The 57,671-nt window shown below is 44.8% G+C and carries 51 protein-coding genes, 1 tRNA gene and 1 pseudogene (2 of these 53 cut by a window edge); 15 read left to right on the forward strand and 38 right to left on the reverse strand.

The annotated features are described in order from the left end of the window. From uraD to ACFWMP_RS07895, 11 genes are all read right to left on the reverse strand, one after another. Positions 1-458, reverse strand: the 5' portion of a protein-coding gene (uraD, locus tag ACFWMP_RS07845; protein WP_379422908.1) for a 2-oxo-4-hydroxy-4-carboxy-5-ureidoimidazoline decarboxylase. Its footprint begins 55 nt before the window's first position; only the first 458 of its 513 coding nucleotides appear in the window; the start codon lies at positions 456-458; its stop codon lies off the left edge, out of view. A 4-nt stretch (positions 459-462) separates the two neighbouring features. Next, entirely contained in the window at positions 463-999 is a 537-nt protein-coding gene (locus tag ACFWMP_RS07850) for a (2Fe-2S)-binding protein (RefSeq protein ID WP_379422910.1), read from the reverse strand. Continuing rightward, entirely contained in the window at positions 986-3,280 is a 2,295-nt protein-coding gene (gene pucD / locus ACFWMP_RS07855; protein ID WP_379422912.1) for a xanthine dehydrogenase subunit D, read from the reverse strand. The genes ACFWMP_RS07850 and pucD overlap by 14 nt, the downstream gene beginning before the upstream one ends. Before the next feature lie 34 nt (positions 3,281-3,314). After that, positions 3,315-4,214, reverse strand: a complete 900-nt coding sequence (locus tag ACFWMP_RS07860) for an FAD binding domain-containing protein (protein ID WP_379422914.1) — start codon at positions 4,212-4,214, stop codon at positions 3,315-3,317. Between the two features lie 58 nt (positions 4,215-4,272). Continuing rightward, positions 4,273-5,202, reverse strand: coding sequence for an ABC transporter permease (locus tag ACFWMP_RS07865; RefSeq protein WP_042185778.1), 930 nt, complete (start codon positions 5,200-5,202; stop codon positions 4,273-4,275). Positions 5,203-5,205: 3 nt separating this feature from the next. Then, on the reverse strand, positions 5,206-6,348 hold the full coding sequence (locus ACFWMP_RS07870; protein ID WP_038569246.1) for an ABC transporter permease: 1,143 nt from the start codon (positions 6,346-6,348) through the stop codon (positions 5,206-5,208). Then, positions 6,345-7,877, reverse strand: coding sequence for an ABC transporter ATP-binding protein (locus tag ACFWMP_RS07875; protein WP_379422917.1), 1,533 nt, complete (start codon positions 7,875-7,877; stop codon positions 6,345-6,347). Before ACFWMP_RS07875 ends, ACFWMP_RS07870 begins: the two co-directional genes overlap by 4 nt. A 109-nt stretch (positions 7,878-7,986) precedes the next feature. Beyond that, positions 7,987-9,147 (reverse strand): BMP family ABC transporter substrate-binding protein, encoded by a 1,161-nt coding sequence (locus tag ACFWMP_RS07880; protein WP_379422919.1) that lies wholly within the window; start codon positions 9,145-9,147, stop codon positions 7,987-7,989. A gap of 242 nt (positions 9,148-9,389) precedes the next feature. Beyond that, a complete protein-coding gene (locus ACFWMP_RS07885; protein WP_379422921.1) occupies positions 9,390-9,962 on the reverse strand; it encodes an NTP transferase domain-containing protein in 573 nt (190 codons plus the stop codon). Further along, positions 9,904-11,028 (reverse strand): XdhC family protein, encoded by a 1,125-nt coding sequence (locus ACFWMP_RS07890; protein WP_379422923.1) that lies wholly within the window; start codon positions 11,026-11,028, stop codon positions 9,904-9,906. The genes ACFWMP_RS07885 and ACFWMP_RS07890 overlap by 59 nt, the downstream gene beginning before the upstream one ends. A 38-nt stretch (positions 11,029-11,066) precedes the next feature. Beyond that, positions 11,067-12,641, reverse strand: coding sequence for a PucR family transcriptional regulator (locus ACFWMP_RS07895; RefSeq protein ID WP_379422925.1), 1,575 nt, complete (start codon positions 12,639-12,641; stop codon positions 11,067-11,069). Positions 12,642-12,880: 239 nt separating this feature from the next. Between ACFWMP_RS07895 and ACFWMP_RS07900 the strand changes: the two genes are divergently transcribed. Both ACFWMP_RS07900 and ACFWMP_RS07905 read left to right on the forward strand, forming a co-directional pair. Then, the gene (locus tag ACFWMP_RS07900) at positions 12,881-13,264 is read left to right on the forward strand and encodes a RidA family protein (protein WP_042185766.1); all 384 of its coding nucleotides are present in this window, start codon (positions 12,881-12,883) and stop codon (positions 13,262-13,264) included. Positions 13,265-13,547: 283 nt separating this feature from the next. Beyond that, positions 13,548-13,916: a hypothetical protein gene (locus ACFWMP_RS07905; RefSeq protein ID WP_379422927.1), complete on the forward strand. Its 369-nt coding sequence runs from the start codon at positions 13,548-13,550 to the stop codon at positions 13,914-13,916. 46 nt (positions 13,917-13,962) lie between these two features. Here the strand turns inward: ACFWMP_RS07905 and ACFWMP_RS07910 are convergent, their stop codons facing one another. Both ACFWMP_RS07910 and ggt read right to left on the reverse strand, forming a co-directional pair. Next, a complete protein-coding gene (locus tag ACFWMP_RS07910; protein ID WP_379423557.1) occupies positions 13,963-15,315 on the reverse strand; it encodes an amidase family protein in 1,353 nt (450 codons plus the stop codon). A gap of 132 nt (positions 15,316-15,447) precedes the next feature. After that, entirely contained in the window at positions 15,448-17,025 is a 1,578-nt protein-coding gene (ggt, locus tag ACFWMP_RS07915; protein ID WP_379422929.1) for a gamma-glutamyltransferase, read from the reverse strand. Positions 17,026-17,273: 248 nt separating this feature from the next. On the opposite strand from ggt, the pseudogene chrB reads away from it, so the two are divergent. Together chrB and chrA are read left to right on the forward strand one after the other, a co-directional pair. After that, positions 17,274-17,811, forward strand: a pseudogene (gene chrB, locus ACFWMP_RS07920) (chromate efflux transporter ChrB). Continuing rightward, positions 17,811-18,350, forward strand: a complete 540-nt coding sequence (gene chrA / locus ACFWMP_RS07925) for a chromate efflux transporter ChrA (protein WP_379422931.1) — start codon at positions 17,811-17,813, stop codon at positions 18,348-18,350. The pseudogene chrB and the gene chrA overlap by 1 nt, the downstream one beginning before the upstream one ends. A 5-nt stretch (positions 18,351-18,355) precedes the next feature. Here the strand turns inward: chrA and ACFWMP_RS07930 are convergent, their stop codons facing one another. Further along, the gene (locus tag ACFWMP_RS07930) at positions 18,356-18,733 is read right to left on the reverse strand and encodes a PH domain-containing protein (protein WP_379422933.1); all 378 of its coding nucleotides are present in this window, start codon (positions 18,731-18,733) and stop codon (positions 18,356-18,358) included. A gap of 308 nt (positions 18,734-19,041) precedes the next feature. On the opposite strand from ACFWMP_RS07930, the gene ACFWMP_RS07935 reads away from it, so the two are divergent. The 3 genes from ACFWMP_RS07935 to ACFWMP_RS07945 all read left to right on the forward strand — a co-directional run bounded on the left by ACFWMP_RS07935 (position 19,042) and on the right by ACFWMP_RS07945 (position 21,668). Next, a complete protein-coding gene (locus tag ACFWMP_RS07935) occupies positions 19,042-19,104 on the forward strand; it encodes a cytochrome c3 family protein (protein ID WP_379423559.1) in 63 nt (20 codons plus the stop codon). 99 nt (positions 19,105-19,203) lie between these two features. Next, positions 19,204-21,174: an ABC-F family ATP-binding cassette domain-containing protein gene (locus ACFWMP_RS07940; protein ID WP_379422935.1), complete on the forward strand. Its 1,971-nt coding sequence runs from the start codon at positions 19,204-19,206 to the stop codon at positions 21,172-21,174. Positions 21,175-21,200: 26 nt separating this feature from the next. After that, positions 21,201-21,668, forward strand: coding sequence for an ASCH domain-containing protein (locus ACFWMP_RS07945; RefSeq protein WP_379422937.1), 468 nt, complete (start codon positions 21,201-21,203; stop codon positions 21,666-21,668). A gap of 101 nt (positions 21,669-21,769) precedes the next feature. Here ACFWMP_RS07945 and ACFWMP_RS07950 read toward each other — a convergent pair whose 3' ends face one another. The 4 genes from ACFWMP_RS07950 to ACFWMP_RS07965 form a co-directional block, all read right to left on the reverse strand. Next, entirely contained in the window at positions 21,770-21,922 is a 153-nt protein-coding gene (locus ACFWMP_RS07950; protein WP_156113065.1) for a hypothetical protein, read from the reverse strand. A gap of 168 nt (positions 21,923-22,090) precedes the next feature. Beyond that, positions 22,091-22,708, reverse strand: coding sequence for an NUDIX hydrolase (locus ACFWMP_RS07955; protein ID WP_042185753.1), 618 nt, complete (start codon positions 22,706-22,708; stop codon positions 22,091-22,093). 31 nt (positions 22,709-22,739) lie between these two features. Then, positions 22,740-23,693: a TRM11 family SAM-dependent methyltransferase gene (locus ACFWMP_RS07960; protein WP_341127416.1), complete on the reverse strand. Its 954-nt coding sequence runs from the start codon at positions 23,691-23,693 to the stop codon at positions 22,740-22,742. Between the two features lie 42 nt (positions 23,694-23,735). After that, the gene (locus ACFWMP_RS07965; protein ID WP_081382709.1) at positions 23,736-24,131 is read right to left on the reverse strand and encodes a winged helix-turn-helix transcriptional regulator; all 396 of its coding nucleotides are present in this window, start codon (positions 24,129-24,131) and stop codon (positions 23,736-23,738) included. Between the two features lie 290 nt (positions 24,132-24,421). Between ACFWMP_RS07965 and ACFWMP_RS07970 the strand changes: the two genes are divergently transcribed. Further along, the gene (locus ACFWMP_RS07970) at positions 24,422-25,777 is read left to right on the forward strand and encodes a dipeptidase (RefSeq protein ID WP_339269469.1); all 1,356 of its coding nucleotides are present in this window, start codon (positions 24,422-24,424) and stop codon (positions 25,775-25,777) included. 141 nt (positions 25,778-25,918) lie between these two features. On the opposite strand, the gene ACFWMP_RS07975 is transcribed toward ACFWMP_RS07970, so the two are convergent. From ACFWMP_RS07975 to ACFWMP_RS07985, 3 genes are all read right to left on the reverse strand, one after another. After that, positions 25,919-25,992, reverse strand: a tRNA-Gly gene (locus tag ACFWMP_RS07975). Between the two features lie 113 nt (positions 25,993-26,105). Further along, complete coding sequence (locus ACFWMP_RS07980) at positions 26,106-28,232, reverse strand: putative bifunctional diguanylate cyclase/phosphodiesterase (protein WP_379422941.1); 2,127 nt, start codon at positions 28,230-28,232, stop codon at positions 26,106-26,108. Positions 28,233-28,562: 330 nt separating this feature from the next. Then, on the reverse strand, positions 28,563-29,522 hold the full coding sequence (locus tag ACFWMP_RS07985) for an aldolase catalytic domain-containing protein (RefSeq protein ID WP_170880320.1): 960 nt from the start codon (positions 29,520-29,522) through the stop codon (positions 28,563-28,565). Between the two features lie 287 nt (positions 29,523-29,809). Here ACFWMP_RS07985 and ACFWMP_RS07990 point away from each other — a divergent pair, with 287 nt between their 5' ends. The 4 genes from ACFWMP_RS07990 to ACFWMP_RS08005 all read left to right on the forward strand — a co-directional run bounded on the left by ACFWMP_RS07990 (position 29,810) and on the right by ACFWMP_RS08005 (position 32,511). Further along, a complete protein-coding gene (locus ACFWMP_RS07990; RefSeq protein ID WP_094869966.1) occupies positions 29,810-30,028 on the forward strand; it encodes a FeoA family protein in 219 nt (72 codons plus the stop codon). Continuing rightward, positions 30,025-32,037 carry a ferrous iron transport protein B gene (gene feoB / locus ACFWMP_RS07995; RefSeq protein WP_042185744.1) on the forward strand — a complete coding sequence of 671 codons (2,013 nt, stop codon included), beginning with the start codon at positions 30,025-30,027 and terminating at the stop codon, positions 32,035-32,037. The genes ACFWMP_RS07990 and feoB overlap by 4 nt, the downstream gene beginning before the upstream one ends. 44 nt (positions 32,038-32,081) lie before the next feature. After that, positions 32,082-32,261, forward strand: a complete 180-nt coding sequence (locus ACFWMP_RS08000; RefSeq protein ID WP_379422944.1) for a FeoB-associated Cys-rich membrane protein — start codon at positions 32,082-32,084, stop codon at positions 32,259-32,261. Between the two features lie 103 nt (positions 32,262-32,364). Continuing rightward, entirely contained in the window at positions 32,365-32,511 is a 147-nt protein-coding gene (locus ACFWMP_RS08005) for a hypothetical protein (RefSeq protein ID WP_179085847.1), read from the forward strand. A gap of 106 nt (positions 32,512-32,617) precedes the next feature. On the opposite strand, the gene ACFWMP_RS08010 is transcribed toward ACFWMP_RS08005, so the two are convergent. The 6 genes from ACFWMP_RS08010 to ACFWMP_RS08035 form a co-directional block, all read right to left on the reverse strand. Continuing rightward, entirely contained in the window at positions 32,618-34,123 is a 1,506-nt protein-coding gene (locus tag ACFWMP_RS08010) for a leucyl aminopeptidase (RefSeq protein WP_379422946.1), read from the reverse strand. A gap of 123 nt (positions 34,124-34,246) precedes the next feature. Then, complete coding sequence (locus tag ACFWMP_RS08015; protein WP_339245822.1) at positions 34,247-35,353, reverse strand: ATP-binding protein; 1,107 nt, start codon at positions 35,351-35,353, stop codon at positions 34,247-34,249. Between the two features lie 367 nt (positions 35,354-35,720). After that, positions 35,721-36,128, reverse strand: coding sequence for a hypothetical protein (locus ACFWMP_RS08020; protein WP_042125131.1), 408 nt, complete (start codon positions 36,126-36,128; stop codon positions 35,721-35,723). Positions 36,129-36,357: 229 nt separating this feature from the next. Next, positions 36,358-36,897 (reverse strand): peroxiredoxin, encoded by a 540-nt coding sequence (locus ACFWMP_RS08025; RefSeq protein ID WP_042125130.1) that lies wholly within the window; start codon positions 36,895-36,897, stop codon positions 36,358-36,360. 161 nt (positions 36,898-37,058) lie between these two features. Next, complete coding sequence (gene leuB / locus ACFWMP_RS08030; protein WP_042125128.1) at positions 37,059-38,141, reverse strand: 3-isopropylmalate dehydrogenase; 1,083 nt, start codon at positions 38,139-38,141, stop codon at positions 37,059-37,061. Between the two features lie 207 nt (positions 38,142-38,348). Continuing rightward, complete coding sequence (locus ACFWMP_RS08035) at positions 38,349-39,416, reverse strand: hypothetical protein (protein WP_379422950.1); 1,068 nt, start codon at positions 39,414-39,416, stop codon at positions 38,349-38,351. 176 nt (positions 39,417-39,592) lie between these two features. Between ACFWMP_RS08035 and ACFWMP_RS08040 the strand changes: the two genes are divergently transcribed. Beyond that, positions 39,593-40,573: an aldo/keto reductase gene (locus ACFWMP_RS08040; protein WP_042125126.1), complete on the forward strand. Its 981-nt coding sequence runs from the start codon at positions 39,593-39,595 to the stop codon at positions 40,571-40,573. Positions 40,574-40,653: 80 nt separating this feature from the next. On the opposite strand, the gene ACFWMP_RS08045 is transcribed toward ACFWMP_RS08040, so the two are convergent. The 4 genes from ACFWMP_RS08045 to ACFWMP_RS08060 form a co-directional block, all read right to left on the reverse strand. Then, complete coding sequence (locus tag ACFWMP_RS08045; RefSeq protein ID WP_042185736.1) at positions 40,654-41,745, reverse strand: LiaI-LiaF-like domain-containing protein; 1,092 nt, start codon at positions 41,743-41,745, stop codon at positions 40,654-40,656. 17 nt (positions 41,746-41,762) lie between these two features. After that, positions 41,763-42,260 (reverse strand): hypothetical protein, encoded by a 498-nt coding sequence (locus tag ACFWMP_RS08050; RefSeq protein ID WP_042185734.1) that lies wholly within the window; start codon positions 42,258-42,260, stop codon positions 41,763-41,765. Positions 42,261-42,340: 80 nt separating this feature from the next. Beyond that, on the reverse strand, positions 42,341-42,793 hold the full coding sequence (locus ACFWMP_RS08055; RefSeq protein WP_042125121.1) for an anti-sigma factor family protein: 453 nt from the start codon (positions 42,791-42,793) through the stop codon (positions 42,341-42,343). Beyond that, a complete protein-coding gene (locus tag ACFWMP_RS08060; protein WP_042185733.1) occupies positions 42,790-43,350 on the reverse strand; it encodes an RNA polymerase sigma factor in 561 nt (186 codons plus the stop codon). Before ACFWMP_RS08060 ends, ACFWMP_RS08055 begins: the two co-directional genes overlap by 4 nt. A 124-nt stretch (positions 43,351-43,474) precedes the next feature. On the opposite strand from ACFWMP_RS08060, the gene ACFWMP_RS08065 reads away from it, so the two are divergent. After that, the gene (locus ACFWMP_RS08065) at positions 43,475-46,570 is read left to right on the forward strand and encodes a hybrid sensor histidine kinase/response regulator (protein ID WP_339245809.1); all 3,096 of its coding nucleotides are present in this window, start codon (positions 43,475-43,477) and stop codon (positions 46,568-46,570) included. 86 nt (positions 46,571-46,656) lie between these two features. Then, positions 46,657-47,811 carry a response regulator gene (locus tag ACFWMP_RS08070; protein WP_379422954.1) on the forward strand — a complete coding sequence of 385 codons (1,155 nt, stop codon included), beginning with the start codon at positions 46,657-46,659 and terminating at the stop codon, positions 47,809-47,811. A 192-nt stretch (positions 47,812-48,003) separates the two neighbouring features. On the opposite strand, the gene ACFWMP_RS08075 is transcribed toward ACFWMP_RS08070, so the two are convergent. From ACFWMP_RS08075 to ACFWMP_RS08105, 7 genes are all read right to left on the reverse strand, one after another. Beyond that, entirely contained in the window at positions 48,004-49,752 is a 1,749-nt protein-coding gene (locus ACFWMP_RS08075; protein WP_379422956.1) for a glycoside hydrolase family 35 protein, read from the reverse strand. A 30-nt stretch (positions 49,753-49,782) separates the two neighbouring features. Then, positions 49,783-51,444, reverse strand: a complete 1,662-nt coding sequence (locus ACFWMP_RS08080; protein ID WP_379422958.1) for a DUF4091 domain-containing protein — start codon at positions 51,442-51,444, stop codon at positions 49,783-49,785. Further along, entirely contained in the window at positions 51,441-52,724 is a 1,284-nt protein-coding gene (locus ACFWMP_RS08085) for a Gfo/Idh/MocA family protein (protein ID WP_379422960.1), read from the reverse strand. Before ACFWMP_RS08085 ends, ACFWMP_RS08080 begins: the two co-directional genes overlap by 4 nt. Before the next feature lie 53 nt (positions 52,725-52,777). Then, a complete protein-coding gene (locus tag ACFWMP_RS08090) occupies positions 52,778-53,671 on the reverse strand; it encodes a carbohydrate ABC transporter permease (protein WP_042125110.1) in 894 nt (297 codons plus the stop codon). Positions 53,672-53,680: 9 nt separating this feature from the next. Beyond that, on the reverse strand, positions 53,681-54,571 hold the full coding sequence (locus ACFWMP_RS08095) for an ABC transporter permease (protein ID WP_339269438.1): 891 nt from the start codon (positions 54,569-54,571) through the stop codon (positions 53,681-53,683). An 89-nt stretch (positions 54,572-54,660) separates the two neighbouring features. Next, positions 54,661-56,394, reverse strand: coding sequence for an extracellular solute-binding protein (locus ACFWMP_RS08100; RefSeq protein WP_379422963.1), 1,734 nt, complete (start codon positions 56,392-56,394; stop codon positions 54,661-54,663). Between the two features lie 125 nt (positions 56,395-56,519). After that, on the reverse strand, positions 56,520-57,671 hold the 3' portion of the coding sequence (locus ACFWMP_RS08105; RefSeq protein WP_379422965.1) for a response regulator transcription factor. It continues 189 nt past the right edge of the window; 1,152 of the gene's 1,341 nt are visible here — the last part of the coding sequence; the start codon falls outside the window, past its right edge; the stop codon is at positions 56,520-56,522.

The following is a 57,671-nucleotide window of genomic DNA, read 5'->3' on the forward strand; positions in this document are numbered from 1 at the left end:
GCTTGAATCCATTCCTCCTGAGGGGAACGCTCAACTCGCACTCCAATGGCGCCGATAATGTCATCTTTGTTTTTGCCACGAACAGCTAGAATAAAAGGGAAATGAAATTTGTCCGTATACTTTCGATTCAGATCATTTAATAGATTGAACTCTTCCGTTGTTAGCCGATCCAGTCCAGCTCCCTGCTGCTCTGAGGCAGACAAAGCCGTAACTTGAAGCCTAGTCGCCAAATCCGGGTGAGCTTTTAATAGTCCCTCCATTCGGCTCCGGTCAGCACTCAGTACGGTCTGCATCATGGTGCTATGCAAATGCTCTAAAGAATGGAATGGAATCTGCTTATAAGCCTCCTCTGCTACCCACGGTGAATGTTCAAAAATGCCGCCTAGATGCTTCACAAAATCCGTTATACTCATGGCATTTATCTCTTCAAACGTAATCCTGCCTTCAGAAACAGCCATCCACTCAACCTCCAATAGCTTTGTTTACAGCTCGTAAAATGCCACCGTACCCCGTACAGCGACAAATGTTACCCGATAAAGCTTCTTCCACTTCAGCCTGAGTAGGATGCGGGTTCTCTTCCAGCAGCGCAACCACCGAGATGACCATCCCTGGTGTACAATATCCGCATTGGAACCCACCTTCTTCTAAAAAAGCACGTTGAACGGGATGCAGCCCTACCTCACTAAGACCCTCAATCGTTGTAATTTCCGCACCTGAGCATTGATAGGCCATGACCAGACATGAATTCACTGGACGTCCATCCACCAGCACCATACATGCCCCGCAGCGGCCAATCTCACAAGAACGTTTTGTGCCGGTCAGCTCCAAATCTTCACGTATGACCTTTAAAAGCCGGCGGGAGGGTGGAATCTCCGTGGATATCGCTTTCCCATTAAGATTGCAAATAAAGGTGAACCTCTCTTCTGCAAAAGCTTCCTCAGACGATAAGGGGGCAAGGTTATCTCCATCTAGATTCGGATCTGAATTATGGCTCGCCATGGATGTTCACCACCTTTTGTGGAATAAACGGTGTAGACTGCAGCCATTCGGGATCAATGGGCAGCTTGGTTACCCGCTTTCCTACAGCCTGAAATATGGCTGACGCGACTGCCGGAGCTAAATTGACGGAACCCACCTCTCCAATGCCGCGAGGACCGTACGTGTCATGATCCGGCAAATCCTCTATCGGCTGCACCTGAATGCTGCCATTCATATCGGCAATGGTCGGCACCAAATAGGTGTCTAAATTTTTGGTGACATAGCTGCCGCCTGACATCACAGCATCTTCTGACAAAGTAAATCCTACCGCCATACTGCTGCCACCTTCGATCTGCCCGAGATAACCTTGCGGATTAGCCACCGGCCCCGCCGCTACCGCATGATATTGATCCAGTACACGGACACGTCCAGTAAGCAGATTAACTTCCACGCGGACTGCGATTGCAGAATAGGTATATAGAAAATGTGCCCCCACTCTTTTAAAGGGTGTGGTTGGATAAGTAAACTTTGTATTACAGACAATGGGTTCTGAAATACGCTGTGCCAAGTCCTTGTAAGTCAGAAGCAGACCGCCGTCTTTTAGCCAAATGCCGCCAGGGCCGAGCTTCATTTCATAGTTATCCAGCTCTGGCTTTATCATCGCAGCTGCCTGCAGCACACGAGCGGTGAAGTCTGGACGCAGCCGTTTCAAGGCCATCCACATCATGCTAGTTGATCGGGAAGCCGTACTAGATCCGCTATCGGGCACAACATCCGTATCGCCAATGACGATGCTTAGATCCTCTGCCGCCAAGCCAAACTGTTCAATCAGCATTTGTTCCATGGTTGCGATTAAGCCCTGACCAAACTCCTCGTAACCAAACACCGCCTCAATCTTGCCCTCTAGCGTCAAAGAGAGCCTACCACCCGCCGGATCGGGAATACCATAGCCAAGTCCTGCACCATGCATAGCTATAGCAGCACCCGTTCCAGTTACGATCCAAGGTTCCACAACACCTGAATCACTGTCTGTAGATGCAGCCTCAGTCATAAGAGGCGAACCCGCCAGCGCTTCCCACACCTGAAAGGCACCATCGGTCTGAGCAATTTCCTGACCCAGTGGCCCCAGATCTCCATATTTACGCAAATTGCGGCGGCGCATTTCCCAAGGATCAATCTGCAATCGCTCAGCCAATCGATCGATTTGTCCCTCCAAAGCGAAAATCGCCTGATTGCCGCCAAAACCGCGAAATTCACCAGATACACCGTTATTGGTATATACAGCAAAACCCTTCACATCCACATGATCGATGATATAGGGGCCCATCACATGTTCTGTCGCAAAGTTGAGCACCTCCGCCCCCAGTGTTGCATAAGCTCCCGTATCCGAAATAATTCTGACCTGATGTGCCCTGATGATTCCTTCGGGGTCGCAGCCAGTCTTCATGGTGATTTTCATGGGATGGCGTTTTAGTCCTGCACGTACCGATTCAGCTCTCGAATTATGCAGTCTTACCGGACGGAGTGTCCGCAAGGCGAGCAGCGCTCCATATGGCTGTACATTCAGCTCGTCTTTTCCTCCAAAGGACCCGCCGATAGGACTCGAGATGACGCGAATATCTTCTTGAGGAATATCCAGGATTCTGGATAGCTGCAGGCGATCCATCAACCCATGTTGTGTAGCTGAATATACGGTAAGCCGTCCGTTATCCTCTGGGATAAACAGTCCACCTTCAGTCTCCATATAGGTGTGCATTTGGCGTGGTGTATAGTAAGACTCCTCTACCACATGACAGCAATCCGTAAATACCGTTTCCGGCTCCCCTTTCCGATATTCCGTATGATGAAGCACGTTTCCCTCGGCATGCAGCAGAATTGCGTCCTTTTTCATCGCCTCTTCCGGATTCTCGAGTAAGGGTAGAAGCTCATAATCCACTTCGATAAGAGATAAGGCGTATTCCGCAATTTCGTCCGTCTCTGCCGCGACTGCCGCAATCGCATCGCCAGTGTAACGCACACGGTCACTGCAAAATACCGGTTGATGCGGCAAAGCTATGCCAAAGCCGTTAAGTCCGGGCACATCCTCATGAGTAATTACAGCGTGTACACCAGGGACTTCAATGGCCTTCTCAATGCGTATGGACAAAATACGAGCATGTGCCTGCTCACTGCGGAGCACGCGGCCGATCAACATTCCCTCTGCCCTCATGTCGGTCAAATACTGCAGCTTACCGGATACCTTGCCCTCTCCATCAGGTCGTGTACGCCAGCGGCTACCGCTGGATTCCTTATTCAGCAGCATTTTCCCTCTCTCCTTTCGTCGGGTTATTCACCTCTTAACTCCGTATATTCATAGCCTTCCACAGCTCAGATACAACCAAATTCCCAGCAGTCTTTTTCTTGTAAAGTTCTGTTGCAAAGGGATCACTATACGTCTCAAAGCTGTTCTCGACCCCTTCATATAAAGAAGCCAACAGCTCCTCTGTATACCTCACACCTTCAAGCATAACTTCAGCCCTACTTAGTCGCTGCGGCCGCCCAGAGCCCCCACCTGCGGCGATACGCACCTCACGGAAACGGAGTTCCTCATCGATTGATGCTGAGATTGCTACCGTTACAAGTGAAGGGGTGAACGCTTCCCGGCGGCCAACCTTACGGAAAATTTCTAGCCTATCCGTTAAGGGACTCTCTAAGCGAGTAGGTGAGATGCGAATCTCAGCCACAAGATCTGCCGCAGGTTTTATCCCGCTCCAGTGATTGTTTAGCCACTCTATCAAAGGCAGTGCCGTCATAAATTTGCCGTCAAAGGAGATTAACTCCGCGTCATAGACCAGTAACGCAGGTAGAATATCTCCGAAGCCAGAAGAGATATTGCCCCCGAGCGTGGCAAGATTACGCACCGACGGAGCCGCTATGCAACGTGCAGCCTCTTGCAGCGCAGGAGCCACGGCCTGCAAATGCTCATTACTGCGGCACTGGGAGAGTGGAACAAGAGCGCCCAGAGATAAGTGAAATTCCGTTAAGGTAATGTCGCCGAGATTTGTGATTTGCCGAAGATCAATCAGCTGTTTGGGCATATGATCCGTTCCATTTTCCCACCCTGTTCTCAGCAATGTTCCTCCTGCGACATATCGGGAACTGTCTCCAAACGCCGTTTTTCTCTCCCAAGCTTCGTGCAGGCTGCGGGGTTGAATTACTTCAGGTAGCCTTCCATCCTCTTCCCTTATAACTCCCATACACTCCGCCCCCCTTTTTGAGTACCAGATTGCCGCTTCCCTTCTCGTATAGCCTGCCTTAAAACCTTTGTTCCCGAATATAAGGAACTCCGAGCGCCTCCGGTGTACCGGATGGTTTGTTGCGATTGCGGTACCCCAGGTACATCAGGACCAGAATGGTCACAAGGTACGGAATCATTTTGAGAAAATAGGGCGGAACCGCACTGCCCAGCAATTGAATACGGAAGCCAAGTGAATCCAATGCCCCAAAAAAGTAAGCGCAGAACAAGGCGCGCAGCGGATTCCATCTGGCAAAAATCACTAGCCCTACCGCAATCCAGCCCCGGCCGGCTGTCAGCCCTTCATTCCAGGTTGGCGCGTAGGCCAATACCATATCCGCTCCGGCCAGGCCGATGAGAGCAGCACCGGTGATCACATAGCTGTAGCGGATAAGCTGCACACGGATCCCCATCACATCTGCGGTAGCCGGACTGTCTCCGACTGCCCGCAAATGCAGGCCCCATGAAGTGCGGTGAATTAGCAGATGCAGAGCAAGCACTAGCAGCAGGCTGAACCAGGTTAGGTAATCCATGTTGCCGAATATTTTTCCGATGAACGGTACATTTTCCAGCCAAGCCAGATGCAGCTTAGGAGATGTTCCCGGTAAAGGAATGCCGCTGATCGGTTTACCAAGATAAGCGCTCAACCCACTGCCGAACAGGGTCATCGCAAGACCGGACATCGTTTGATTCGCCCGCAAGGTCACACAGAGAAAAGAATGCAGCAAACCAAGCACAGCCGTTACAGCTACGGTAGCCAGCAGAGCCAGCAAGAGGTTTCCGGAGCGAATATACACGATACAAGTGGTGACCGCTCCCATCAGCATCAGACCTTCAGCCCCAAGCTGTATAATGCCGGCTCGTTCATTTAGAATGCCTCCCAGCGTAGCCAGCAGCAGCGGGGTCCCTGCGGAAATAGCGGCAATAAGTAGCTGTGTTGTAAAATCCATCGCCTATCTCCCCCCTTTCAGCTGAACCCGGCTACGACGAATGCGGAAACGATAGATCATATCGCCAGCAATCAAGAAAAACAGGATGGAGCCCTGCAGCATTTCTGATATCGATGAGGGCAGCCCGATGGTTTGAACACTATATCCGCCAACAATTAAGCCACCGAATAAAATAGAAGTAACGATTAGACCGAGTGGATTCAATTTGGCCAACCAAGCCACAATAATGGCGGTGTATCCATACCCCGGTGAAATGCCCTGCATCAGCTTGTGTGTAACACCGGAGACCTCCGCCATGCCAGCGATCCCGGCGAGTCCCCCACTGATCAGCATGACGATAATAATATGGCGCTTGATAGGAATCCCCGCGTATCTGGCTGCAACAGGATTAGCCCCAATCAGACGGAGCTCGTAACCCCACTTGGTAAAACGAATCATTAAGTAATAAATCACAACGGCGATAAGTCCAAATAACAATCCAATATGCAATCTTGTACTTCCGAGAACAGGCAGCGACTGAGCCGCAGTAAACATAGGTGATCCCGGGAAATTAAATCCTTTAGGATCTTTCCAAGGTCCGAATACCACGTAATCGAGCGCCAATAGGGCAACATAATTCAGCATTAATGAAGTGATTAGCTCATTCACTCCAAAATGCGTCCGCGGAATAGCTGTCAGCAGTCCCCAAAGCGCACCCGCGGCAATCCCGAACAGCAGCATTAAGCTCAGGGACCAGAATGAAGGTAAGTCAGGAAAATAAATCGTGACCGCTGTGGCCGCCATAGCCCCAACGGTTAACTGGCCTTCTGCTCCAATATTCCATACCGAAATGCGGTAAGCCACAGCAATCCCAAGCCCACATAGGAGTAGCGGGATCGCTTTAACCATCGTTTCCGTGAGCCCATACGCAGTGCCAAATGCGCCACGGAACATTTTTTCATAGACCAGCACCGGATTCATGCCATTCGCCGCAATAAATAGGGCACACAACAATAGCGCTAAAATTATAGACACAATAGGTGTCCACCAAGGAGAACGGATGCGGCTGGCATCGTATTCGAAACGTAGAGAGAATCGTTTTCCGGAGTGGGAGGGGAGGGGTTCCAGTACTGCTGCTGCGGTATTTCTTCCATTCTCCAGGCTCATACGGCGCTCTCCTCTCTATTATGAATACCAGCCATTAGTAGTCCGATGCTCTCTCGATTCGCTTCCTCATGTGTACTCTCACCAATAATTGAGCCGTTATAGATCACCAGAATCCGGTCGGACAACTGAAGCAATTCATCTAAATCCTCCGAAATTAACAACACGCCACTACCTGAACCACGCAGCTCCATAAGAAGGTCGTGAACACCAGCCGTGGCACCTACATCCAGCCCTTGTGTCGGATGAACGGCGACCATCAGCTTCGGCCGATGACTGATCTCACGTGCAAAGAGCAGCTTCTGCTGATTACCACCTGACAACTGTTGTACTGGCGTCTCGAGCTCAGGTGTCTTGACGTTAAAGCGCTGGACCAGCTCCTGTGACCACAAACGGTTCTTCGCGGACTTCAAGAAACCAAATTTGGAGTGCTCCTCTGAGCGGTAAGACTTAAACAAAAGATTATCCACCGATCCGAGGCGTCCAGCTAAACCGCTCTTCATCCGGTTCTCTGGCACGTGGGAGATTCCTGAGTCAATTGCCCCTCTAACCGAAGCGGATTTCACCGTCTTTCCATCAAACGTGATTTCACCACTTTTCCAGCCTCTAAGACCTGTTAACACTTCAGCCAGTTCCTTTTGCCCGTTGCCAGCTACCCCAGCTACGCCTACAATCTCCCCTTTACATACGTTCAGAGAGAAGTGATCCAGTGCTTTTCGCCCGTGATCGGCATATACGTCCACATCTTTCACTTCTAATAAAGAATCCCCTTCAGTGGCTTCCCGTTCTTGACGGGTGATGGTTACTTCCTTGCCCACCATCAGACGAGTCAGCTCCAGTTCATCTGTATCTGCCGTGGTCAGTGTGGCGATCATTTTCCCTTTGCGCATGACGGAAATCCGATCGGAGGACGCCATAACCTCTTTCATTTTATGAGTAGTCATAATGACCGTTTTTCCTGCCTGCTTCATGACCCGCAGCGTTTCAAATAGCTGTTCCACCTCTCCCGGGGTCAATACAGAGGTTGGTTCATCCAGAATAATAATGTCAGCCCCGCGATACAGCGTCTTAACGATTTCAACACGCTGCTGCTCACCCACGGACAACTGCCAGATCGGGCGATCCACCGGGAAATTCAGTCCAAACCGTTCCGCTAATGCCTCTATCTCCTCGCGTTTGTTCTTCATCCACTTACGGCCGCGCCAGAAAGACGACTTTTCGCCAAGCACGATATTTTCTGCTGCTGTGAGGCTTTGCACCAGCCTAAAGTTCTGAAACACCATACCTACACCCAGCTGCGCAGCATCTTTAGGAGAACGGATCTGAGCACCTTTCCCATGAATGAAGATTTCTCCTTCATCTGCTCTGTACACCCCTGACAGCATGCTCATCACCGTGCTCTTCCCGGCCCCATTCTCCCCAAGCAACGCATGAATCTCACCCGCATTTGCCGAAAAGTCGACTTGATCACTGGCGGTTACCGAGCCGAATTTCTTCACAATCCCCCGCATTTCAACTGAAGTTCCCCGCATGGCCTGAACCCCTCCTTCCTTCAAGTTGTAGTACGGGTGGGGAAGTTTCCGCTTAACGGAACCCGCCCCACCCATAGATTGTGCACATCTTATTCCCTATTTTTAAACATTATTGCGGGATAGTTCCTTCCACACCTTTTACGAGCCAGTTCATGCCCAGCACTTCCTCCAAGGTCAGCTTCTGACCCTCCTGAACCTTCACATTCCCTTGATTATCTGAGATCGTACCTGTGAAAACCTCAAGCTCACCACTGATAATTTTGGCTTTGGCGTCTTCGATAAGCTTTTTCACATCATCTGGGATCTTGTTCCCGAAAGGAGCCAGCTCCACCATACCGTCAGCCATATCACCGGAATATTGCTCGCTCTTCCAGGTTCCATCCATAACTGCCTGCACAGCTTTTACGTAATACGGCCCCCAATTCCATACCGGGTTCGTCAAATAATTGTCCGGAGCGTATTTGCTCATGTCCGAGTCATTTCCCCCGGCAAAAGCCCCTCGTTCAGCAGCAGCCTGCAGGGTTGCAGGTGAATCCTGATAGGCCAAAAGCACATCCGCACCCTTATCCAGCAAGCTGATTGCCGCTTGACGTTCAGTCGTCGGGTCATACCATGTATTCGTCCATACCACATTCACCTTTACATCAGGATTGACACTTTGTGCTCCAAGGGTAAAAGCATTCAAGTTATAGATCACTTCGCTGATCGGAAAAGCGCCCACATAACCCAGCTGATTATTTTTGGTCATTTTCCCTGCCGCTATGCCGCTCAGATAGCTGGCCTGATAGTTTTTCCCGAAGTAGGTCCCCATGTTCTCTGCGGTTTTGTAACCCGAAGCATGCAGGAACTTCACGTTGGGAAATTTGCCCGCTACATTTAATGTAAAATCCATATATCCGAAGCTCGTTGTAAACACGATGTCGTGTGATTGCGCAAGCTCTGTGATGATTCGTTCGGCGTCAGCACTTTCAGGGACATTTTCTACAAAGTCAGCTTTAATCCCCAGCTCCTTCTCCATATACAGCCGTCCTTGATCATGTTGGTACGTGTAGCCGCCATCCCCTGGAGGTCCGATATAAACAAAAGCAACCGTCGGTTTCTTTGCAGCCGGTTCTGTTGTTGCAGTTGCCTCTGTTGCCGCTGTAGTTGTCGCTGGTGCCTCCGTTGCATTTGTAGAAGTATTATTATTGCTGCCACACCCCACCAAAGCCACCGTCATTAGAACCATTAATGCAAGACAAGATGTTATGAACTGACCCCTTTTTTTCATAATTCTCCTCCTCCAAATCATCTCTCATCATGGCTGCAACCATTAATGTACTTCTACTATACTTAGAGGTGGCCTTGGCGTAAATTTATATAACATACGTTTGTATAGGAATATAAGAATCAGAACTTTTTTTGTGTGTAATGCACTAATTGGTTTTCGGAAGGTGAGTTGCGTGTCATATTATATGACCGAAGGTGGAAAAGGAACACTATTTCAGATTACTTTCTAGACTATTCTTTACTTCACTTTCCATTTCTCAGAATCCATTGCTCCTGAATCTCACCAAAATCTTCTTTTGTATCTGCGTCCATGAAATAATGGGTAGACTCAGATTCCAGAACAATCCCCTTATAATCAGGTGAACGCAATATCCCCGCCGCTCCTCGATCTCCATCTAATCCCTGTAGTGCTGGAAACAACGTCTTCGAGAACAAAGCCGGGGGCATAACCGACCCATTGCTGACGCTAGCGACATAATCCATCTCCGGAGATTGTTCAAACGTTTGTATCAGACGGTTCACTAATGCTGTAGTAATAAATGGCTGATCCGCAAGCGCCACAACTACTGCATCGGGCTGTAAAGGCAATACCGCATTAAGGCCGCAGCGCAGTGAAAAAGACAATCCTAGATGTGCGGTTAAGCAAGTTTCGGTACGTCTGGATCCTTGCGGTTCAATCGCGGGTGGCAGCCATTCCAAGTTGTCATCCGCACGCACTACCACGATTAGCGGTTCTAGATTGCAACGATCCAATTCACTAAGCGCGACGCTCCCGAGTGAGACCTCCTGCGACAATTTCAGTGAAACCTTGGACACGCCCATCCGCCTGCTCTGCCCCGCTGCCAAATATATTCCTGCTACCTTCAATACTATCCACTCCTTTAGGCAGCTCTCGTGAGCCCACCCTTCTAATTTGAATAATTTCTGCTATAATACTGACCGCAATCTCCTCCGGACCTTCTCCTCCAATCGGCAACCCTACAGGTGCATGCAAAGATGCAGGAGCCTCAAATCCTTCCAGTAAAAGAGATATTCGCGCCTTCGAACCGATAATCCCTATATATAGAGGGGCAAGCGGAATCACACTCTCCAGGAACTGTCTATCCCGCCCAAGTTGATGACTGCAAATCAATACATAATCCTCTCGAGCTACGCCCAATCGCTGAACAACCTCCATGGGGGAACAAATTACTTGTTCAGCTCGAGGAAACTTATTGTGCAAGCTTCCTTCGCGCCAATCCGCAACCGCAACCCGAAAGCCAACTCTGTCAGCAAGTTCCGCAATTGGAACCACATCACGTCCCCCGCCAAAAATCACAAGCCGCGGTCTTGGCACGAAAGACGTATGGAATGCTGTCAATTCTGCTGGAGCGGCCATAAAGCGACCTGCCGCTAGGTTTTCTTTTGCCGAGTGGGATAATTTCGGATGTTTCTTGCTCTGCGGCAGTTCATTGTCTGGATCCAGCTCCAGCTTATAGGCAAAATCGTTCTCCACTGCTTCGCGGAACAGAATTAGCTTCTCTCCCCTAGCCAATCTGTCACTCGCCTGCACTAAAAGCTTGTAGAGCTGACCCTGCACGGGTTCAAGCACTACTTTGATTTTGCCTCCACAGCCGACAACCTCACCCCAGGACAGATCATACGGAGACAGCATGTTGTATTCCACAATTTCGGGCAGCCCTCGTTCCCAGATCTCAGAAGTTCGCAGCTGCAGATCGTTTTCCAGACAACCTGGACTCAGGCTTCCAATCGTACCTCCTTCAAAAAACAACATCACCGCTCCGGCTTTACGATACGAGTGTCCCTCCACCTCTATCAGCGTTGCCAGCACCGCAGGCGCCTGATGGGTTTGAATATGCATTGCGATCTCATGTGTATTCACGAGGTTCCCTCCTCCGTGTTTGCATTTCAATCCAGACCTTAGTCCCGCCCAAGCATTCTCCGAAACATGAAAACTAACTTCAGCCTCATTAGATCATTTATTTTTTTAAAATCGACATCCAAGAGCTCACTAAGCTTCTCGATCCGGTAGGTAGCCGTGTTCCGATGAATAAACAACTTTTTGGCTGTCTCATTGACATGCCCATCGTTCTCTAGATAAACCTCCAGCGTCCGCAGCATTTCTCGCACATACTCCGGCTCACGACTAAGCAGTCCTCTAAGCGTTCCGTTGCAATATTTCTCCATGACCTCTGTCGGGATTTGCCCAAGAAGCAAGGAAAGCTCAAGCTGCCGATAATGCACAACATTCCCATGCACTCCCTCAAACTGAAGCATCCCCATACATTCCTTCACCTCCGCAAAAGCCTCCTTCAGCCCATCCGGCTTCAATTTACAACTACTTATCGCAGCTCGTGGATAATACCCCTTGTCAAACTTCAGGTTGTCAAAACAAGCCTGGATTACATCACGAAATTGCTCAGGACTCTGAAGAGCTGCCGGATAGATGGACAATAATCCTTGGTCTACAATCACATGAATGGCCTTTAAATCCCGCAGTACGGGGTGTTCAGTGTATTCTTCTTTTAATCTAAGCAGCTCACTTTGGCGTTCTTCACTCGTCGTAGCAATATCGGTTAATAAGAGACAGAATGGCGATTGAAGCAGCTCTATCTCCAGCTTTACAGCAGACTGTACTAAATCGGAGTAAGATAAGTTACCATTTAGACAACGTCTCAGCAATCCACTGAACTCCCTATGTTCTGCCTGTTCAAAATAATCCTCGTATCCTGAGTGAATATGATATGAAATAAGTTCAGCACCCTGAACGAACAAGCTCTCTTCCACCGGGAGCAATAAAGGGTCGATGGAACAATACAATAAATATCCCGAGCACTTTTCTCCTTGTATTAGTGGAGTGCGATAACCTGTACGATCTTCTACACGAAAACGTTGATTACGATTCTGCCAGGGCCACCCCTCCAGAAGCTGTGAGGTCTGATATTCAGAATTGTTATAGATTACATCCCCGCGTGCGCTAACCACCACAAGTGAATGGCCAATCACTTCAGACACCGAGTCAAACAGTGGACGGCTGCGGACAGATCGCAGGGCAAATTGCATCAGCTTTTTCTGCTTCTCCATTATGCTCTGTAAAACATGAGTGCTCCGGCTAAGCTCGGCGCGAAACAGGCCATTCATCTGATCCGAAAAAGTGAACTGGAACGGCAACTGGATTAAGGGGAAGTTAAGGCTCTCCGCTTCTGCGATTAGCTGCTTCGGTACTTCATCCCAAAATCGTCCCAGCTTAATACCCAAGGCCGATGAGCCCCTTCGATTCAGCGTCTGCAGCAAAGCAGAGGCATCCTCCAGATTGTCCTTGATTAAATAGGCTGTCGTTAGCAGCATCTCGCCTTCTTTGATCCAATCCGAAATATCAGGTGCGTCCATCACATTAATCGATTTCACAATTCGATGTTTCCCCTTGGACCCCGCGATAAGCTTCGCCTCGGACAAAGGATAAATGGACAACGCTTCTTCAACCGTAAGATGCATGCCATCCCTCCTTTTTAGGATCAATTGAACTATTTCTAATTCATAATGTTATTTTATGTAACATTATAATTAAAATGAACCTCCTTGGATAGAGTGAAATTAAAATTTAATGGTTTTTATGTTAGTTAATATAACATTAAATGAACATAACTGATTAATCATTAATCTTTAGTTCACATCACTTGTGTGAGTAGTATAATTAGATCGGACAATATTAGGATGGATTTGGAGGGGATCTTTTGAGTAAAAAGCAAGTGTTTACGGGTTCACCCTGGGAGTCGGTGGTTGGATATTCTCGCGCCATCCGAATCGGCAATCGTATCGAAGTCGCAGGAACAACAGCCATGCAAGACGGAGAAATAGTCGGTGTAGGAGATCCATACGCGCAGACGAAATTCATTCTACATACCATCGAAAAAGCGCTAAACCAGCTAGATGCTGATTTGTCGCATGTAATTAGAACAAGAATGTTCGTGACAGACATCTCACGCTGGGAAGAAGTCGGCAAAGCACACGGCGAATTTTTCAAAGATATTCAGCCTGTAGCAACCATGGTAGAGGTAAAAGCGCTTATTGATCCACTATTGTTAGTAGAAATAGAAGTCGAAGCATTCGTAGAATAGAGCTCGGACGGGGCACGGGGCATGGCACCTTCTTCACGGAAGGTGCTTTGTTTGCGTGTTCAGATGAAACGCGAGTGTGTCGTGGCTGACCTTTGTGGTGTGGGGCATTTATACCCCTTCTTCCGGTAATATCGCCAGTATTCTTGGATTCTGGGGGATTTATCCCCCTCTTTTCGGCTATATGACCGGAATCACTGGATTCTAGGGTATTTATCCCCCTCTTTCCTGTAATATGGCCGGAATTACAGGATTCTAGGGTATTTTTGCCCTTCTTCCCCGCAATATGAGCCAATTTCGCGCATTCTACGGGATTTATACCGTTCTTTTCAGCTATATGAGCCAATTTCGTGCATTCTACGGGATTTATACCGTTATTTTCAGCTATACGGGCCAATTTCGCGCATTCTACGGGATTTATACCGTTCTTTTCAGCTATACGGGCCAATTTCGCGCATTCTACGGGATTTATACCGTTCTTTTCAGCTATACGGGCCAATTTCGCGCATTCTACGGGATTTATACCGTTCTTTTTCTTCGCATGGAGGTGTTTACTGAAACGCTGGTCTTAAGCCAACTTTTGAGCACTGAATTTATCTTTTACTCTAACACACCATTATTGAACCTACTTCATCACATTGAGATCATTTTTTAAAAACCAATTTCACCTATCATCTCAAAACCCATCAAGTCCCGTCATCTCACGACCGCCGCCAAACCTCCTTCACCCATGAGAGTAACCGAAGATCCTGACCATGTCCGGCGATAACCGACAATCCCAGCGGCAGTCCATTTGTAGAGAGCATAGGTAATGTTACTTGAGGCAGGCCTGCCAATCCAGCTATACAACTCAACATCATCGCCCCACTACGGTTCTCCTCCAATTGACGCAACCCCCCACCACGCAGTGGAGCAGGACCAGGTACTGTCGGAATCACAAGACAATTATCTTCTCCCAGCAGTTGGCGCAATTGAGTAGAAATCTCCGCTCGTTTATTCAGAGCGATACTGTGGTCCTTGCCAGCTAAGTTAGCAGCCCAAGAGAACCGGGCTGCAATATCTGGCCCAAAGAATGGTTTTACCTTCTCAATCCAGGCGCAATGGGTTGTCCAGATTTCACTACCCTGTAACTCTCGAAAAACATCCATCCAGACCTTCAATCCTCCTGGAGCTATTTCTGTCTCGAAGAAATGATCAGCACCAGTCCTCAAACGGTTCAATCCATTCGCTAGAACACTCCCATCCTTTGGATCGGCCAAATTCCAACAGTCCGTAGCGACAAATAAAGTCCCCATTTTCTTTTGTAAATCATCCTCTTTATCCTTTCTCGAATTATATTCCACATTATTTCCTTTGCTCTTTGATATCTGATCCTCTATGTTCTTTTGTATATTATTCTCCAATTCTTCCTCTTCATTTTTTTCCCCACCGTTCTCTATATTCAATTCTAAATTTCCATCTATGCTCATCGTTACTTTTTCATACATGCGCCCAATTCCAAGTAAAACCTCCCCCACTTTCTGGAGCACATCCATACGATCAGCGATCCAGCCTACTGTATCAAATTGCGGTGATAACGGGATCACACCTTCCATATTCACAGCACCATACGTCGGGCGAAAGCCATATACTCCGCAATAGGCGGAAGGGACTCGAATAGAACCACCTGTATCTGTTCCGAGCGCAAAATCAACACTACCTGAAGCTACCGCTACTGCCGATCCACTAGAAGAACCACCCGGGATACAACCTGCGGCACGGGGATTTATGGGCGTTCCATAATGATGGTTCTCACCACCCAGACTGTACATCAGCTCATCCGTATGAGTCGCTCCTCGAAGCGTCGCTCCCGATTGGAGCAGCTGGCGTACTACTGCCGCATGTTCTGTAGACGGATTGTGGCTCCGCAGCCAATCTGGATTACCAGCAGAAGAACTGTGCCCTGCTACCGCATACACATCTTTCACCGCAAAGGTCATTCCGTCCAATATCCCATTCCCTAAACGTCCGACTGTTAGCTCAGAATCTATGAACGCGCCATACCGATTATCCAGAACCATTTCTCCTTCCTCCCCCCTCAGCATTCCTTGATTTTCCCATTTGCCATTCCGAGAATCCTCTCACGATATCCTTCCTACCAAATAACGGAAGGAGCAAATTGGGGGATTCGGACAGAGCACCTCACCCTACCAACCTATCGCCGCGCCATCGCAGCGCGGGTCTGTCCCCCCACTACGATATCCATTGTCATCTATGGATATCGCGTGAGCATGACCCACGCTCCCGTCATATGCTTCCACTTTCCGGACAATATGACCGGCTCCCGCCAAATCTGCCAGCACCTCATCCGCTACCCGTCCCTCTACCTTCAGCTCCTGCGTAGGCTCCCCCCACGTCCTCCCCCATACAAAACGTGGTTCACTTACAGACGTTTGCGGATTCATCCCATAATGCAGCATCCTTGTAAGTAGCAACGTTTGAGTCTGCGGCTGACCTTCACCACCTTGCGTACCATATAGAATCGCAGGTTTGCCCTCGCGGCAGGCCATGGCTGGCATCAGTGTGTGGAAGCTGCGCTTATGCGGTTCAAGCGTATTGATATGGTTCGGATCAAGCGAGAAAAACGAACCCCGATTCTGAAGCAGAATTCCTGTATTCCCAGCAACCACTCCTGAGCCAAACTCAAAATACAGACTCTGAATAAAGGAAACCGCATTTCCCTCCTCATCCACCACCGCAGCATATGCAGTATCACTACCAATAGGCTGACTGGTCAGCTGTGCCGCTTTTTGCATCGAGATCGTAGAGGCTAGTTGCCCTGCATAGTTCTTATTCAGCAACTGCACCAAAGGAATAGCACTAAAATCCGGATCTGTAAGCACTCTATCCCGATCGCGAAAGCTCAGCTTCAGCGCTTCAACAAGCAGGTGGTAATATTCATAAGAGCCATGCTCGATTTCTCCGAAATTAAAATACTCCAATATATTAAGACTCATCAGCCCCGTAAACCCTTGAGAATTTGGCGGCACTTGATACACCCTATGCCCATGATATTCCGCATGAATCGGCTCGACCCAATCCCCCTGATGATCCGCAAAATCATCCCGTGTGAGATAGCCCCCAGCTGCCAGCATATAATCACAAATATCTTCAGCAATCTTCCCCTTATAAAAAGCATCCCGTCCACCCGCAGCCAACGTCCTCAGGGTTGTCGCCAGTTGTGTCTGCTGAAATCTCGATCCAGCAGACACAGCCACTCCACCCGGCATATAAATCGCGGACGCCTCCGCCGACAACGCCGTTCCAGCAAACAGCGTATTATTCCGCTGGTCTGGCGACAGCGGAAACCCACTCTGAGCATAGCCGATGGCTGGCTCCAGCACCTCTGCCAGCGTTAAGCGGCCATACTTGCTGAGCATGGCGTCCCAGCTATCCACCATCCCCGGTACGGTGATGGCACTGCGGATCCCCCGCCTCGAAATAGCTCCCTCACCGGCATAGCAACTTCTGCGAACTCCGTAACCCGACCGTCCACTTCCGTTATACGCCCGGACACGCGCCTCTTCTGTGCTATAGGTCAACCAGAACGAATCCCCACCAAGCCCCGTCATATGTGGGTAGACTACAGCGAGCGTCGCACTAACCGCCACCGCCGCATCAAAGGCATTTCCCCCTTTTTCCAAAATGCGCGCACCCGCAGCCGAAGCTAAATAATGAGGGCTGACGACCATTGTTTTTGTGCCTATTACAGGTTTCTCCGCCATGTTCCCCATCTCCCTATTAACTTCTCACTTAATTAATGTCATTTAACATTACATAAAAATCCCTTGTCAATCGGTTACGCCAAACCTCAAAATAACCATCCTCTTTTTGTGATTCATGCACAAACATTAGCTAATTTCTAGTCAACCTCGTAGCTTCACACATATGATTTGTATAGAATGGGCTCTAAACACAAGGGGGGTCTCACGTGATATCCATCCATAAAGACTATGTACAATTAGCTATCGCCATGTTCAGAACTGGGATTGTCGGCTATGGCGGAGGGCCTTCCGTGATTCCATTAATCCGGCATGATGCGGTAACTCGCTACACTTGGCTAAGCGATGATGAATTCGGGGAGACATTGGCGATTGCCAACGCGCTACCGGGACCTATTGCTACCAAAATGGCGGCTTATCTTGGATATAAACTTCGAGGAGTTAGGGGGGGCGATACTGTCAGTTCTGGCACATATTTTACCTAGCTGCCTGGCTATGATCATACTGTTATCAGCTGTAAATTATTTAAGTAGCTCAAAAGTAGTAGCTGGAATGATCGCGGGGGTATCTCCTGTCATTGCTGTCATGTTAGGAATAATGGCATATGAGTTTGCGCAAAAAGCCTATAAAGGGCTAGGAAAATATCTCAGCGCTGTCTTCATCCTTCTAGCCTTACTTCTGCTACAAATAATTCACATACATCCAGCTCTCGTAATCGTACTTTTTCTAGGTTACGGAGCCGTTCATTACCGGATCATCGCGAAGCAACAACAAGGAGGATCAAATTGATGGACTGGTTAGAGCTCATATACGGATTTTTCATGGCGAATTTGCTTGGATACGGCGGTGGTCCTTCCTCTATTCCATTGATGTATCAAGAAATCGTTCCCCATTACGGCTGGCTGACCGATGAACAGTTTTCTAACATGCTTGCACTTGGCAATGCACTGCCTGGCCCAATTGCTACCAAAATCGCAGCTTACGTCGGCTATGATGTCTACGGCTGGTTAGGACTCATCATAGCTTTGTTAGCAACCGTCTTGCCCTCCGCAGTAGCGCTTATTATCCTGTTAGAGATCATGCAAAAATACAAGCAATCCCCCGTAGTGAAAGGGATGACATTGCTTGTCCAACCCGTTATAGCAGTTATGATGGCTGTACTCACTTGGACAATGGCCAAAGGTCCTGCGGACTCCATCGGAATCTGGCAAACACTGCTCATTGCCGCAATCGCATTTTGGGCCATCAAGCGGCTTAAGCTGCATCCTGCCTTAGTCATCTTAGCCGCTTTTGCCTATGGTGGTTTGGTACTCCGCTACACGGTCTAACTAAACTATTTTAAAATATATTGTGACAATACCGCCTGTACCTCATAAATATTCACGGATTTATTAAAGGTCTTCTTGAGTGGCAAAGTGCTGCTGGAAATATAGATACATAGCTCCGCATCCAGATCAAAGTGCCCTGCCGTCTCCACGGAATAATGCGAGATGCTTTTGTATGGGATGGAATGATAGTCCGTCTTTTTCCCCGTCAGTCCCTGTTTATCCACTAGAATCAGTCGTTTGTCTGTAAAAATAAACATATCTCTAATCAGCTTGTAGGCTCGTTCAATTTTCTCTTGAGGGGCAAGGATTTGTGCATATTCCCGCTGTACCTCCGCTAGATTTACTTGTGATGCATTACCCATCAATCCGTCAAAAAGTGCCATATAACTTCCCCTTTTCATCTGTTATTTTTTAGTGGCACATCTCCCCACACATAGAACCATATTATTCATCGATTCATATTCTATGCAGTGTAAAACTTCGCTTTGCCATCTTTTTACTTGCTAAATTTCCGATTATTGTTTACACTGTCATTAAATTTGTTAAGAAAGGGGTGTGGAAGGAATGGATCACAACTGGACCAACAGTGTTATGAGTCGGCTACCTAAAGCGATAGCTGGCATTGCTCATGTAAATGGCGATAACGGGAGAAGTCTGTCCATTTCCATGAATTTAATAACACTACACAATTGTGAAATGCCTTTCCTGCCATCACCCGGACGGATCAGTTAACCGGAGAATGATAAGGCCGTAGGGAAATTTCCCTACGGTCTTTTTTTATGGTTTTTTACAGAATTCCAGTTTCGATTTAGGGTTCTGGCGGTGCAAAGGGCATTCTTAAAGGAGAATATATATGATTATTCAATGCCAAAATGTTCAAAAATACCACGGTGCACAACTCGTACTAAATAGCATCACCTTCGATATCCGCCAAGGAGAAAAAATCGGTCTAATCGGCCGCAATGGCTGCGGTAAAACTACACTTTTCCACTTACTGAATGGCGAAGAGCGCCCCGATCAAGGGCAAATCTCAATTCGCAAAGGTAGTGTAGTAGGAATGCTGGCTCAAATTCAAGAGGTTAACGAAAAAGAAACCGTATATGAAGTTCTACAGCGTAGCTTTGCTGAACCTTTGCAATGGCAACAACGCCTGCGAGAGCTGGAGCTTGAAATGTCCACCTTCAATACCGGAACGGATGAAACGCTATGGAATCGGCTGCTGAAAGAATATGGTAGCCTTCAGGATAAATTTGAGACCGCAGGAGGCTACGAAATTGAATCCACCATTCAGCGAGTTGCCATTGGTCTAGGAATCGGAACTGGGCAATATAACCGACTCTTCTCCTCTCTTTCTGGCGGCGAGAAAACTAAAGTCGGACTCGCAGAACTCCTGCTGCGTAGACCTGATGTACTTCTACTCGATGAGCCAACCAATCATCTAGACATGAACGCCATTGAGTGGTTAGAGCAGTACTTACAGAGCTATGACGGTACAGTGCTAGCCATTTCCCATGATCGTTACTTCCTCGACGCTGTAGTCAAAAAAGTGATCGAGATTGAGGATGGCGAGGCTTTTACCTTCCATACCAACTACAGCGGCTATCAAATAGAGAAGGAAACACATCTACTTCAACAATTTGCTGATTATCAAGAACAACAGAAAAAAATAAAGCAAATGCAGGAGAGCATCAAACGCCTCATCGAATTTGGGAATCGGGGAACTCCCCCAAACCCTGCCTTTTACCGGCGTGCAGCTTCCATGCAAAAAGCACTGGATCGTATGGTAAAGGTTAAACGTCCTATTCTAGAGCGCAAATCGATGGATTTGCAGCTACAGCAAAATGATCGCTCCGGGAATCAAGTCGTCATACTGGAGGATATCGGTAAGGCATATGGAGAGCGAAGCCTGTTTACAGACGCAAACGAAGTTCTTCGCTACGGAGAAACTACGGCACTTATCGGTGGTAACGGGGCAGGGAAAAGTACACTTTTAAGAATTATATTAGGTCAGGAGACGCCAGACACCGGAAGCTGCACGCTTGGTTCAAGAACCGTTGTTGGTTATCTCGCGCAAGAGGCTGTCCCTGACAATAACAAACAATCCGTACTCCGCTACTTCCGTGAAGAGGCCGGACTAGAAGAAGGTGAAGCGCGCGGGCAGCTCGCACGTTTCCTATTCTACGGTGCCGATGTATTCAAAGACATCACGAATCTATCCGGAGGGGAATGGACCCGCCTGCGCTTCGCTGTGTTGATGCATCGTAAACCAAACCTGTTAATTCTGGATGAACCAACGAACCATCTAGACATTGACTCCCGGGAAGCGCTAGAGGAAGCATTAGAAGAATTCCCAGGTACAGTGCTGGCCGTTTCACATGACCGCTATTTCATTAATCGTCTGTTCCATAAGCTCTGGTCCATTGAAAGTGGACGATTTGGAGTTTTCAACGGCAACTATGAGTATTACAAGGAGAAGCAAGCTGAACAGGCGTTAGCAGCACCAGTCTCTATTCCTGATCAGCCTAAGCCTTTCTCTTCAGATGGAACCACTGCACGCTCCGGTAAGCCTCAATCTAACCGTTCCGTGAATGTTAATGTCACTACGGCTAACTCGTCCAGTTCCCGCAAGAAGAGTATCCACTTTGATTGGGAAAAGGCTATTGCCGAAGTTGAGGATCAGCTTGGGGAAATCGATGCCAAAATGCTAGATCCACTGATCAGTAGCAATGCGGCAGAGCTCGCCGAGCTACAGAAAGAACGCGATGCAGTGCAAGAGCAACTAGATGAGCTCTATGCGGGCTGGATGGAAACTGCGGGACACTAACGATTATTAAATGAGGAGATACGGATATGAGCAACGAAACGAAGATTAAGCTTTTTTGGGAAGAATACACCCAGCTTCATCCACAAGCAGCGGATAACTACGAGGCTTGGGCCTTTGGCGACAGTCCTCAAATGGCCGATGAACTGCTAGATCTGGTGATCCGCAGGATTAAGACAGGAACCGCTTCGAACTATGAAATTTATGCAGTCTGTGACGAGACCTTACCAGAAATTGGACGACATAGTATCCTGCTGGACGGCCGTGGTAATCCGCAAGCAGTGATCGTTACGACAGATGTGCAAATTACACCTTTTGATGAGGTAGGCGCTGACTTTGCCTATAGCGAAGGCGAGGATGACAGAACGTTAGAGTCGTGGCGCCATGAGCATGAGAAGTTCTTCTCCAGAGAATCCTTAGCGTTCTTGAAGAAGCCTTTTGATCCAAAGATGAAGGTAGTTTGCGAGAACTTTAGACTGTTATATTCGAAATCTTGAGAAACACAGGAAACTAAAAAGGCGGCCTCTTCAGTTACGAAGAGACCGCCTTTGATGTATACTATACAACTAATAGAGTTAGATAATTATTAAAATACGGCTCAGCGCCAAAACCCCAGAATCCAGCCAATCACAGAGATCCATAACGGAATGCTGATTAAGATACCCCAAACCAGCCCAGTGGCAATATTGCCCTCTGCAGGACGCACCACATTTTCCTGTTTCAATGGAATGCTCAACTCTTCTTGTTCCATGCGATCCCCTCCTAAAATTCTTATCGTCACAGTAGAGGAAAAAATGTAGACCGCTCGACCTAAAAGCTTAGAATACCAACATTGTAAGTGCTTACATAATAATTATTACCCATCATTTACATCATTAAAAACATCACTTTACGGAAGTCATACATAATATGCAAATTCTTAGTCCAATATTACTACTTTTTCTGGATTTCGTAAATATTCAAACATCGTTTCAATCTGCTCACTTGTATTCCTCTCTAATGAGAGCTCAGGCAGTTCATCTTCAGCAAAAAAGGATACTTCACTCGTCTCCACCCCTTGCAGCGCCTCGCCGCCTACAATTCTGCACAAAATAAAAAACTTATACACGTGATACGGCTCCGGAGGATGGTTATGAAATTTCTTATCTAAAACAGCCAGCAAGCGAATTGCTTCTGTCTCAAATCCTGATTCTTCTTGAATTTCCTTAACAACGACTTCACTCGGTGACAGACCGATATCTCCCCAGCCCCCGGGAAGCGCCCACTTTCCATCCAATTTCTCGCGGACAAGCAGGATTCTGTCATCCTGAAAAACAACCCCACGGATATCCACTTTCGGCGTAGAATAGCCACCCTCACTAGCAAAGGAGAGTCTTATTCTCTCCTTGCTTTCGAACGTATAATTAGCGAGGATATCTACACTTAGCTCCCGCAAAGCTTGATACCGTTCTATATCATAGACATCTTTAGCGTAAGTTAGTCCAGTCTGTGCGATGGCCTGTATTTCTTTAGCCCAGGTTAACCATTTCTGCTCCATTGCTGCACCCCTTTAAATAACTTGATTAGGATTACTGGCAAAGCATTAAATGACGGGAGAACAAACCTTTTTTAGCTTCACAGCGGTCTATAATCGTAAATCCAGCCTCCGTGATCATCTCATCCATCGGTTCAATCGCAACGATAACTACCCGATCTGCAATCCGGCGCGCATTCACTAGAATCGCAAACTGTTCCTCAGGTGTAATACTAGAATATAGATTATAAGGCATATCTACAATAGCTACATCGTAATGTTCTGTGATGTCAGCAATATCTCCAAGCGTAACCTCACTTGTGAATCCAAAATGGGCAATATTCGTTCTGGCACCGATCGCGATTTGAGGGTTAATGTCACGTCCAACCATATTGATTCCCATCGAGAGGGCTTCTACCATTACTGTTCCGATGCCGCAGCAAGGATCGATAGCTCGTACACCTTCCGGATTCGGAACGGCTATATTGACCGCAGCTCGGGCTACACGTGTGCTAAGCGCGATAGAGTAGCTACGCGGCTTTTTCATTTGACGGAACCAGGTGGCCTTGTTCTTATGATAAGCTCCAAAGTACCAGCGACCGCCCAGCGTAACAATGCCGTATACCAGCTCTGGATGGTTTACATCCGCTTCCCCTTCAATCCGCAGCCCAATTTCTCGCTCGATCACTCTTCGCTCATCATATTCTATTTTGTCCGCAGGGGACAGATCATTGGTCTTCACAAAAATAACCTTAAATGTCTTACCGCCAAGCTCCACCTGCTCCGTTTGATCATAAATCTCAGGCAAGCTATCTCCTTCGTACATAACATCAATTCGTTCTTTTATGAAGGGACTGCGGCTGACATCCACCTCTACCTCACTCTTAAAGATTGAAGAAGGTACTTCCTCTCCAAAAAGACAACGAAGCTCCATCTGACATAGTGATAACTCGTCCTCTGAACAGGTGTAAGTATATAAAAATGTGTTTTTTTCACTTTTCTTTTGCAAAATAATCCATCCTCTATCCCAGTAAATTGTACACCTAGCTTGCTACTCCAACATTTCGTGCTGACGATCATACCCTATACGCGCTTTGGCGATTTCAGCGTTGTTTCTATTGACCCATTCCACTAGGGAAGTTAAAGGATCCAGCAAGGACTCTCCTAAACTTGTCAGACCATATTCAACAGTCAAAGGTACCGTAGGCGTAACTTTACGCCAAACTATACCATCTCGTTCTAAATGACGCAGGGTTTGGGTCAGCATCCGTTGTGATATACCACCAGAACGCCGCTGAAGTTCTTTAAACCGCAATGCTTCTGCACCCAAATTGACAATGATGAGCACACTCCATTTGTCCCCAACCCTGTCGAGAATCTGGCGGGTGATGGAGCAATCCTCTAGCGTCGGCATTAGCCGAATGGGTTCGTCCATTGAATGTTCCAAAGTGGTTACCTCCATAGGAACTCAAGCATGTAATAGTGCCTTCTTGTCCCTTAAGTTTAATCAGCTTATCATGGTTACTGTTAGTAATCAACAACCGGAAAGGAACTATTAATTGCGAAAAAAAGCTCCGGTCACGAGGATCAGATAAGACGTCTTTCTAATCGCTTTTGATCCATAGTGAGTTCTCCAGTATAATGATTCCTATAGAATGCTAAACAAGACGGTCACACATGACGATTAAGCTCATAGCCGGTTTTGCGCAGCAAAACTTAAGGAGGTACATACACACTATGTCATATGAAACGTATTTTTCAACACACCGGGATGAACATCTCGAAGAACTAAAACAATGGCTCAAGATTCCAAGTATTTCTGCCTTGTCTGAGCATAAGGACGATGTACTAGCTGCAGCCCATTGGCTGACAGACACACTAAAGAAAGCTGGACTTGAGAACATTGAACTTCATCCGACAGCGGGACATCCCGTCATATATGCTGACTATCTTCATGCTCCAGGTAAGCCAACCATTCTTGTATACGGCCACTACGACGTGCAGCCAGTAGATCCGCTAAACCTGTGGACTACACCTCCGTTTGAACCAGAGATCCGTGACGGCAAGCTGTATGCACGTGGAGCAACGGATGACAAAGGACAAGTATTCATTCACCTCAAAGCGATTGAAGCAATCCTGAAACAAGAAGGTACTCTTCCTGTTAACATCAAGCTCTGTATCGAAGGTGAAGAAGAAATCGGCAGCGCAAATCTCCCTCCATTCCTGGAAGCTAACAAAGAAAAGCTGGCTGCGGATGCGGTGCTAGTCTCCGATACTTCCCTGCTGGAACGTGGTCGCCCTGCAATTTGCACAGGACTACGTGGCCTAGGATCACTTGAAGTGAGCGTAACTACAGCTCTTACAGACCTGCACTCCGGCTCTTACGGTGGTGGTGTTCCGAATGCACTGCACGCTCTCGTGTCCCTGCTCAGCTCCCTTCATGACGACAAAGGTCGTGTTTCTGTAGAAGGCTTCTATGATGGTGTACCTGAACTTTCTCCAATGCTACGTGAGGAATTCGTGAAGCAAGGCGTGAATGAAGATAAGATTCGCGAAGGACTTGGACTTGATGCGTTATACGGCGAAGAAGGTTATTCTTTTGTAGAACGTATTGGTGCTCGCCCTACACTTGAACTTAACGGTGTGTATGGCGGCTTCCAAGGCGAAGGAAGCAAGACAGTTATTCCAAAAGAAGCACATGCCAAGATTACTTGCCGTCTCGTTGGCGATCAGGATCCACAGCATGTTCTTGATGCCGTTGAAGCGCATCTTAAGGCTAATATTCAAACCGGAGCGAAAGTGCATGTGACGCAAATGGAGAAGGCGCGTGCCTTTAACATCGATCCATCGAACCCTATACTGCAAACTGCCGCAGACGCTTACGGCAAAGTATACGGTACCCGTGCCCTCTTCACCAAAGACGGTGGCTCCATTCCGATCATGGAAAGCTTCTCCCGTGTACTTGAAGCACCCGTGGTCCTGATGGGCTTTGGCCTTGATGATGAGAACCTGCATGCACCGGATGAGCATTTCAACCTGGAGAACTTTGATAAGGGACTGCTCACCATTGTTGAGTTCTTGAAGACTGTTTAAGAGAATCAGGTAGTATAACAAAGCCAGACTCCTCTTCATTGAGGAGCCTGGCTTTTTGATATCTAAGAATAGTTCATAACAAAACCATCAACCAAAACATAAAAAAATCCTTGCATCGCAAGGATTTGGAAGTTTAAATTATGGAGCGGGTGATGGGAATCGAACCCACGCTATCAGCTTGGAAGGCTGAAGTTCTACCATTGAACTACACCCGCATTGGAAAGTGAGTACAAGAGATATTGTATCACCCCCATAAATAAAAATCAACATTTTTTTATGCGAAATATAAGACATAGAGTATGGTGTGAAACTTATACTTTCTTATATTTTACAAGGAAGCGCCGAGGGGAGCCTTTTTCAAAAATGAGGTCTCAAATTCAGCTGCTTGAATAGGTTTACTGAACAAAAACCCTTGAGCTTCATGGCAATGCTGCTCACGCAAAAACTGCAGCTGCTCCTTGTTTTCCACCCCTTCTGCGGTAACCTTGAGCTTCAAATGATGCGCCATAGAAGTAATCGTGGAGACTATTGCTGCATTATTACTGTCCTCCATAACCTCGGAGACAAACGATCTGTCAATCTTTAGCCTGTCGATCGGCATATCCTTCAAATAGTGCAATGAGCTATAACCTGTACCAAAATCATCGATGCTAATGAACACACCTAGCTCTTTCAAGCGCTTCAGCTGATCAAAAGCCGTTTCTTTATCCAAGGTCATACTCTCTGTAATTTCAAGATCTACATAACATGGATCCAAACCAATATCGGTCAGAATGGTATGAATTTTACCAGCCAGGTTCGGCTGAAGGAATTGACGCATAGATAAGTTGATAGAGACGCATATCGGCTGGTAGCCTGCTAGCTGCCATTGTTTATTTTGCTGGCACGCCGTCTTCAGTACCCATTCCCCAATTGGAACAATTAGCCCGCTATCCTCAGCTAATGGAATAAACTCATTAGGTGAGACAATACCACGCTTAGGATGATTCCAGCGCAATAAAGCTTCCATACCTACAATCTCTTCTGTCTCCAGCTGCACCTTTGGCTGATATAAGAGATAGAACTCATCACGCTCAAGCGCTCTTCGAAGGTCATTTTCCAGCTTCAGGCGTTCCTTTGCCTTCATCTGCATGGCTGGGATATAACGACGAATTTCCACACCCTGTTCCTTCGCATTATGAACAGCAGTATCCGCATTTTGAATGAGATGTTCAGCAGTTTCCCCGTCACCGGGATAAATACTCATCCCCAAGCTGAGTGAGATATGGTACTCGCCAGATTCTATGTTAACGGGGGCTTCAAATAATCTGAGCAACTCTGTAGCTCGTGCCAAGCATTCTCCAAGACTTGCTCTTTCTGTCATTAGAAAAGCAAACTCATCCGCTCCCATACTATACAGCTCTTCACTGGATCTAGCCTCATTACTGAGACGCTCAGACACCAATTTCAATAAAAGGTCTCCGGCATAATGACCCAGAGAGTCATTTATATTCTTAAAATGATTAATATTCATAATAGCCAAAGCTGAGAATTGATCATTTGTGTCCGTCTCTCCAGCATCAATCATTTCTTCTACACGCTGTGTCAGCCGACGTCTATTAGGAAGTCCTGTTAAATCATCATGATACGCCAAATAATTGATCCGTTCTTCGGCCAACTGTTTCTCGTAAAATGGCTCTTCAATTGTCAGGCGATACACGCCGGTAAGCAACTGGTAATAAGCAATTCCGCTACATAACATTCCAAAGAGATCATCAATATTTCCGCCACTTATGGGAGTCATAAAAAAAGCCTGGCCTAGCGAGAAAAAGATAAGTGCCCGAATAATAACAAGCAGCGAGGCTGACTTTTCATTATTCCCAGGAAATACGATGGCAGCAACACCTGCTAAATAAACAAAAAGTACTGCCAGATCAACGAATTGTTTAAGTGTACTCATCCAAGGCTTAGTAAATAACTCAGGCACTGCTGAGTGGATAAATACAAATAATGCGATGAAGAGCACGATCAACATGAAGGCGATTCTGAATACATTTCTTTTTTCGGTAACGGTCACTGGTTTATCTTCTCTACTAAAAATAAACAATATGCCCAGGCCGCTGGATAGTCGTGAAAAGGTAAGCAGCCACCTTGATTCCTCAGGGGTTATAAACGATGAAATCAATGGAAATGCTACAAAGCCGAGTGTATGCAAGAAATCAATAATACATATTCCACCAAAAAGAGCTGCGACATATAATCTTCCTTTAGATAATCTGCTAGAGAAGAACAACCAGCCCTGTGCAAATATCGCAAATCCAAAAGCAACAGTACAACAGCCGACAATGAGATAGAGTGCAGAAATAATATCCCAATTGTCCAATCGGTTTAACGATGTATGGAAAATTTGAATGAATAGGAACAGTAAGGCTCCTACAATAGCCGCTTGAATTGTCTTTTTCTCTTCTTGTCTCATAGATCCCTCGCGTCTGAAAATGATGTCGATTATTAAGCAACTATGTATAGTCTTGTCCTATGTATAAATATCGGCTAGATCGGTCTTTAAAGTTACATTTCTTTTGTGAGGTCGTATTTTTATAGCGATTATTCATAAATCTTGCATAAATATAAACCATTTTCTTCTAGCAGGCAAGCAAAAATACCTTCAGCCTTCTTATTAGAACGGTAAGTATTTCAGCGAAAAATATTAGAATCATTTATCAGAGAAACTTATAGATATTTTATTTTTATTCAAAAAAAAAGCACTTCCCCCTACGAACGGGTTCAGTGCTTCTGAACAACAGGTTTATTTATCTCCGAAGTTAACCTCAGGTGTTGTAAGCTTATCATAGAAATCAACCGCTTTATCCTTATCCGCCGATGCGCGAAGCGCCATTGCTGAACGTGGATGCTCATCAAGCGTTCCAGTGATCATGTAAGGAATGATATAGCCCCACTCTTCTTTTTCACGTAAAGGAATCATCAGGCGTTCAATGATATCAATTACAGGGCGCAATGTGTAGCGTGTATTCTTCAAATGGGTCACTAGCAGCTCTGTAGGACAATTCCCCGCAGCACGTCCCATTCCATAACAGGAAGCGTCCAGCAGCTCTACACCTTTCTCAGCAGCAATCAACGTATTGGAGAACGCGAGTTGAAGATTATTGTGGGTATGTACGCCCAGGCGTTTGTTTGGCAAATGAGTTTTGAACTTCTCAACTAAGTAATTGATGTCGTTGTGATCTAGACTACCGTATGAATCCACAATGTATACCACATCAACTACACTCTCACGAATCATTTCGAAAGCTTCTAATAATTCATTCTCCATTACATTCGACAAAGCCATAATATTGATCGTTGTCTCATAGCCTAGATCATGGAAGGTTTGTACCAGCTGTAAGGCTTTCTCCACATCTTTGCTATAACAAGCTACCCGAATCAGATCCAGCATACTTTCGCTGCGAGGTAAAATATCATTCTCATCCACACGACCGATATCAACCAAAGCGGAAAGCTTCGTATGTCCCTTTTGCGGGATAACTTTACGTAAGAAGTCATCGTTCAGAAAACGCCATGGTCCAGCACCTTCTGCTCCTTTGAGCAGTTTAGGGGAGTTTTTATAACCGATTTCCATATAGTCAACACCAGCCTCATTCAAGCCGGCATACAAATTTTGCACAAATTCCACGCTGAAATCCCAGTTGTTAACGAGCCCCCCATCGCGAATGGTGCAGTCAACAATTTTACATTGATTAGTCTTCATAATTATCTCCCTTCAATTCCTGCAATCATCGTATGTGCTATTGCAATCATTATAACCTCTAGCATAGCTTTACTATGCAATTTATATCGTTCAATCATACTTTAATGAAGAATAAATTGTAAAGGTATTTCGCCTTTAGCACTTTAAAGTAATTACCATAGTAGGTCAGGGACAAATGTCACAGTATACAAACACTTAAAAATGCTACATTACAAGAAAACAGTTGAGATTGATTCTCAATCTCTTTTGGAGGGATTACAATAGCTGCTTCTACCTGCTGTTCCTTACTGCAATTACAACCTGGCGCTGCTGGAAATATTCATAAAATAGAAGGAATGAACCCCGTTCTACGCCGTCGTCTTGCTGATCTCGGAGTGTCAGAGGGTGTGAACATCCGTCTTAAAGGAAAGGGACCTTTTTGGGGACCGATTACGCTAGAATGTAACGGCCAGCTGTTCGCCATACGCCGCAAAGAAGCTTCTCTGATTGAGGTGAACGTATCTTGAGTTCTATAGCTCTTGTGGGCAATCCCAATACAGGTAAGACCTCTCTCTTCAATACATTAACGACTTCATACGAATATGTAGGTAACTGGTCAGGCGTTACGGTTGAGAAAAAGATCGGAAATCTGAAGAACGGGGCAGGCAAGCTCATTGATTTGCCCGGCATCTATTCTCTGCACCCACTCTCCCGTGATGAAGGGGTCGCAGCCCAATATCTGATAGAAGAATCCCCTGAAGCATTAATCAATATCGTGGATGCATCCCAGTTGGAACGTAATCTGCTGCTCACGCTTCAACTACTTGAGTATGGCAAGCCTACTGTACTCGGTCTTAATATGATTGATGTCGCTAATGCGCGTGGTATTCATATTAATCAAACCATTTTACAATCAAGATTGGGTGTCACCGTCCTCCCACTTATAGCAAGAACCGGTAAAGGCAGCGTACAGATGCTCAGCATCCTCGAGGAATCGTCAGCTATTCCTGCTGTAAAGTTCAAGCTGAATTATGGTGAGGTCGTCGAGCGAGCGATATCTTCTATAGAAAAGGAATTACGTTCTATAAAAGATCTGCCCAATCACCGTTGGGTCGCTCTACAGCTATTGGAGCAGAATCCAGTTATACTTCAGTTTCTGAAGTCGCGTATAGATGTTACGGGACTGCTAAATATCTGTGAGTCTTGTCAGAGTGAGCTACAAATCAAAAAACTCGCCCTGACACTCCCGCAATGGATTCGCTCGAACCGTATGGAGTATATTCGCAATATTTGTGTCGAAGTCCTTGATACGACAGCTCAGAAGCCCCATAACTTAACCGAAAGATTAGATTCGGTATTGACTCATCGATTTTGGGGACTGCCCTTATTTATTTTCTTTATGTATGCTCTCTTTAAGACAACATTTGACTGGGTTGGCGGCCCCCTATCGGATATCGTAGATGGCCTGATATCCGGCCCTATTAGTGATGGAACGAACTCACTGCTTCAGACCATTGGAGCTTCAGGCTTCACGCATGCATTGATTGTGGATGGCATCATCGGCGGTGTAGGAGGCGTACTGGTCTTTGTTCCGCAAATCTTTATTCTCTTTCTGATCATTTCCTTCCTAGAGGATTCCGGATACATGGCAAGGGTCTGCTTGTTGATGGACAGCACCATGGAACGAATGGGACTGAATGGAAAAGCATTCATTCCATTTATCATTGGTTTTGGTTGCAATGTGCCGGCCATTATGGCGGCGCGAAGCATCGAACAGCCCAAAGACCGCATGCTGACAACCCTGTTAATGCCGCTGATGTCTTGTTCTGCAAGATTACCTGTTTATGCATTATTCGCAGTTGTATTCTTCCCTGAGCAACAAGCGTTTGCCGTTCTCTCTATGTATGTTATGGGGATTGTGTTTGCCCTAATTCTTTGTAAGGTATTCTCTAAATACTTATTCAAGAATGAATCCTCCGTCTTCATCATCGAACTTCCTCCTTACCGTATGCCGCAGATCAAAACCTTATCGCGCAGCACTTGGGAGAAGGGCAAAGGGTTCCTTCGTAAAGCGGGAACGATTATTCTAGCTGGATCAGCCATTATTTGGTTCATGTCTTATGCTGGTCCTGGCGGATTTGATGTAGAAATGGATCATAGCTATCTAGCTAAATTCGGAGGCATGATTGCACCACTACTGGAACCGCTTGGTTTCGGAACGTGGCAGGCCGGCTCTACCTTGGTCCCAGGATTTTTAGCGAAAGAGGTTGTAGTGTCTACGATGAATATCATCTATCACGCACCAGATACCGCTGGATTAGAGAATCAAATTTCACAAGTCTTTACACCGCTGAGTGCAATCAGCTTTATGGCCTTTATCCTGTTATATATTCCTTGTCTGGCCACTGTAGGGGTTATCAAAAAAGAAACAGCCTCTTGGAAATGGACTTTCTTCTCTATTGGCTATTCTCTTGCTCTGGCATATATCGTATCTTTTGTTATTTTCCAAGGTGGGCGATTATTAGGCTGGTCGTAGAACTTGTAATTCGTTGATTCTCTTAATGAAAGTGGGGCACCATAATGATAAATGTTCTAATCGTCACTCTGATCTTCGGTTATTCAGGCTGGATCATCTATCGACATGTGCAAAAGGGCAAGCAAGGCGCTTGCGCTGGCTGTGATAAGGGCAAGACCTGTTCTGCAGCGTCTTTAGATTCTCCCCTCTCCTGCTGCACAACACCTGTTAATAAGAAGAAGTAGGCTTGCCTAACCGTTATATGAAAGGGTTCATAGTTTAGCTTTCATTGCTTTCGGGTATGTTTGTTATAAGCAACTACAGACTATACCTAAGGAGGTAATCACTATGAACACAAAAAAAACATTTTTCACAACAGCCGCATTGGGCGTAGCCTATTTACTGAAGAATAAGGGAACTCGCGATAAAATAATGAACAGTATTCAATCCTTTACTTCTCAATCAAAGGCTAAAAAATCCAGTGGCAATATTTAATCTTCAGCATTCTTACAAAAGCAAAGAAACCTCGCCTTAGGGAATGGTCGGTCTTCCATCCATTGTCCTAGGGCGAGGTTTCTTTTTGTTGATTATGAAGAGCTAATCATTCGCTTTCGCTGAGCAACCACTGAACCAATGTGCGAACCATGACTCCTGTACCGCCTCTAGGATTAACTCCACGTTCTTTAGAAAGAAATGCGGTTCCAGCAATATCTAGGTGTATCCACGGCAGACCTTCCGCAAACTCACCTACAAATAACCCAGCGGTAGTGGCTCCCCCGAATCTTCCTGCGGTGTTACGGATATCGGCCACTTCGCTCTTTAGCATTTCGCGGAATTCCGGGTAAACCGGAAGCTGCCATATTTTTTCACCCGAAACATTAGCTGCTGTCAGAAACTGCTCCATAAATTCCTCGTTGTTAGTAACAGCACCTGTAGCTATATCTCCTAATGTCGACAACACTGCACCTGTCAGCGTAGCGACATCAATAACTCGTTTCGCTCCCCATTCCCGGGCATAGGTCAGCGCATCCCCAAGTACAAGTCTGCCTTCTGCATCGGTATTCAATACTTCTATGGTTCTTCCGCTCATTGATGTAATGATATCCCCGGGTTTAAAGGCATTAGCAGATGGCATATTCTCAGCGGATGGAATGACCATTACGACATTAATTCGTGGACGTAATCGGCCTAATGCCTCCATAACTCCAAGCACCGCCGCTGCGCCTCCCATATCACTGATTAACTCTTCCATGCCTGGAGCTCTTTTTAAGGAAATTCCCCCCGTATCAAAAGTAATCCCTTTACCGACCAGCCCCACTACATTATCCCAGTGCCCCGTTCCCTGGTAACGGATGACGATCATTCGCGGAGGGTTTACACTTCCTTTTCCGACTGCGAGCAATCCGCCCATTCCTTTTTGCTCAATTTCCCGTTCATCCAGCACTTCGGAAGGAAATCCATAACGTTCAGCAACTTCTATAGCGGCCATAGCTAGGTCAGATGGAGTCAGCAGATTGCCGGGCATATTCGTCAAGTTCCGTGCCAGATTCGTAGCCTCACCAAAAGCCAGCCCTCTCTGCATGCCCAGATTCCAGTCACGCTCGAAAGTATCCGCTGGCTTCTTCTCGATAATAAAAATAACCGATTTTGGACCTGTATATTGAGATTCCTCCTGCTTATAGGTGGGACGACGATAGGAACCAAGTGACAACCCCTCAGACAACGTATAGGCAATAGATACGATATCCTTATCTTCTGTTAGCTCCTGAACACCTTCAGGCAACTGAAACACTAGCTGTATTGCCTTCAATCGAAGTGCTGCACGTGCTATCTGAACCGCCATTTGACGTAGGTCTTCAGTACTAAGTAATTGGTCGCCTTTTCCAACTAAAATAGCTACAGGACAACCGGATGGATAATCTAATGGCAGTACATAAGTCTGATTCAGCTTCCCACTAAAAAGACCTGACTTTCCTAATAATCGAATTCTGTCATTCCACCTCTCTGAGAGGCCTCCATGTTGGGCTTCCGACTCAGAGATGATAAGAATAAGGGCATCACCCTGTATTTCATTAATGGCACTGCCACTATTAAATTCTATATTCATTGTGTCTACCTCCATTTGTCTCCCAAAACCAACCCCCATTGTAACATAAGCAAGGCTGATCTCTGCATCTGTATTATCCGCAGGGATCAGCCTCTTAAACACTTTATATTCTAATCGAATGTACTAATGGATTAATGGCAATGAGATTACAAAATGAGTACCTTCATTAACTCTACTACTGACAGAAATGCATCCGCCATGATTTTTGATGATTCTGTCACTCACGGAAAGCCCTAGCCCTGTCCCATTCTCCTTAGTTGTAAAAAATGGACTAAATAACCTGTCCAGTGTACGGATATCCATTCCCTTTCCGTTATCAGAGATGAACATACGGACCTCAGAACCCTCTCTGTGGGCTCCAACCTCTATTTTACCCATTAGACCATCTGCTCTATCCGTAACGGCCTCCATAGCGTTTCTAATCAGGTTAAGGACTACCTGTTTCATTTGTTTCACATCTCCAGAAATCATCATATCTCCCTCCTGAAAAGGATGTAGATTGATCTGGCAACCTTTCATCAGGGCTTCACTCTCTGTAAGCAGCACTACTTCCTTGAGTAAAGCTGACACAGGAATCATCCCCACTTGAGGAACTGACGGCTTGGAGGAAGTAAGGAATTCATGAATGATATCGTTCGCACGATCGATCTCCGCCAAGATTATCTTGCCGTATTCCTGCTTCCCAAGCTGCTGTAGATGCGGGTGAAGCAATTGAATAAATCCACGAATTGCAGTTAATGGATTCCGGATTTCATGTGCAATAGATGCAGATAATTTACCTAGCATAGCCAAACTATCGTTCTGGTAAGCCGTTTGCTCAATCAACTTATAATCGGAGATTTCTTTAACTGTAAACAAATAACAACCCTTCATTTGCTCTCCACAGCATAATGTAACCTTCCAGTAACGGCCATACTCGTCTAAAAATTCATAATTTGATTTTCCTTTGTATACCATCTCTCTATAGCTTTGCAGTACTTGCTTTTTCTTAAAGCGGCTTAGTCTAACGTTAGATAATAAGTGTGATATTGTACAGCCGACAAGGGAGTGACGGGTTAATTCTAGCATCCCGTACATTTGCTTATTTACAAAACTTATAACTCCCTCTTCATCAAAAAGCATGATTCCGCTGTCAATATTCTCTAGTACATCCTCGTATGTAGTATCCACAGGCCCTGACTGATAGGTTCTTCCCGGTAATAGAAGACTTTCTTGATATTGGCTAATCACGATACGAAGTTCCCCCTTTTACTGCATTTGACGAAGACGCTAAAGCGACATCAAATTACTATGTATTTGAGTATATGACGAAGCCGCCAGAACATTCGGTAATCGTTGCACTTTTTCCAACCGGTTCAATTATATTCCAATCATATCCAAGTGAAGTAGACAACGCAATCAGAGAAACTGTCGAATGATAAAAAAATTCATAAAATGATTCCAAAGACATATAAAATATCACATCAAATTATATTTATCACTATTAGTTCGTTCAAATGATTTAAACTCTTTTAAAAGAAAATAGAAAAAGCTAAAGGCCCTCGCGGTTGCGAAGGCCTTGATAAAGAAATGGGTCAGACCCAAATTGTAAATAATCTTACGCTTTCTGTTGCAGACGAAGGCGTCTTTGACTCATCACAGCTAATCTTTTCTTCAATTCCCGTTCCCACTTCGTATCCTCAATCTGTTTGGCTACAGCAAGCAGGTCAAGCGCCATATCGATCTGACTCCGCACAATAGCTAGAGGCTCTTCACTCTCGATGTTAATGACATTCTCGAATATTGCAGTTTCGTCTTCCATGACATAGTCCTGAAAATCCACATCAGTAACACCGTCTCCATGTGCGTATTCCGCCAAGATCTCATACTCGTTTTCGACCTTATAGTGAACCTCTACACGATGACATACCGGACAAAAAAGCAGGGGAACATTATGGACTTGCGTGCGATAATGTTTAAGGGTTCCCTTTGTTCCTACCATACTCGCTCCACAGCAAAAGCTCATATTTGTTCACCCTCCTTAGAATAACTAACCCATCTGAGTTTTTATTATTGTATTACATTACCCCAATGGAGATTCCTCCACTCGAGGACATAATATAACTTTTCACGCCTATTTTCAAATCCATTTTTTATTTAAGCCTTTTTTGGTGCAAAAAACCTCCTTACAGAAAAAACTTCTGCAAGGAGGTCGAAATCAGAATATCAAAGATCAGATAATAGCAGAACAACATTTAAAGGTTTCTGTCACCTGGTTTCCAGTTCATTGGGCATAAGCCACCAGATTGCAGGGCTTGCAGGACACGAAGTGTTTCTTCTACGCTGCGACCTACATCATTGTGATTAACGACCTGATATTTCAATTCACCTTCAGGATCAATGATGAACAATCCACGCAATGCAATTCCTTCTTCTTCAATCAGAATGCCGTAGTCTTTAGCAACTTGTTTAGTAATATCAGCAGCAAGCGGGAAATTCAAACGGCCAAGACCATTCGAATCCTTAGGTGTATTGATCCATGCTTTGTGGCTGTGGATCGAATCAACACTTGCGCCAAGAATTTCTGTATCAAGCGCTTCGAACTGCGCAGCCGCTTCACTGAGAGCTGTGATTTCAGTCGGACATACAAAAGTGAAGTCCAGAGGATAAAAGAAGAATACCAGCCATTTGCCACGATAGTCGGACAGACTTACTTTACCAAAATCCTTACCATCACCTGATACGGTTTGCATAGTAAAATCTGGAGCTGGTCTACCTACTAAACGTTCAGCCATTGCCAAAATCCTCCTTTGATTATGTAAGAAACCAACCATTTCTTGTCGTGAAATGCTGGAATAATTTACATCTTGTCTACATATCAAATGGTATCATCGTACAAAATCAAAGTCAATCTTAGACAAATCCCCCTATAATCGTAATTAGAAATTAGATTATATTATGCTTTGCGGATAGCTGCAACAATCAGGTCGCCCATTTCAGATGTACTGATCGCTTTGCTCTTATCTACGGCGATATCACTTGTACGGTGTCCTGCATCCAATACTTCAGCTACTGCAGCCTCTATCGCAGCAGCCGCATCCTCATAACCAAAGGTTAAACGGTACATTAGTGCTAAGGACAGGATTGTTGCAATCGGGTTCGCAAGTCCTTGTCCGGCAATATCAGGTGCGGAGCCGTGAACGGGCTCGTAGAGACCGTAGTTACCATCGCCCATCGAAGCGGAAGCAAGCATACCGATAGAGCCTGTCAACATCGCAGCCTCGTCGCTCAGAATGTCACCAAACATGTTCTCGGTAACGATAACATCAAAGCTAGCTGGACGACGCAGCAGCTGCATTGCGCAGTTATCAACGAGTACATGCTCAACCTCTACCTCAGGATATTCTGGAGCAATCTTATTTACGACCTCACGCCATAACCGTGAAGTTTCAAGTACATTCGCTTTATCAACACTTGCCAGCTTATTGCGACGCTTGCCAGCAATCTCAAAAGCCTGACGTACAATTCGTTCCACTTCCATTACGTTATATACACAGGTATCCACTGCTTCTTCACCATGTTCACCTTGACGACGCAGTTTATCTCCAAAATAAATCCCACCAGTCAGCTCACGAACGACCATAAGATCGGTACCTTCCAGCACTTCTGGCTTCAATGTCGAAGCGTCCTTAAGGCAATCGAATACGACTGCTGGACGTAAGTTTGAGAACAATCCAAGTGCTTTGCGAATGCCAAGCAATCCGGTTTCAGGACGAAGCTCCTTAGAATTGTTATCCCACTTCGGTCCGCCTACAGCGCCCAGTAATACGGCGTCAGCACTGCGACAGATTTCCAGTGTATCTTCCGGCAGCGGTGTGCCTCTTTCGTCTATTGCAATGCCTCCAAAAAGAGCGTGCTCCGTTTCAAAAGCATAACCAAATACTTCTTCCGTTGCTTTCAATACTTTTTCTGCTTCAGCTACTACTTCAGGTCCAATACCGTCCCCTGCGATTACGGCGATTTTTTTAACCTCACTCATCTCAGTCACTCCTCAAGTGGTCTGCTCTAACAGACATAGTTCTTCTTTATATTGTTGTATCATACCCAGTCGTAAAGGACAAAGATATAGATTCTATTGAGTTGATAGGCATAGCCTATAGGATACTTATTTTGAAGGAAGATTTTCTTAAGTAATGAAAAAGCCGCCAGATATATCCCTTTGGCGACTCTGCGCTTTCATGTTTTATTAATGAATTGGATTTGCAATTACTGAAATTTCACCAGCAGAATATTCCAGGAAATAAGCAGTTTTTGTAGTTAGATTATAATTCAAAAATTTACTTTTCCCATTTTCAGGCCATTTTTGATCTTTTACGATCTGAGCGCCTTCTTGCGAAAATAACGACCAGGTTTGTTCTAATACATCCCCAACAAACACTTGATTGTTAATAAAGTCCGTCTTCCACCCCGAAAGATTACCCTCTTCTTTAAAAGCTTGCTTAATAGAGGTTACTGCGCTTCCTGTTGCAACATTCATCAAACGGAACACGTTCTGAGAATCATCTGAAACAGGACGCTTCGCGTTAGCTGGAGCAGGCTGGTAAATGTATGATGTGTATACTGCCAAATTTGCACCATTAAATTTAAGCTTAATGTCAGTATTAAAGTCTTTTAACATTTTTTCATTATGGTGAAATAAATTAATTGTTCTCACAAAGAAATCATCGCTCATTATACCTTGTGCTTGATACTTTATAGCTAAATAAGGATATCCAACAAAATCCCAACCCTGAACGTTTACACTTTCATATCCGGTATCGTTAATCTTAGCGTTAAAGCTTACACTTGGCATCTTCCAAGGATACTGATAAAGATTAAAGGAATCTCCAAATTGAACCATGATTCGTTCGTTTACTTTCCCCGTAGGAGCAACCCATTTGATTTTGTCTGCCGCACCTTTAAGCGGTATTTCTGTTTTACTAATCTGCTCTCCAGCATAGGTAAAGACCGTTTTCGTAATTGCGTTGCCATTTGATTTCTTGAGTAGCACTATTTTTTGCGGATTCTTCATCACGTTAAGGTCGAGAATCGTATGAGTATCGTTTGATAGGTTGACTACCTTATTTGTTGTTACATTTACTACGTCAGCTTTGTTAGTGCTATGATCAATGATTGCGACGAGTTCGGTACTAACATAAAGCGTATCTGTACTGTCCAAGCTTGGAGGTGACTTCGATGGATTAGCATAGGACTGATTTGTGAATACAAGCATTCCGATAATTGCTGCAAAAATAATACTGAAGCTCTTTTTCATAGTATTCCCTCCATTATGATATTTTTCCCATTGTAAATACGTTGTAAGCTAAAAAAAGTTTTTGAAAACATAAAACTACGCTATTGAGCACCAGAGAAGGACTTGGAAAATTTGCCCTTGGTTAATAAGATGTTTACAATTAAGTTGAAATCATCTACCTAAGGAGTGAATGCGAAGTGCAATATGCTAAGCTTGGCAAATCCGGTATGAAGGTCAGTCGGCTATGTCTCGGAACAATGAACTTCGGCCCACAAACAGATGAACAAGAAGCCTTCCGTATTATGGACGCTGCACTCGACGCAGGTGTTAATTTTTTTGATACCGCTAACATTTATGGTTGGGGTGAGAATTCCGGTTTAACAGAAACGATTATTGGTCGTTGGTTTAAGCAGGGTGGTGGGCGACGTGAAAAGGTCGTGTTAGCTACCAAGGTATACGGTGCAATGAGCGATAAGCTCGATGGCCCTAATGATGAGGGTGGACTATCATCTTATATTATACGCCGCCATCTAGAGGGGTCTCTGCAGCGTCTCCAGACCGATCATATTGAATTGTACCAGATGCATCACGTTGACCGTAGTGTCTCTTGGGACGAGCTGTGGGGGGCTTTTGAGCTTGCTGTAAACCAAGGAAAGATTGGTTATGTCGGCTCCAGTAACTTTGCGGGATGGGATATCGCTGTAGCCCAACAAGAAGCGAAGGCACGTGGCTTTTTAGGTTTGATTTCTGAGCAGCATAAATACAGCCTCACCTGTCGCCTTCCTGAACTTGAAGTATTACCCTCCTCTCTCCATCATGGACTAGGCGTTATTCCTTGGAGCCCACTGGATGGAGGTCTTCTTGGACGCAATGCACTTAAGAAAATAGAAGGCAGCCGCAGTGGAGGAAATGCTGAGCGCGTAGAGCAATACAAAGATCAGCTTGAGGCTTTTGCAAGCTTATGTATGGAGCTTGGGGAACCACAAGATAATGTAGCACTAGCATGGTTATTAGCCAATCCTGCTGTAACCGCACCAATTATTGGACCACGCACACTAGAGCAATTCGAGAGTGCACTGCGCAGTCTTGAGATTGTGCTAGATGAATCTGTCCTTAAACGTTTAGATGAGATCTTCCCAGGACCGGGCGGAGAAGCTCCTAAAGCTTACGCTTGGTAGGTTTCTTATAATTTGAAAAAGGGCGCTAAAGCTTCAGCAGAACCAATCGCTGAAGCCTTAACTCCCTTTATTGTTCGTACTTATTCAGCTGTGTCCACGGTTACACTTCCATTACTCGTACTTAGGTCCACAGTATAAGTTCCTTTACCAAGAATGGCAGTGCCAAAGCTGTCCCCGTCTAGATCCCAAGGGACATTCCCCTTCAGTGAGCCATTGCTAGTATCCGCTGTAATCTTCGCATCGGACACAGTTGGCAACCCCACCGTAATCTTTCCGTTACTAGACGAACATTTCCATTTTCCAGTCACTGCTGAATTAATAGTGATCTTGCCGTTGCTGCTCTTTGCCGTCAACGCTCCATCTATATTATCCAATATAATCGCACCATTAGAGCTTTTGAGCTGCGCTCCACCTTGGATGTTCTGAACAGTCAGTGAGCCATTGCTGGTATCTGCTTCAACTCCGCCAGCAACATCATGAATATTTATAACCCCATTACTAGTATCAACCACTAAGCCAGACTTTAAATCCCAGGCTTCTATTGACCCGTCACTAGTATCTACCTCAACGGCAAGGCTGCTAGGTACACTTACATTTAAATAAGGACTTTTAGTATTAAATCCAAACTGAATATTAGAGAACCAATTATGATCTGTATCAAGCTCCATAATCAGTGTATCTCCCTCAGTTTTTACTTTCCATTTCTTTTCCAACGCACTTTCGGCTTCACTTTGCGATTTTCCAGGTAGGAGTAAGCTTCCCTCATAATCCAATGAGCTTCCATCTATTCCCTCGACCTTTACTTTTCCACTTGGAAGTACGATTTTCAGCGTCGTAATATTGTCTTTCACTTCGACATTGCCGCTTAGTGGAGTTAAATGTGTATTCCCGATTAAACTGCTAAGTGAGCCGCCGGCCATTACGCTCTGTGCACTGCTTGCTCCAACCAACAGGATGATCAATAGGATTGCCCAACCGCTCACACGACTTTTGGCATCGGATTTGATAAACAATCTTAGCAACATCTCGAGTCCGAACAAGATCAACAGTGCTGGCCATAAATAACCAAGTACTTCATAGCTGATCATATTATACTGAGCCATCACAATAATGACACCAAGTGCAATGCAGCCTATAGCTGCAGTAAAACTCCCGATTTTCCATCTCCCCATAGTCAAATCCCCGTTTCTTACGCTCTCGTATTGTTTCTTAGCATCTTCAGACCGTACGCAATCAGACCCAGTGATAGCAAGATCGTACCAATGTTAATCTCAATTAACATTCTCCAAAGCGTCGGAAATGCTGAGATCACCAGCATAAGGAAACCGGCAACAACACATCCAACACCAACCCAAGCCGGATTCACATCTTCATGTGGGTAACCCGGCATAGAGGACATCCCCATCGTCCAAGGTTCTCCGAAGCTGTCAGGATGGAACATCATACGCTCATGTTCGGCTGCAGTTATTTTCATCCAAGCCGCTTTCTGCAGGGCATCAAACAATTGGTAAAACCATAGTGCAGCTAGCGCAAAAGGGAAGATCATGGGCTCAGACGGAATAAACATAATACATAAGGAAGCCCCGATCATAAACTGCAGCCCCTGCTTTTTGAAACCTAAGTACAAATGACCTACACCAGGAACCATAGCTAGCATAAAAGTGAGCCAACGTCTCTTCTTAATCATAATACATCCTCCTAAAATTTGGATAGCATAAACTTTTCAGTTTACCTGAATCCATCTATTATTTATAAATCTCTTTATGACTATTTTCTAAAACCACCAAACCATTGGGTCACCGAATTCGACACATGACCATTAATTTCAGTAATCCCATAAGCCAAATTCTCAAAAACGCCAAACTGTAACAATAAGAAGCTCAAGCAGGCAGCCACCGCATAATGCATCCAAGATGTTCTAGGAGCATAGCGACGTCTTACGCTTGTCGCTTTAACCGCTCGCTCTCTGCGTCCTGTTTCGAGCTGCTCGATATGGGCCATAACACCTGCTGCGAGATCTGGAAAGTCCATCTGTTCATGCTGATATTCACTGTCCGTTTCCATTTCTGACCAAAGAGCGGACATTTCCTTAGCTTCCTCCAGCCACTGCGCGCAATCAGGACAGGATTGTATGTGCAACCGGATACTCAGCTCCATATCTGGAGACAGTAGGCCGTCAATGTAATGTGGCATCCATTCCTTCACTATTGCACAATTCATCGCAATTCCTCCCTTTGTCTACGCATCATCTGTCTGGCACGATAAAGCTGCGATTCGATAGTCTTAACGGAAACACCTTTTTGCTCCGCTATCTCTTGATAAGAATTTCGCTGAAAATAGTACAGCTGTACGACCGACCGGTACGGTTCCGCAAGGCTGTTCACATTCTCACCCAGCTCAGCTGATTGTTCCTGCTCTAGCACCTCTTGCTCTGGTGTTTGAGATGTTACCCAATCATTCTCAGTGTAATCAGCCGCACTCCGATGCCTCCACTCCCTATCATTGGCCCGTTTCCAGTCCAGACAGGTTCGATAGGCTATCCGATAAAGCCATGTCGAGAAGGTAGATTGTCCTCTGAAGGAGGGGAGCGCTTTGTATGCTTTTATAAAAACCTCTTGGGCCATATCTTTGGCCGATTCGGCTTCTCCAGTAATCTTGACGCACACTCTGTATACCATGCCTTGATAACGTGTCACCAAATGCCCAAAGGCCTGATGCTCACCGTTCAGCACAGCAGAAATCCATTCCTTCTCTTCCAGCTTTCTCCCCTCCTTCACCTACATAACGTTAGACGCCAGCCAATTCTAATCCCCTGCAACTTTGCCGTAACTTTTTTTAAAATTTTTGAAATATTTTTGTGAAAGGAATATATTGTTTTTTGTCGAATAATGTTTAATTACTATGACTAAACGAAAACTCTTTCTAATTATCGTGCTATTTCTTACTATACTTACTGGATTTCGCTTCCTATGGGTTTGGGCATCGCCTCATGCCATACAACCACAATTAGTCAAAGGAGTTCTCGATTTACGGAATAAAGACTTAAATCAAGACAAGCTCCTTACCTTAAAAGGCCAATGGGAGTTCTATCCTAATACGCTGCTTCCCACTTTCAATAAAGAATCTCTAAACAAAGCTCCCCCTAAAAAATATATACAAGTCCCGGATCAGTGGAACGATGCCATTCATAATGGCGAAAAGTCTGCTTTAGGCTACGGCTCCTATCGGTTACGGATTCTTGTAGATAAAAACGAAAAGCAGTCTTATGGCATACTCATATCCGGGGTTCGGACTTCTTCGGAAATATATATCAATGGTGAACTACTGGGAAATTCAGGTTCTCCATCTGCCAATAAAGAAGACTATGTTGCTCGTGTATTACCTTACTCCGTAACTTTTACAACGGATAAGACTGAGATTGAAATTGTGATTCATGTAGCCAACTACTCTTTAGCTCATACAGGTGGTATTTTTAAACCCATTTTATTTGGTAACGAAAAAACCTTAACACATCAGCGGATCGTTTCCATAGGCCTTCAACTGTTATTATGTGTAGTACTTCTACTTCATGCAGTCTATGCAGCAATATTATATACCATTGGTCCACGGCAAAAGATGTTGATCTATTTTTTTCTGTTGGTAATTTCCGCTATAACTACAGTACTTATTGATGATGACAAGCTTTTGCTGCATATGCTTCCCTTAAACTACCAATGGAGCTTAAAACTATTAATCATATCTAATATTATGGCTTTTATATTCATCTTACTGACAAGCAAGCAACTAATGTTCCATAATTTAAAAATTAAAAGCGTTCGGATCCTGACCAGCTTATCCTTGGTACATATCCTTTTCATACTGCTCGGTCCCGTTGTCCACTATTACGAATCATATACGCTTCTTTTTTTCATCAATATATTCGTTCTATCATTAGAAGTTGTAGTTCTCTTTCTGAAATCTGCGCTTAAAAACAACGATGGCTCTATTTTTCTATTGCTATCTATCCTAGCCATCATTAACAGCAATCATTGGGGATTGTTCAAAAATTTCGATCTGGTTGACGTTACCTATTATCCTTTCGACCTGATTATTGCCTTTTTATGCTTTGCGACTTTTGGGTTTAAGCGCTATTTCTGGAATACTAAACAGACTGAAAATCTGGCAAAAAGCCTGCAAAGAACCGTTACGCAAAAGGATGATTTCCTAGCTAATACCTCTCACGAGCTGAAAAACCCCCTACATAGCATCATTAATATTGCTGAGACCGTCTTAGACAGTGAGAGAGACTCTTTAATGCATCAGAACGCAAGTAATCTAGAACTGCTAATTACCGTCGGAAGACGTATGTCTTTACTGATAAACGATCTTCTAGATCAATCACAGCTTCGTGAAAGCAACATTCAATTACAGTTAAGAAATGTTCCCATTCAATCCGTAGCTGTTGGCGTACTCGATATGCTCAAGTTCCTAACGGAAGGTAAGCACATTACACTAATCTCGGAGATTCCCGACTCGTTTCCTTCTATTGTGGCAGATGAGAAAAGACTCATTCAGATTTTGTTCAATCTGCTTCAAAATGCTGTGAAATATACGAGTGTAGGCTCAGTTAGGGTCCATGCGGATATTCATAAGGGTGTGGCGCGCATCCATATTACGGATACTGGCATTGGAATGAACGAGGAAACACAGCTTAGAGCCTTCCAACCCTATGAACAGGGTGACTCAAGCGTGACAGCAATAAGTGGTGGAATTGGATTGGGCTTAAGTATTTGTAAACAGTTAGTTGAACTTCACGGTGGAGAGATTAGCGTAAAATCTTCACTTGGCAAAGGCTCTACTTTTACTTTTACTATGCCTCTATCCGATTCAAACATTCAAAAATTCAATTTAGAATTCTCAACAGTGACTGAATACACGGACAAACTATCTCATATTAGGCTATCCGAATTTAACACTACATCTGCTACTTCAACGGATGGAAGAAGACCTAAGATTTTGGCTGTTGACGATGACCCGGTTAATCTGAAAATCCTTACTAGCGTACTGTCCATCAAAGACTATGAAATGGTTACGGTAACCAGTGGAATTGATGCTTTAATAAAACTGGATACTGATCAATGGGATTTAATCATTACAGATGTAATGATGCCCCAGATGTCCGGCTATGAATTAACACAGAGAATTCGTGAACGTTTTACTATAGCTGAGCTTCCTATTCTACTTCTGACCGCACGTAGCCAGCCGGAAGATATCTACACCGGATTTGTTTCGGGCGCGAACGACTATGTAATGAAACCCATGAACGCTATGGAGCTAAGAGGACGGGTACGTTCCTTAACAGACTTAAAACAGTCCGTAAGTGAACGGCTTCGTCTGGAAGCAGCATATCTTCAAGCGCAAATACAACCACATTTTTTATTCAACACATTAAATTCTATATCTGCTCTGGCATCTTTTGATACACAGCGTATGGGTCACCTTATTGATGCCTTTAGCTCTTATTTACGCTTAAGCTTTAACTTCTTGAACGCTGAGCCGATGATACCGATTGAACACGAGCTTGAGCTTGTCCGTGCCTATCTGTACATAGAGAAAGAGCGCTTTGAGGACAGGATGACCATCAACTGGGAGTTAACAGAAAATCTACATTTTCAGTTACCTCCCTTGACCATTCAGCCACTCGTTGAAAATGCCGTTAGGCATGGTATATTAAGCCGCTCCAAAGGAGGTACGCTTTCAATATCCATCAAAGAACTAGCTGATGACATCGAGATTACAATCGCTGATAATGGTAAAGGTATGACTTCCGAGCAACTTCAGCAACTGCTGAGCAGTCAGTCTAATGTAACAAGAGGGATTGGATTTCTTAATACACATAAACGCTTGTTACGTGTCTATGCTAAGGGTTTGCAAATTAAAAGCAAGGAAGGGCTAGGTACTTCAGTAAGTTTCATAATCCCTTCTGAAAAAAGAAATATGAATCACAAAAATACCTAGTCACAGACAGACTATAATAAAACGAAAAATAAAGAAGAGTTTATTGTTTTTTGCTAAAAAATACTATATTGAGTGGTGAAATAACAATGATTCAAGCAGTATTGGTGGACGATGAACGTCTTGCTCTCGTAAAGTTAGAATTCATGTTAAAAGAAATGGAAGCTGTTCATATCATCGCGTCCTATACAGATCCTGTTCAAGCTATACAAGAAGCTCCAGCCTTGGAGCCTGACGTTATTTTTATTGATATTGAAATGCCTGAAGTGAGCGGACTTCAAGCTGCCGCAATTCTGCAAGAGGTGTGTCCAAACGCTAATATCGTTTTCGTGACCGCGTATAACCAATATGCAGTGGAAGCCTTTGAGTTAAATGCGATTGATTATATTTTGAAGCCCGTGCGACATGACCGTTTATTCAAAACAGTACAACGCTTGGAGGACAGATTGAAGTTTGCACCAAAAAGCAAAGAGGTAGCACATGAACTAACGATTCGTTGTTTTCAATCGCTGCGTTTTGAACGAGGAGGACAACCTTTAAACAATCTCCGTTGGAGAACTTCTAAGGCACAAGAATTGTTTGCTTTCTTGCTTCATAATCGCAATCGATTCGTCAGTAAAGATACCCTGATTGACCTACTATGGCCAGATTTCAACCTTAAAAAGGCTTCTACCCATCTCTACACAACCATTTATCAAGTACGACAATGTTTAAAGCAGAGTGAGGTAGATCTGCATATCAGCAACGTCAGTGGCGGAGAAGGGTATACGCTTGAGACCGGGCCGCTTCTAATCGATGCAGCCCAGTGGGAGCACAACATTCTTGCACTCGAATCCATTGGAGAGGACAATTGTGCAGAACATCAAAGGTTATTTGAGCTTTATTCAGGGGATTATTTTGGAGATTACGATTATTTGTGGGCGGAGGGCGAACGACAACGTCTGCGCACCATTTGGCTACACCATGCTATGGGAATGGCCCAGTTCTATATCGACAACAACAGAGTTCCCGAAGCTGTCACTGTGTATCAAAAGGTAGTACAGCTTCAGCCCTATTTTGAACAAGGACATTTAGGATTAATGAAGGTCTACGACAGTATTGGGGAACGATCCGCAGTGGAAGAACAATACAAGAATCTGACGGAATTATTGAAAGGCGATCTAAGTATTGGTCTTCCTGCCGTTGTTCAAGATTGGTATGAACAATGGGAACTACATAACCTTAGAATACGCAGCAAGAAATAGTTTCTATTTAACAAAGACACCCGGATCTATTCGGGTGTCTTTGTTGTTACGATATATTAATTGCTGCGTTTGAAACAGCTAGTTAAACGAAGCTAGCGAATTACGCAAGATTGAACAAACTTGTCCGAAGCAAATTCAGACATGGTTCAATAAGCCGCAATTCTAACATGTTGTTGGCAGAGCTATGCCCTATTATCCTAGTTCCGGTTGATCTACGAACGTAACAGCGGTATCTGAAGTGCTGTGCAATTCAAAGATGACAATCTCATTGTTGCCTTGTTTCAATAGAGGACCTGGCACATACATTGTTTTCTGTGGTCCGATATTCCAATAGCGTCCAAGGTTGAACCCATTAATGAACACGACGCCTTTAGTCCATCCTTCCATGCTCAAGAACGTATCACAAGGTTCATCCACAACCAAGGTGCTGCGGAAGAAACTAGGTTCCACTTGCCTGAATAAACCTTCAAACTGCAGACCAGATAAATCCGTTAATGGCAACGTATAAGTCGTCCATTCCGACAGAAACTGCCGTCCATAACGTACCCCTTCAGTAATCCCTTTACAATCTCTCATAAAAGGACCATAGTTGACGCGTCCTAAATTCTCCACAAGTATACTAACATGCAGCCCTTCGGCCGGAACCTCGAACTCTAATTTCACCTCTGGCTCTACACGATCTAAGGTTGCAGTGAGCTCTCCATTCAGAAAGACTAATGCACGATCATGTAAATCCTGGATGAAGAACTCATCTTTAGGACGAGGTCCTGTAAGGAACGTACTATAATGAATAAAGCCATAATCCTGACCCAATTTCTCCATCGGTTCAGGGTATGCAGAGTGAATAGGTGCAGAAATACGATTCAAGTTTGCGGTAAGTGAAGTCTGCTCCTTCATCTCTACTCTCCCATATGCTCTCTTAGCGACAGGAGCTGGTAACTCAATGGGTCCGAGATCTACATATTTGGAGATCACTTCACGAACTGCATAATATTTAGCTGTCGGCTCACCGGATTCACTCAGTAAGGAATCATAGTCATAACTAGTAATTGTTGGTTCATAGCTGTCAAACGTATGTCCATTCGCTCCGTTGTAGAACCCAAAGTTAGTTCCGCCATGGAACATATAGAAATTAACGGATGCGCCTAAACTAAGTATCTCATCCAATACCTTCGCTACATCCTCAGCCGGACGCGTATGATGCTCCTCACGCCAATGATCAAACCAACCGTTCCAGTATTCCATACACATGATTGGAGCCTCTGGTTGGTATTCACGGAGCTTGTTGAATGCTTCTACTGGACGTGATCCAAAGTTCACCGTCTCTAGCACACCTGGGACCATACCTCCCTGTAACATCGCGTCTTCAGGTCCATCGGAAGTGAATAGTAGTACATCTATCCCACGGGAAATCATGCTGTCTTTTAAATGAGTCAAATAGCGCTTGTCATTGCCGTAACTTCCGTACTCATTCTCAATCTGCATAGCAATGATCGGGCCACCATTTGTACATAACAGTGGTTGTAATTTGGGGAGCAATACATCATAATACGCATCTACATGATCTAGAAATGGCTTATGGTAGCATCGAAGACGCATATCCGAATCAGCTAGCAACCAAGATGGCAGTCCACCAAATTCCCATTCTGCACAAATATAAGGTGCGGGACGAACGATGACATGCAGACCCAAATCTCCTGCCAATTCAATAAACCGGACTACATCTGCCATACCTTCAAAATTATGTTGGCCTTTCTTCGGCTCGTGTAAATTCCATGCCACATAGGTTTCAACCGTATTGAAGCCGCAAGCTTTTAATTTGATAAGACGGTCTTCCCAATGTTCCGGCAGAGTCCGAAAATAATGGATGGCCCCTGAGATAAGCCGTATCGCCTGATCGTTATAATAAAAGGAAGATCCTGAATAATGAAAAGTTGCCATATTCTCAACACCTCGTAATGGTATGATCACTTAAGTAGAATAACTTGCTATCGCTTGATTGATCCGCTCTCTTGCCTCTAAGAGCCATGTTCCCTGATCCCTCGGGTATACAGAGAAGGTCAACGATGTACTCAGACCCTCTTCCATAATTGCTATCGTTGCTTTCTTGCCAATTTTCTGCTCAAGTAATTCTAGTGCGCGCAAATCCTGCAACCCTTCATATAGAACTTCCAGTCGAATGGATTCAATCGGGCCTTCTTCTCCCGGATAGACCAAGTAGGCATCTCCTGAGGGAAATGCATGCTCAGCGTCAGTCGTACGATAAGGGTCCAGCTGCTGATTCAATGAATATTGCGAGTACCAGAAGTTATAACCCCAATGCAAGAAGCCCTGTAATCCGAATTTATACAATTGAAACCCGATTATACGATTTCTAGCAGACGGCATGTTGAAAAACCGGTTGGATACTTGTTCACCTTGCGCGCAGCAATAGTACGTCCAAAGGTCTGGAACCTGATGTTCTAAGAACGGTTCAATATGCGTATTCGCAGGAATCGGCCTTTTCACCAGGCCCTGTTCATACAACTCCAATTCGGACAAAGCGTCCATGATCGGATAACTTGATAAATGTTTATAAATGATCTCACTTGCAGCTCGGTACGATTCCAAATGTTCCTCTCCTGGTTCATCTGAAATATGGAACCAGCTTTGCTGGTCTATTCCCTGCTCTTTCAAATATTGATCTAAGCAAGGTAAAAATTGATCCAAGAAACTACGGTATTCCGCTGAGGATGCGTCCGTATCCCAGCCGAATAGTTGCTGTTCTTCACCTTGAATGGTTACCATTATTTTTGGTGCACATTTTGCACCCCATTGAGTAAATAAATGAGAGAACTCAAAGTATTTGAAGCCAAGTCGGCGGCACATCGATACCCAACGAGTAAGCAGATCAAATCCGAATTCATAACGATCTCCCGCTTTAGTCACGGAAATCAATTGAACGGTTGGACGTACTCCACCAATGGCTGTATCCAAAGGCGGTGTAAACAACGGAGTTAAGATCATGTTCATGCCATGCTTAACCATCGTATCTGCATAACGTTCTATAAGGGCCCAATGCGCTTCACTAAATACTTCGACACCATACTTTGTAGCAAGACAATCCACATGGAACCATTCCGTATGAATTAACTGTTGCGGCGGTAGTGTTGCAGGGATGACGGTTAACTCGAATACATCCGATTCACCTAATATCTGCCCTTCAGATGATTTGAAGAGGACCTGAATAGAGCGAAGCTCCGTACTCATTGTTTCATCCAAGGTTATCGCCACCCATAAAGATCGCCATTGTCCCGGGATCGATGAAATAGATTGTTGATCCAGCGTATACAATGGATCTGGATATAATCCCGGCGTAGTTCTTAGCACATCGTCATCATGATTTTTGAAACAAGGCATTTCTGAGGGAACAAGTCCAACGGATCTTATACATATTAGATCTGGAAGAGATGACTTTATCTCTACTTCAATATTCTTTAAAAGTGTATCTGAGGTATAAGCGACTTGGAACGAAAATGTTTCCCCGACAAGTGCGGTTGCACTGTGATAGGGTTCATGATTCGGCACTTCATCAGCAAATACCTTAACCAACGAACTTAATAACATCGTCTGAAATGGCTGCGGAGCATTCATCGTTGCTTCACCTCTTCATCATTACAGACACTTTGTGCAAATTCTCTCAGAACAATACTGTTACCCTCAATGCGAGATTGCTCCGCTGCAAAAGCCATAAGGTGACTTTGAACGGAATGATTTGCTGATGTAAGACCTTGAATCTTTCCTTCCGCTCGAACCAGCTTAACAAAATCTTTGATTAACCCCATATCGCCGCCGCCATGACCAACATGACCACCTGCATTCTCGAACGAGATTCTCTCTACCTTACCGCTGCCAAAATGGATCACTTCAATTTCATTCTTCTCCATCGCACCGCGAATTTCTCCCGTGGTACCCATCAGCTTGAGGGTACGACTTACATCTTTGGTAAACGCACTCATTGTAAAAGCTATAGTTACGGAATTAGCAAATTCTAGATTTACCACTTGATGGTCGACGACATCATTATCACAATGATAGACACATCGTCCATAAGGTCCTTCCTGAAGAGCATTCAGTCGGGCTTCATAGCTTGGATCATCGCTAATTGCCGATGTAGGCCAATCCGTATCCTCCGTCAAATATTGATTAGGAGCATAATAGAGACATTTATCTGCTGCTGGGCATCCATCTGTGCAACGTAGCGGGGCTCCTTCCGGTGCTTCACTAGATTTGAAATGGGACAGTGAGCCGAAGGAAGACACTCGAACACATTCTGAATCTGTCAACCAGGAAAGAATGTCCAGATCATGACAGGACTTAGCGAGAATCATCGGACTGGACTCATCCTTTTTGCGCCAATTCCCTCTTACGAAGCTATGAGCTTGATGCCAGTAACCCACGTTCTCATTATGTTGAATGGACATCAATTGTCCGATCGCACCACTTTCCAGCAGTTCCTTGATCGTAGAGAAGAAATTGGTATATCTCAATACATGGCATATCGAGAAGACACGATTCACTTTAGAGGCCATTTCCCCCATAAGCACACATTCCTTGGCATCAGGGGACATCGGTTTTTCTAATAGTACATGATACCCTGCCTCCAGTGCTTTCATTGTTGGTACATAATGCTGATTGTCTTGGGTACAGATAAATACCGCATCTGCTACTTTCGGGGAGGCAAAAAAATCATCCCAATGAGTAAAGCACATATCATCAGCCAGCTTATGTCTTGCCTTAAATTTATTTCTCCGCTTCGCATTCGGCTCTGCAACAGCTACAACTTGAAGCTCATCGGGGTGCTGAATCGCATATTCTGAATAATTAATTCCTCGCAGGCCCGCTCCAATTAAAGCAACAGTAACTTTCTTCATCGCAATCTGCTCCTTCATATGAGACTTTTACACTATGTCTGTACTCTATTTCTTTATTCTTTAACACTACCAACCGTCATTCCTTTTACGAAATACCTTTGTAAGAATGGATACACTACCATAATTGGCAATGCGCCCATGAATATTTGCGCCGTTCGGATCGTCTTCTCACTCAGGTTCTCCATCACCTTGAGCTGCTCAATGGACATCGATGACATCTGGGCATTGATAGACATAATCAAGGTAGAAAGATAGGTCTGTAGCGGATAATGCTCAGGTGAATTCAGGTAAAGGATACCGTCAAACCAAGCGTTCCAATGCCCAACTATGGTGAATAACCCAATCGTTGCGATGGATGGAAGGGATATCGGTAAATAAATTTGCCAAAGTACTCTCCAATGTCCGGCACCATCAATCGTAGCCGCTTCATCCAATTCTCTTGGAATAGATCTGAAGAAGTTAAGCATCAGAACCATATTCCATACATTCAATGCACCTGGTAAGATAAGCGCCCAAATGGAATCGATTAAGCCTGTATTCTTCACTACGATATACGTCGGAATTAAGCCGCCTCCAAAAAACATCGTAATCGCGAATATCCATACATATACGGTTCTAAATTTAAACTGATCATTCGATTTGGAAAGCGGAAAAGCAGTAATAAATACTAGAAACAAGTTAACTACTGAACCGAGCACTACTCGTTTTACGGAGACTCCCAAGGAACGAAAGAACTCTACCTTTTCTCCTAAATATACATAAGCATCCCAGGAAAAGCCGACGGGCCAAAGCTTCACTTCTCCAGCCATCGCAGCTGTATTCGAGCTAAGTGAGATGGAGAGTAAGTGTACAAATGGGATAATGCCGAGTATGGTAATGAAAGTTAACAACAGCGTATTGAACACGATAAATAACTTTCTGCTGAATGATTGTTTATGTAGCACCATCTCCACCTCCTAGAATATGCGGTAATTGTTAAATTTGTACGCTGCATAGTAAGTTGTTGATACCATAAATAAAGATATTATCGATTTAAAGAGACCCACTGCTGCCGCAGGTCCAAATTGTTGGCTGAACATCCCCAATCGATAGACAAATGTATCTATTATATCTGCGCCTGCATATACAGTCGGGTTATACATAATCAATATCTGCTCAAAACCTGCGTTAAGAATACCACCGAGACCTAATACACTAAGTAAAATAATAATCGGTGCTATACCTGGAAGCGTAATGTTAAGCATTTGCTTCCATTTCCCTGCACCATCTACCTCTGCCGCTTCATACAGCGTCGCATTAATTCCTGTGATGGCAGCAAGCATGATGATCATATTGTAGCCCATGCCTTTCCAGACATCCGAGCCAATGATAATCCCCCTGAACCAACCATTATCAAGCATGAACATGATAGGTTCTAAGCCCATAGAGGAAATTAAGCCATTAATAGGTCCATTGAGAGAGAATAATTCAATAATGACACCCCCAAGGACAGTCCATGAAAGGAAGAACGGGAGGAAAATGGCGGATTGAATAAAACCTGCGAACCATTTCTTAGTAAGCTCATTTAATAATAGAGCTAGAATGAGCGGGACAAGCAGAGACAATACCATTTTGATGATAGCTATGACTAGCGTATTCCAAAGTACTTGCTTGAAATCCGGTAAATTAAATACATAACGGAAGTTATCTAATCCCACAAAATCGGATTTAAAAAAACCGGATAACGGCTCAAACTGTTGAAACGCCATAACCAGGCCGGCCATCGGTCCGTAGGCATAAATCAGTGTAACAATCACACCCGGTATTAACATGATATGAAGCGGATATTCTTTCTTCAGTGATTTCATAGATGCCCTCCTCACCAACGTACTCATTTTAAAACGGGAGGTGAGTCGGCTCACCCGACTCACCTCACCCGCTTTCTTGTCCCTATGATTTATTTCGTAGCTTCCGTGCTATACCATTCATTGACCTCATCGATAATTTCATTACCGCCAAGTGCCTTCCAGCTATCCACGAATTTATCGAAATCATCAAGAGAACCACCCATGATAATCTTGGTAAAGGACTCTTGCATCAACTTATCCAGCTGACCGCCCTTTTCCACTACTGTTGGTGTAGGAAGACCGTAAAACTCGTTGTATACAAATTGTTGATTTTCTTTAATTTGTCGTGTTAAGCCCCAGCCACCGTCTTTTGCAGCCCGGCTATAATATTGACCCCAGTTTACACCTTTGGTAGCGTTAGATGTGTCGCCTGCCAGGAAGTCCTTAGTCGCTTTGAAAGTATCCGCAACGGTCTTATAATTTGCATCGTCTATTGTAATTTCAGTCTGATTAGCATCGAGCGCTTTGTTTACTTCCCTGTAAATCGTATCAATATCAACAGGGTTGGCAATCCGTGGGTTAAACCAGTTGTATACATAGCCATCTGCCGCTTTGTTCTTATCCTTGTATTTCTTATTACCAACTTCGATGTAGAAATTGAGCATCTTAATCGCTGCTTCGGGGTTCTTCATCTTTTTGTTCACAACGAAAATTTTGTTGCTGCGGATTTTTGGAACGAGTGATTTAGCTGGACCATCAATCCCTGGAAGCTGAATTGCAATCCAATCCGCCTTTGGATCTTTGTCTACGCTGGAGTTAAGCGGCCAGTTCGGATACCACCACTCTCCGTAGGAAATACCCACTTTACCTGCAGTCAGATCTTCTACAGCCTTATTCTCATCCTTTAGTGCAAACTCTTTATCAATAATTCCATCTTTATACCATGCTTGTAGCTTACCAAGTGCAGTCTTCACTTCAGGCTGAATCAATCCCGGTAACAATTTGTCATCGCCGCCTTTAATCCAAGCCGATTGTTTATCACCAACGGAAGGATAAGCACCGAATCCATTAAAGAAACCTCTGACATCAAATCCCCAAAAGAAGAGATTCTTTTGCATGGCGATACCATAGGTGTCATTCTTACCATTCTGATCTGGATCATTATGTGTGAATGCTTGTGCAACTTTCTCAAGCTCATCGATCGTCTTCGGTGCCTGTAAACCTAGATTATTAAGCCAATCTTGACGAATCCATAGCAGCTGCGTGGATAAGAAGGGATCTTCAAATGCAGGAATACCTAATTGCTTACCATCCGCACTGAACGTTTTCATCGCGAATCCACCATCTGAGTCCATATAAGCCTTAAGAGCTGGTGACGCATATTGTGCATAAGCATCTGTCAGATCAGCAAGCATATCTTGCTTTTTAAGTTTCTCATAGTTCTTCTGATCAACTTCTATCACATCGGGTAGATCCCCCGATGCCATGGCAAGCGAGAACTTCTGCTCAAACTGGGCAGAGGGAACGGTCCATTTGTATTTCACTTCAATATTCATCATCTCTTTGAGATCTTTCAGGTAGGCATTTTGTTCCGGTGTTATTCCGCTTGGAGTTCTTGGATCTTCTGGTGGATTATATCCTAGTATTTCTGTAACAGTGACCGTTTCCGGGTATTTCCCTAGTGGATCAGGTGCTGTGGCGCTGTCTGTCGCACTATTCGTAGTCTCTTCCTTAGGCGTAGATGGTGCATTCGCATTTCCATTCCCTTGACTTCCACATGCTGACAATAATGAAAGAATCATCGTTACTGACAAAATAATTTTCCATGGTCTCATTTTTTTCATCTGAACGCTTCCCCCCTTTGTTTGCTGCAATTCTTGTTGTTAATCAGTGTTCCTAGTTATTATTTTAGTCACAGAGGAAACCGCTTTCAATTTCACTTTTTTTACATCACTTTCACTTTATTTACTTATTTTGAATTCCGATAATCCTGTGGAGATAAACCCATTTTGCGTTTGAAGAATGTTGTAAAGTAGGATGGTGATTCAAAACCGACCCGGATGGCGATTTCATTTAATTTCAGAGTTGTATTCTTCATCAGCTGCAGAGCAACATGCAGCTTCGTCGACTGGATATACTCTAATAAATTTTGTCCTGTCGTCTGTTTATAATAACGAGATAAATAGGACGGATTAAGATACACCTCTGCAGCAATTGAGGTAAGCGATAGATCCCCAGATAGGTTCTCCTGCACAAATTGGTGAATTTGTTCGATGATTAGCGTCTTGAAATCTTCCTGCTCGATTCCTCCAGCTTTGTGCATCGTATCCTCAAGTTGACTTAGTTTCTCAAGGTCTAGGATAAGCATGTGCTGACCTAATAAAGCTCTCTTTAGAATCATAGAGCGCACTGCTTCAACTTGAAGATGGATTGATTCCCAATGGTTAAGTAAATCCCCCGATATTCCGAATGAAACGCAGACACTTAGCAGCTCATCACACTCATTCTGTACAGGCTCTAATATCCCTCTCATATAAGCAACGATTCCAGGCCAATTCACCCCTTGATCTGGATAGTCACTACGAAAGCGATTCAGCAATCCTTCATCTGGTTGAAGCAGCCATATGAATACACGATCATCATAAATCACTTCTTCACATGCAATAGATGCAGGCAGGTGATCATGGAAAATACGCTGAACAGAGGGAGGCATTTTAAATTTAGGATCATCTAGTCGATCCAAGATACCAACAAGAAAGAATGAAGGACGATCTAATGCAATGCCGAACTCTACATCTTTGTAACGTACATTATTGAGTATAGAAGTAATAGACTCCCCGCTCAGCACCCGCTCCATCAGCTCTTTCTTTAGGAAGGAACTAGCGATTTGATAGTGCATTTGTGCCTTCTCCAATTGAAGTCTACGACGGTTCTCCTCGTCTAGCTTGTCGACTGCTGTCTTCACAGCTTCGAAAATAGGTTCAATTCCTTCCGTTTTCAGAATGTAATTGTCCACATTCTTACGAATCGCTTCGTATACATAATCAAATTCACTGTATCCTGTAAGGAAAATCACTCGGCATAATGGCCAATAATAGACGATTTCGTCCACGAGCTGGAG

This window comes from Paenibacillus sp. NPDC058367 (assembly GCF_042723305.1).
GTDB lineage: Bacteria > Bacillota > Bacilli > Paenibacillales > Paenibacillaceae > Paenibacillus_AQ.

Bases quoted from the DNA above. Each gene is read 5' to 3' on its own strand.
- ACFWMP_RS07905 (WP_379422927.1), top strand. From the start codon at position 13,548: ATGAGCCAATTTCGCGCATTCTACGGGATTTATACCGTTCTTTTCAGC.
- ACFWMP_RS07950 (WP_156113065.1), bottom strand. From the start codon at position 21,922: ATGGAACAAGAAGAGTTGAGCATTCCATTGAAACAGGAAAATGTGGTG.
- ACFWMP_RS08090 (WP_042125110.1), bottom strand. From the start codon at position 53,671: ATGGTGCTACATAAACAATCATTCAGCAGAAAGTTATTTATCGTGTTC.
- ACFWMP_RS07940 (WP_379422935.1), top strand. From the start codon at position 19,204: ATGATTATTCAATGCCAAAATGTTCAAAAATACCACGGTGCACAACTC.
- chrA (WP_379422931.1), top strand. From the start codon at position 17,811: ATGGACTGGTTAGAGCTCATATACGGATTTTTCATGGCGAATTTGCTT.
- ACFWMP_RS08000 (WP_379422944.1), top strand. From the start codon at position 32,082: ATGATAAATGTTCTAATCGTCACTCTGATCTTCGGTTATTCAGGCTGG.
- ACFWMP_RS08005 (WP_179085847.1), top strand. From the start codon at position 32,365: ATGAACACAAAAAAAACATTTTTCACAACAGCCGCATTGGGCGTAGCC.
- ACFWMP_RS07970 (WP_339269469.1), top strand. From the start codon at position 24,422: ATGTCATATGAAACGTATTTTTCAACACACCGGGATGAACATCTCGAA.
- ACFWMP_RS08085 (WP_379422960.1), bottom strand. From the start codon at position 52,724: ATGAAGAAAGTTACTGTTGCTTTAATTGGAGCGGGCCTGCGAGGAATT.
- ACFWMP_RS07865 (WP_042185778.1), bottom strand. From the start codon at position 5,202: ATGGATTTTACAACACAGCTACTTATTGCCGCTATTTCCGCAGGGACC.
- pucD (WP_379422912.1), bottom strand. From the start codon at position 3,280: ATGCTGCTGAATAAGGAATCCAGCGGTAGCCGCTGGCGTACACGACCT.
- ACFWMP_RS08100 (WP_379422963.1), bottom strand. From the start codon at position 56,394: ATGAAAAAAATGAGACCATGGAAAATTATTTTGTCAGTAACGATGATT.
- ACFWMP_RS07880 (WP_379422919.1), bottom strand. From the start codon at position 9,147: ATGAAAAAAAGGGGTCAGTTCATAACATCTTGTCTTGCATTAATGGTT.
- leuB (WP_042125128.1), bottom strand. From the start codon at position 38,141: ATGAGTGAGGTTAAAAAAATCGCCGTAATCGCAGGGGACGGTATTGGA.
- ggt (WP_379422929.1), bottom strand. From the start codon at position 17,025: ATGGCGGAGAAACCTGTAATAGGCACAAAAACAATGGTCGTCAGCCCT.
- ACFWMP_RS08020 (WP_042125131.1), bottom strand. From the start codon at position 36,128: ATGAGCTTTTGCTGTGGAGCGAGTATGGTAGGAACAAAGGGAACCCTT.
- ACFWMP_RS07850 (WP_379422910.1), bottom strand. From the start codon at position 999: ATGGCGAGCCATAATTCAGATCCGAATCTAGATGGAGATAACCTTGCC.
- ACFWMP_RS07860 (WP_379422914.1), bottom strand. From the start codon at position 4,214: ATGGGAGTTATAAGGGAAGAGGATGGAAGGCTACCTGAAGTAATTCAA.
- ACFWMP_RS08025 (WP_042125130.1), bottom strand. From the start codon at position 36,897: ATGGCTGAACGTTTAGTAGGTAGACCAGCTCCAGATTTTACTATGCAA.
- ACFWMP_RS08065 (WP_339245809.1), top strand. From the start codon at position 43,475: ATGACTAAACGAAAACTCTTTCTAATTATCGTGCTATTTCTTACTATA.
- ACFWMP_RS07870 (WP_038569246.1), bottom strand. From the start codon at position 6,348: ATGAGCCTGGAGAATGGAAGAAATACCGCAGCAGCAGTACTGGAACCC.
- ACFWMP_RS08095 (WP_339269438.1), bottom strand. From the start codon at position 54,571: ATGAAATCACTGAAGAAAGAATATCCGCTTCATATCATGTTAATACCG.
- ACFWMP_RS07875 (WP_379422917.1), bottom strand. From the start codon at position 7,877: ATGCGGGGAACTTCAGTTGAAATGCGGGGGATTGTGAAGAAATTCGGC.
- ACFWMP_RS08055 (WP_042125121.1), bottom strand. From the start codon at position 42,793: ATGAATTGTGCAATAGTGAAGGAATGGATGCCACATTACATTGACGGC.
- ACFWMP_RS08010 (WP_379422946.1), bottom strand. From the start codon at position 34,123: ATGAATATAGAATTTAATAGTGGCAGTGCCATTAATGAAATACAGGGT.
- ACFWMP_RS08070 (WP_379422954.1), top strand. From the start codon at position 46,657: ATGATTCAAGCAGTATTGGTGGACGATGAACGTCTTGCTCTCGTAAAG.
- ACFWMP_RS07955 (WP_042185753.1), bottom strand. From the start codon at position 22,708: ATGGAGCAGAAATGGTTAACCTGGGCTAAAGAAATACAGGCCATCGCA.
- ACFWMP_RS08035 (WP_379422950.1), bottom strand. From the start codon at position 39,416: ATGAAAAAGAGCTTCAGTATTATTTTTGCAGCAATTATCGGAATGCTT.
- ACFWMP_RS07980 (WP_379422941.1), bottom strand. From the start codon at position 28,232: ATGAGACAAGAAGAGAAAAAGACAATTCAAGCGGCTATTGTAGGAGCC.
- ACFWMP_RS07945 (WP_379422937.1), top strand. From the start codon at position 21,201: ATGAGCAACGAAACGAAGATTAAGCTTTTTTGGGAAGAATACACCCAG.
- ACFWMP_RS07895 (WP_379422925.1), bottom strand. From the start codon at position 12,641: ATGCATCTTACGGTTGAAGAAGCGTTGTCCATTTATCCTTTGTCCGAG.
- ACFWMP_RS08080 (WP_379422958.1), bottom strand. From the start codon at position 51,444: ATGAATGCTCCGCAGCCATTTCAGACGATGTTATTAAGTTCGTTGGTT.
- ACFWMP_RS08045 (WP_042185736.1), bottom strand. From the start codon at position 41,745: ATGGGGAGATGGAAAATCGGGAGTTTTACTGCAGCTATAGGCTGCATT.
- ACFWMP_RS07930 (WP_379422933.1), bottom strand. From the start codon at position 18,733: ATGGCACTTTTTGACGGATTGATGGGTAATGCATCACAAGTAAATCTA.
- ACFWMP_RS08050 (WP_042185734.1), bottom strand. From the start codon at position 42,260: ATGATTAAGAAGAGACGTTGGCTCACTTTTATGCTAGCTATGGTTCCT.
- ACFWMP_RS08075 (WP_379422956.1), bottom strand. From the start codon at position 49,752: ATGGCAACTTTTCATTATTCAGGATCTTCCTTTTATTATAACGATCAG.
- ACFWMP_RS07985 (WP_170880320.1), bottom strand. From the start codon at position 29,522: ATGAAGACTAATCAATGTAAAATTGTTGACTGCACCATTCGCGATGGG.